This window comes from Pseudomonas sp. MAG002Y (assembly GCF_019400845.1).
Lineage (GTDB): Bacteria > Pseudomonadota > Gammaproteobacteria > Pseudomonadales > Pseudomonadaceae > Chryseomonas > Chryseomonas luteola.
This window is the reverse complement of the sequence record NZ_WOEJ01000008.1, coordinates 1-57,264: the sequence shown is the minus strand read 5'-3', so window position 1 is coordinate 57,264 and position 57,264 is coordinate 1. Positions and strand designations below refer to the sequence as shown.

General features: G+C 58.2%; 53 protein-coding genes and 2 pseudogenes (1 of these 55 only partly in view). 29 read left to right on the top strand and 26 right to left on the bottom strand.

The genetic code is table 11. The annotated features are described in order from the left end of the window. On the top strand, nt 1–829 hold the 3' portion of the coding sequence (locus tag GM154_RS13045; protein WP_219652480.1) for an MFS transporter. It extends 611 nt beyond the left edge of the window; the window shows 829 of its 1,440 coding nt (coding positions 612–1,440); its start codon lies off the left edge, out of view; its stop codon occupies nt 827–829. Nucleotides 830–881: 52 nt separating this feature from the next. Here the strand turns inward: GM154_RS13045 and GM154_RS13040 are convergent, their stop codons facing one another. From GM154_RS13040 to gabP, 9 genes are all read right to left on the bottom strand, one after another. Further along, nucleotides 882–1,922, bottom strand: coding sequence for a low specificity L-threonine aldolase (locus GM154_RS13040; RefSeq protein WP_074821508.1), 1,041 nt, complete (start codon nt 1,920–1,922; stop codon nt 882–884). Between the two features lie 71 nt (nt 1,923–1,993). Then, nucleotides 1,994–3,802, bottom strand: coding sequence for an aminopeptidase P family protein (locus tag GM154_RS13035; RefSeq protein WP_150348207.1), 1,809 nt, complete (start codon nt 3,800–3,802; stop codon nt 1,994–1,996). A gap of 304 nt (nt 3,803–4,106) precedes the next feature. After that, on the bottom strand, nt 4,107–4,295 hold the full coding sequence (locus GM154_RS13030) for a hypothetical protein (protein ID WP_010796664.1): 189 nt from the start codon (nt 4,293–4,295) through the stop codon (nt 4,107–4,109). Nucleotides 4,296–4,417: 122 nt separating this feature from the next. Beyond that, a complete protein-coding gene (locus tag GM154_RS13025) occupies nt 4,418–5,356 on the bottom strand; it encodes a LysR family transcriptional regulator (protein ID WP_074821503.1) in 939 nt (312 codons plus the stop codon). A gap of 247 nt (nt 5,357–5,603) precedes the next feature. Next, the gene (locus tag GM154_RS13020) at nt 5,604–8,657 is read right to left on the bottom strand and encodes an efflux RND transporter permease subunit (protein ID WP_112297945.1); all 3,054 of its coding nucleotides are present in this window, start codon (nt 8,655–8,657) and stop codon (nt 5,604–5,606) included. Continuing rightward, the gene (locus tag GM154_RS13015; protein WP_219652479.1) at nt 8,654–9,727 is read right to left on the bottom strand and encodes an efflux RND transporter periplasmic adaptor subunit; all 1,074 of its coding nucleotides are present in this window, start codon (nt 9,725–9,727) and stop codon (nt 8,654–8,656) included. Before GM154_RS13015 ends, GM154_RS13020 begins: the two co-directional genes overlap by 4 nt. Beyond that, a complete protein-coding gene (locus tag GM154_RS13010; protein ID WP_374940319.1) occupies nt 9,724–10,821 on the bottom strand; it encodes an efflux RND transporter periplasmic adaptor subunit in 1,098 nt (365 codons plus the stop codon). The genes GM154_RS13015 and GM154_RS13010 overlap by 4 nt, the downstream gene beginning before the upstream one ends. Nucleotides 10,822–11,223: 402 nt before the next feature. Next, entirely contained in the window at nt 11,224–11,439 is a 216-nt protein-coding gene (locus GM154_RS13005; RefSeq protein ID WP_010796659.1) for a DUF1127 domain-containing protein, read from the bottom strand. A gap of 497 nt (nt 11,440–11,936) precedes the next feature. Beyond that, entirely contained in the window at nt 11,937–13,349 is a 1,413-nt protein-coding gene (gene gabP / locus GM154_RS13000) for a GABA permease (protein WP_219652478.1), read from the bottom strand. Nucleotides 13,350–13,593: 244 nt separating this feature from the next. On the opposite strand from gabP, the gene GM154_RS12995 reads away from it, so the two are divergent. The 4 genes from GM154_RS12995 to GM154_RS12980 all read left to right on the top strand — a co-directional run bounded on the left by GM154_RS12995 (nt 13,594) and on the right by GM154_RS12980 (nt 16,722). After that, on the top strand, nt 13,594–14,361 hold the full coding sequence (locus GM154_RS12995; RefSeq protein WP_219652477.1) for a phytanoyl-CoA dioxygenase family protein: 768 nt from the start codon (nt 13,594–13,596) through the stop codon (nt 14,359–14,361). Between the two features lie 146 nt (nt 14,362–14,507). After that, nucleotides 14,508–15,266, top strand: coding sequence for a hypothetical protein (locus GM154_RS12990; RefSeq protein WP_219652476.1), 759 nt, complete (start codon nt 14,508–14,510; stop codon nt 15,264–15,266). Nucleotides 15,267–15,406: 140 nt separating this feature from the next. Further along, on the top strand, nt 15,407–15,901 hold the full coding sequence (locus GM154_RS12985) for an LEA type 2 family protein (RefSeq protein WP_010796655.1): 495 nt from the start codon (nt 15,407–15,409) through the stop codon (nt 15,899–15,901). A 164-nt stretch (nt 15,902–16,065) separates the two neighbouring features. Further along, nucleotides 16,066–16,722 (top strand): trans-aconitate 2-methyltransferase, encoded by a 657-nt coding sequence (locus tag GM154_RS12980; RefSeq protein WP_219652475.1) that lies wholly within the window; start codon nt 16,066–16,068, stop codon nt 16,720–16,722. Nucleotides 16,723–16,728: 6 nt separating this feature from the next. On the opposite strand, the gene GM154_RS12975 is transcribed toward GM154_RS12980, so the two are convergent. Further along, a complete protein-coding gene (locus tag GM154_RS12975; protein ID WP_219652544.1) occupies nt 16,729–17,643 on the bottom strand; it encodes an AraC family transcriptional regulator in 915 nt (304 codons plus the stop codon). A 265-nt stretch (nt 17,644–17,908) separates the two neighbouring features. Between GM154_RS12975 and GM154_RS12970 the strand changes: the two genes are divergently transcribed. Continuing rightward, nucleotides 17,909–18,970, top strand: coding sequence for an NAD(P)-dependent alcohol dehydrogenase (locus tag GM154_RS12970; RefSeq protein ID WP_219652474.1), 1,062 nt, complete (start codon nt 17,909–17,911; stop codon nt 18,968–18,970). Nucleotides 18,971–19,088: 118 nt separating this feature from the next. Continuing rightward, on the top strand, nt 19,089–19,928 hold the full coding sequence (locus tag GM154_RS12965; protein ID WP_219652473.1) for a DMT family transporter: 840 nt from the start codon (nt 19,089–19,091) through the stop codon (nt 19,926–19,928). A 17-nt stretch (nt 19,929–19,945) separates the two neighbouring features. On the opposite strand, the gene GM154_RS12960 is transcribed toward GM154_RS12965, so the two are convergent. The 3 genes from GM154_RS12960 to GM154_RS12950 form a co-directional block, all read right to left on the bottom strand. Continuing rightward, the gene (locus GM154_RS12960) at nt 19,946–20,959 is read right to left on the bottom strand and encodes an SDR family oxidoreductase (protein ID WP_219652472.1); all 1,014 of its coding nucleotides are present in this window, start codon (nt 20,957–20,959) and stop codon (nt 19,946–19,948) included. A 243-nt stretch (nt 20,960–21,202) separates the two neighbouring features. Next, the gene (locus GM154_RS12955; RefSeq protein ID WP_219652471.1) at nt 21,203–21,682 is read right to left on the bottom strand and encodes a GNAT family N-acetyltransferase; all 480 of its coding nucleotides are present in this window, start codon (nt 21,680–21,682) and stop codon (nt 21,203–21,205) included. Nucleotides 21,683–21,694: 12 nt separating this feature from the next. Then, on the bottom strand, nt 21,695–22,159 hold the full coding sequence (locus GM154_RS12950; RefSeq protein WP_219652470.1) for an N-acetyltransferase: 465 nt from the start codon (nt 22,157–22,159) through the stop codon (nt 21,695–21,697). Nucleotides 22,160–22,321: 162 nt separating this feature from the next. Here GM154_RS12950 and GM154_RS12945 point away from each other — a divergent pair, with 162 nt between their 5' ends. The 3 genes from GM154_RS12945 (at nt 22,322) to GM154_RS12935 (ending at nt 23,991) form a co-directional block, all read left to right on the top strand. After that, nucleotides 22,322–22,861, top strand: coding sequence for an invasion associated locus B family protein (locus GM154_RS12945; protein WP_219652469.1), 540 nt, complete (start codon nt 22,322–22,324; stop codon nt 22,859–22,861). Between the two features lie 93 nt (nt 22,862–22,954). Further along, nucleotides 22,955–23,578 carry a YdcF family protein gene (locus GM154_RS12940; protein ID WP_219652468.1) on the top strand — a complete coding sequence of 208 codons (624 nt, stop codon included), beginning with the start codon at nt 22,955–22,957 and terminating at the stop codon, nt 23,576–23,578. Nucleotides 23,579–23,649: 71 nt separating this feature from the next. Beyond that, the gene (locus GM154_RS12935) at nt 23,650–23,991 is read left to right on the top strand and encodes a zinc ribbon domain-containing protein YjdM (RefSeq protein WP_010796645.1); all 342 of its coding nucleotides are present in this window, start codon (nt 23,650–23,652) and stop codon (nt 23,989–23,991) included. 65 nt (nt 23,992–24,056) lie between these two features. Here GM154_RS12935 and GM154_RS12930 read toward each other — a convergent pair whose 3' ends face one another. Continuing rightward, nucleotides 24,057–24,836, bottom strand: a complete 780-nt coding sequence (locus GM154_RS12930) for a hypothetical protein (protein ID WP_219652467.1) — start codon at nt 24,834–24,836, stop codon at nt 24,057–24,059. A gap of 565 nt (nt 24,837–25,401) precedes the next feature. On the opposite strand from GM154_RS12930, the gene dctP reads away from it, so the two are divergent. The 3 genes from dctP (at nt 25,402) to dctM (ending at nt 28,411) form a co-directional block, all read left to right on the top strand. Beyond that, nucleotides 25,402–26,394 carry a C4-dicarboxylate TRAP substrate-binding protein DctP gene (dctP, locus tag GM154_RS12925; protein ID WP_074821469.1) on the top strand — a complete coding sequence of 331 codons (993 nt, stop codon included), beginning with the start codon at nt 25,402–25,404 and terminating at the stop codon, nt 26,392–26,394. Nucleotides 26,395–26,501: 107 nt separating this feature from the next. Further along, nucleotides 26,502–27,131, top strand: a complete 630-nt coding sequence (locus GM154_RS12920) for a TRAP transporter small permease (protein WP_010796642.1) — start codon at nt 26,502–26,504, stop codon at nt 27,129–27,131. Then, on the top strand, nt 27,128–28,411 hold the full coding sequence (gene dctM, locus GM154_RS12915; protein WP_219652466.1) for a C4-dicarboxylate TRAP transporter large permease protein DctM: 1,284 nt from the start codon (nt 27,128–27,130) through the stop codon (nt 28,409–28,411). Before GM154_RS12920 ends, dctM begins: the two co-directional genes overlap by 4 nt. 57 nt (nt 28,412–28,468) lie before the next feature. On the opposite strand, the gene GM154_RS12910 is transcribed toward dctM, so the two are convergent. From GM154_RS12910 to GM154_RS12900, 3 genes are all read right to left on the bottom strand, one after another. Continuing rightward, nucleotides 28,469–29,170, bottom strand: coding sequence for a cold shock and DUF1294 domain-containing protein (locus GM154_RS12910; RefSeq protein ID WP_219652465.1), 702 nt, complete (start codon nt 29,168–29,170; stop codon nt 28,469–28,471). 168 nt (nt 29,171–29,338) lie between these two features. Next, entirely contained in the window at nt 29,339–29,926 is a 588-nt protein-coding gene (cysC, locus tag GM154_RS12905) for an adenylyl-sulfate kinase (RefSeq protein WP_219652464.1), read from the bottom strand. 8 nt (nt 29,927–29,934) lie between these two features. Further along, on the bottom strand, nt 29,935–30,639 hold the full coding sequence (locus GM154_RS12900; RefSeq protein ID WP_219652543.1) for a sulfotransferase family 2 domain-containing protein: 705 nt from the start codon (nt 30,637–30,639) through the stop codon (nt 29,935–29,937). A gap of 410 nt (nt 30,640–31,049) precedes the next feature. On the opposite strand from GM154_RS12900, the gene GM154_RS12895 reads away from it, so the two are divergent. Beyond that, nucleotides 31,050–31,244: a hypothetical protein gene (locus GM154_RS12895; protein ID WP_219652463.1), complete on the top strand. Its 195-nt coding sequence runs from the start codon at nt 31,050–31,052 to the stop codon at nt 31,242–31,244. A 55-nt stretch (nt 31,245–31,299) separates the two neighbouring features. Here the strand turns inward: GM154_RS12895 and GM154_RS12890 are convergent, their stop codons facing one another. Continuing rightward, nucleotides 31,300–32,550, bottom strand: coding sequence for an acyltransferase (locus tag GM154_RS12890; protein ID WP_010796636.1), 1,251 nt, complete (start codon nt 32,548–32,550; stop codon nt 31,300–31,302). A gap of 223 nt (nt 32,551–32,773) precedes the next feature. Between GM154_RS12890 and GM154_RS12885 the strand changes: the two genes are divergently transcribed. Further along, nucleotides 32,774–33,250, top strand: a complete 477-nt coding sequence (locus GM154_RS12885) for a hypothetical protein (protein ID WP_219652462.1) — start codon at nt 32,774–32,776, stop codon at nt 33,248–33,250. Nucleotides 33,251–33,287: 37 nt separating this feature from the next. Here GM154_RS12885 and GM154_RS12880 read toward each other — a convergent pair whose 3' ends face one another. Continuing rightward, nucleotides 33,288–34,784, bottom strand: coding sequence for a CoA-acylating methylmalonate-semialdehyde dehydrogenase (locus tag GM154_RS12880; RefSeq protein ID WP_219652461.1), 1,497 nt, complete (start codon nt 34,782–34,784; stop codon nt 33,288–33,290). A gap of 61 nt (nt 34,785–34,845) precedes the next feature. Next, on the bottom strand, nt 34,846–36,189 hold the full coding sequence (locus GM154_RS12875) for an aspartate aminotransferase family protein (protein WP_122041031.1): 1,344 nt from the start codon (nt 36,187–36,189) through the stop codon (nt 34,846–34,848). A 134-nt stretch (nt 36,190–36,323) separates the two neighbouring features. Between GM154_RS12875 and GM154_RS12870 the strand changes: the two genes are divergently transcribed. The 8 genes from GM154_RS12870 to GM154_RS12835 all read left to right on the top strand — a co-directional run bounded on the left by GM154_RS12870 (nt 36,324) and on the right by GM154_RS12835 (nt 44,283). Continuing rightward, entirely contained in the window at nt 36,324–37,247 is a 924-nt protein-coding gene (locus tag GM154_RS12870; protein ID WP_219652460.1) for a LysR family transcriptional regulator, read from the top strand. Nucleotides 37,248–37,408: 161 nt separating this feature from the next. Then, nucleotides 37,409–38,152, top strand: a complete 744-nt coding sequence (locus tag GM154_RS12865; protein ID WP_010796629.1) for a gluconate 2-dehydrogenase subunit 3 family protein — start codon at nt 37,409–37,411, stop codon at nt 38,150–38,152. A gap of 3 nt (nt 38,153–38,155) precedes the next feature. Beyond that, on the top strand, nt 38,156–39,943 hold the full coding sequence (locus GM154_RS12860) for a GMC family oxidoreductase (protein ID WP_219652459.1): 1,788 nt from the start codon (nt 38,156–38,158) through the stop codon (nt 39,941–39,943). An 11-nt stretch (nt 39,944–39,954) separates the two neighbouring features. After that, nucleotides 39,955–41,295 carry a cytochrome c gene (locus tag GM154_RS12855; RefSeq protein WP_074821437.1) on the top strand — a complete coding sequence of 447 codons (1,341 nt, stop codon included), beginning with the start codon at nt 39,955–39,957 and terminating at the stop codon, nt 41,293–41,295. Nucleotides 41,296–41,429: 134 nt separating this feature from the next. Then, nucleotides 41,430–41,738: a YkgJ family cysteine cluster protein gene (locus GM154_RS12850; protein WP_083397806.1), complete on the top strand. Its 309-nt coding sequence runs from the start codon at nt 41,430–41,432 to the stop codon at nt 41,736–41,738. A 261-nt stretch (nt 41,739–41,999) separates the two neighbouring features. Further along, nucleotides 42,000–42,563, top strand: a complete 564-nt coding sequence (locus GM154_RS12845) for a hypothetical protein (protein ID WP_219652458.1) — start codon at nt 42,000–42,002, stop codon at nt 42,561–42,563. Nucleotides 42,564–42,751: 188 nt separating this feature from the next. Continuing rightward, the gene (locus GM154_RS12840) at nt 42,752–43,945 is read left to right on the top strand and encodes a murein transglycosylase A (protein WP_219652542.1); all 1,194 of its coding nucleotides are present in this window, start codon (nt 42,752–42,754) and stop codon (nt 43,943–43,945) included. Continuing rightward, nucleotides 43,942–44,283, top strand: a complete 342-nt coding sequence (locus tag GM154_RS12835) for an FKBP-type peptidyl-prolyl cis-trans isomerase (RefSeq protein ID WP_125888178.1) — start codon at nt 43,942–43,944, stop codon at nt 44,281–44,283. Before GM154_RS12840 ends, GM154_RS12835 begins: the two co-directional genes overlap by 4 nt. A gap of 53 nt (nt 44,284–44,336) precedes the next feature. Here the strand turns inward: GM154_RS12835 and treS are convergent, their stop codons facing one another. Further along, nucleotides 44,337–46,442 (bottom strand): maltose alpha-D-glucosyltransferase, encoded by a 2,106-nt coding sequence (gene treS / locus GM154_RS12830; RefSeq protein WP_219652457.1) that lies wholly within the window; start codon nt 46,440–46,442, stop codon nt 44,337–44,339. A gap of 264 nt (nt 46,443–46,706) precedes the next feature. On the opposite strand from treS, the gene GM154_RS12825 reads away from it, so the two are divergent. The 6 genes from GM154_RS12825 to GM154_RS12800 all read left to right on the top strand — a co-directional run bounded on the left by GM154_RS12825 (nt 46,707) and on the right by GM154_RS12800 (nt 52,379). Then, a complete protein-coding gene (locus GM154_RS12825; RefSeq protein WP_258019838.1) occupies nt 46,707–47,174 on the top strand; it encodes a hypothetical protein in 468 nt (155 codons plus the stop codon). 323 nt (nt 47,175–47,497) lie between these two features. After that, on the top strand, nt 47,498–48,505 hold the full coding sequence (locus GM154_RS12820; RefSeq protein ID WP_010796620.1) for an SDR family oxidoreductase: 1,008 nt from the start codon (nt 47,498–47,500) through the stop codon (nt 48,503–48,505). Between the two features lie 436 nt (nt 48,506–48,941). Continuing rightward, nucleotides 48,942–50,366 carry a sugar porter family MFS transporter gene (locus tag GM154_RS12815; RefSeq protein WP_219652456.1) on the top strand — a complete coding sequence of 475 codons (1,425 nt, stop codon included), beginning with the start codon at nt 48,942–48,944 and terminating at the stop codon, nt 50,364–50,366. Nucleotides 50,367–50,488: 122 nt separating this feature from the next. Beyond that, nucleotides 50,489–51,766, top strand: coding sequence for a hypothetical protein (locus GM154_RS12810; protein WP_219652455.1), 1,278 nt, complete (start codon nt 50,489–50,491; stop codon nt 51,764–51,766). A gap of 187 nt (nt 51,767–51,953) precedes the next feature. Next, the gene (locus GM154_RS12805) at nt 51,954–52,112 is read left to right on the top strand and encodes a hypothetical protein (protein WP_019364519.1); all 159 of its coding nucleotides are present in this window, start codon (nt 51,954–51,956) and stop codon (nt 52,110–52,112) included. A gap of 33 nt (nt 52,113–52,145) precedes the next feature. Continuing rightward, nucleotides 52,146–52,379: a DUF2059 domain-containing protein gene (locus tag GM154_RS12800; protein WP_019364520.1), complete on the top strand. Its 234-nt coding sequence runs from the start codon at nt 52,146–52,148 to the stop codon at nt 52,377–52,379. 66 nt (nt 52,380–52,445) lie between these two features. On the opposite strand, the gene fos is transcribed toward GM154_RS12800, so the two are convergent. The 5 genes and pseudogenes from fos to GM154_RS12780 all read right to left on the bottom strand — a co-directional run. Next, on the bottom strand, nt 52,446–52,853 hold the full coding sequence (fos, locus tag GM154_RS12795; RefSeq protein WP_010796615.1) for a fosfomycin resistance glutathione transferase: 408 nt from the start codon (nt 52,851–52,853) through the stop codon (nt 52,446–52,448). A gap of 1 nt (nt 52,854) precedes the next feature. Beyond that, nucleotides 52,855–53,316: a GNAT family N-acetyltransferase gene (locus tag GM154_RS12790; protein ID WP_219652454.1), complete on the bottom strand. Its 462-nt coding sequence runs from the start codon at nt 53,314–53,316 to the stop codon at nt 52,855–52,857. Between the two features lie 61 nt (nt 53,317–53,377). Then, nucleotides 53,378–54,862, bottom strand: a complete 1,485-nt coding sequence (locus tag GM154_RS12785; RefSeq protein ID WP_219652453.1) for a chemotaxis protein CheW — start codon at nt 54,860–54,862, stop codon at nt 53,378–53,380. Between the two features lie 8 nt (nt 54,863–54,870). Then, nucleotides 54,871–55,302: pseudogene (locus tag GM154_RS25970) on the bottom strand (methyl-accepting chemotaxis protein); the annotation flags it as partial. Nucleotides 55,303–55,470: 168 nt separating this feature from the next. Continuing rightward, nucleotides 55,471–56,598 (bottom strand): annotated as a pseudogene (locus GM154_RS12780) (PAS domain-containing protein); the annotation flags it as partial. Between the last annotated feature and the right edge of the window lie 666 nt (nt 56,599–57,264).

The window sequence follows — 57,264 nt, the reverse complement described above, 5'->3', positions numbered from 1 at the left end:
CGGAATTTCCGGCTGGCGCTGGGTTGTACTGGCCAGTGCAGTATTCGCCTTGTTTATCTGGTGGCTGCGCTCACGCTTGCCCGAGTCGCCCCGCTGGCTCGCGCAACGTGGCCGTCTGGACGAGGCGGATCAGGTTTTGTCGACCCTGGAAGCCCGCTGTGCCAGGGACATCAAGGTCCCGCTTCCCGAGCCACACGTCGAAGCGGTTACGTTCGAGACCCAGGGGCGCTTTACCGAAATCTGGCAGCCGCCCTACCGCCGCCGCGCCCTCATGCTGATCGTCTTCAACATCTTCCAGGCCATTGGATTCTTCGGTTTTGGTAACTGGCTTCCAGCCTTGCTGTCTGGCCAGGGCGTCAGCGTTACCCACAGTCTGACCTATGCCTTCGTGATCAGTCTGGCCTACCCGTTGGGACCTTTGTTGTTCGTAAAGATCGCAAACCGTTTCGAGAACAAATGGCAGATCGTGGGTTCATCAATCGGCACCATGCTGTTCGGCATCCTGTTCGCGTTTCAAAGCTCAGCCACTGGTCTGATCGCATGTGGGGCGATGATCACCCTGTGCAACGCCTGGCTGACCTTTAGCTTCCACTCCTACCAGAGCGAGCTGTTTCCCACGCCCATTCGTGCCCGAGCTGTCGGGTTCTGCTATTCCTTCAGTCGCCTTTCCACGGTCTTCAGCAGTGTGCTGATCGGTCTCTTTCTTCAGCACTTCGGTACGCCGGGCGTGATCACGTTTATCGTGACCAGCATGCTGATCGTGATGATTACCATTGGCGGCTTCGGACCCAAGACTCGCAACCTCGCGCTGGAAGATATCGCGCACTAACAAAAACGCCGTACAGGATCGCTGTACGGCGTTTTCAAGAGCGCAGGCCTGATCAGGACTGCATGGCGTCGCGGATATCCCGAGCCAGCTCACGTACGCGGGACTCCTGAGTGTCCCAGGAACACATGAAACGGGCACCACCGCTACCGATAAAGGTATAGAAGCGCCAACCACGGGCACGCAACCGCTCCAGTGCCGGCTCGGAAAGCTGCAGGAACACCGAGTTGGCCTGCACCGGAAACATCAGGCTCAGCCCGGGCACGTCTTTCACCAGATCCGCCAGGAGCTGGGCGCAGTGGTTGGCGTGTTCGGCATAACGCAGCCAGGCATTGTTTTCGAGGATGCCGACCCATGGCGCGGAGAGAAAACGCATCTTCGACGCCAGCTGACCGGCCTGCTTGCAGCGGTACTCAAAGTCTTCGGCCAGGTCACGGTTGAAGAACAGGATCGCCTCGCCCACCGCCATGCCGTTTTTGGTTCCACCAAAGCAGAGTACGTCAACGCCGGCCTTCCACGTCACCTCGGCCGGTGTGCAGCCAAGGCTTGCCACCGCGTTGGAAAAGCGCGAGCCGTCCATATGCAGACGCAAGCCGAGGTCGCGGCAGGTATCGGCTACTGCATTCAGCTCGTCGAGGCTATACAGCGTGCCGACTTCCGTGACCTGGGTAATGCTGACCGCTCGGGGCTTGGGAAAATGAATATCCTTGCGCTTGGTGGCAATCTGGCGAATGGCATCAGGCGTCAGCTTGCCCTGGGTGGTCGGGGCCAACAGGAGTTTGGAGCCGTTGGAAAAGAACTCCGGGGCACCGCATTCGTCCGTCTCCACGTGGGCCGTCTCGGCGCAGATCACGCTGTGATAGGACTGGCACAGGGCCGCCAGGGCCAGGGAGTTTGCAGCAGTACCGTTGAAGGCAAAGAAGACTTCGCAATCGGTTTCGAACAATTCGCGGAAGTGATCTGCGGCGCGGGCCGTCCAGGCATCATTACCATAGGCGGTATCGTGCCCGTGATTGGCTTCGGCCATGGCCGCCCAAGCTTCCGGGCAGATCCCTGAGTAGTTGTCGCTGGCGAATTGCTGACTATGGTCGTTCATGGGTATTCCTTGAGAACCACCCGAGGAAGCCCGCTTGTGGCCGACTTCCATGGCGGTAAATAAACGGACGCTTATAGCGGCCGGGTTCGAGTGTCCAACCAATCGCGCGCCGCACCGCTGACCAGCGGACGGACACGCTCACGCACCTCGGCGTGGTAGGCGTTCAGCCAGGCGATCTCATCTTCACGCATGAGCGTACGGTCGATACAGCGGGTATCGATCGGGCACAGCGTCAAGGTTTCGAAGCGCATAAACTGGCCGAACTCGGTTTCAGGCTCGGCCACGTTGAGCAGCAGGTTCTCGATCCGCACGCCCCACTGCCCGGGCCGGTAGATACCGGGTTCGTTGGACGTGATCATACCTTCCCGCATGGCACTGTTGGGGGATGGTTGACCATAGAACGTGATGGATTGCGGCCCCTCGTGTACGTTCAGGAAGTATCCTACCCCATGCCCGGTTCCATGACCGTAATCGATGCCCGCTTCCCAGATGGGCGCACGGGCAATCGCATCGAGCATCTGTGACGCGATGCCTGCCGGAAAACGTGCTCTGGACAATGCGATCATGCCCTTGAGTACACGGGTGAAGTCACGCTTCTGCTCGTCGTTGGGCGTGCCAATGGGCACAACGCGGGTGATATCCGTCGTGCCTCCCAGGTACTGACCGCCGGAGTCGATCAGCAGGAGGCCGTCGCCCTCGATAACAGAATGTGCCTCTTCTGTTGCATGGTAATGGGGCAGCGCGCCCCCTGCGTTATAGCCTGCAATAGTAGAGAAACTCAGGGAGACAAAATTGGGGCGGCGTGCACGGGCAGCGGTCAGCCATTCATCCACCGTCAGCTCGGTCACCCGCTCTCCCGCCTCAAGTGCCGCCTCGAACTGGGCGAAGAATTCGCACAAAGCCGCGCCATCCTGCTCCATGGCCTCACGCACATGCTGTGCTTCGGCTGCCGTCTTGCGGGACTTGAACAGAGTGGATGGATTAATCGCCTCGATGCGCTTGACGCTGGAGGGCACGCCTTCCACCAGGCCGTAGGTGACGCGCGCCGGATCGACCAGCAGACTTGACCCGGCAGGCAGCGCCGCCAGAGCACCATGGGCTGCGCCATAGGCGGCCAGCTGGATACCGGCTTCGTTCAGGGTGCGCTCAAGAGCCGCCGGAATTTTTCCGGCACCCACGAACAGCTGCACCTGGCCCGGCCCGATCAACGCATGGGCCAAAAAGACCGGGTTGTAAGACACATCGGCACCACGCAGGTTGAACAGCCAGGCAATATCATCCAGGCTGGAAATGAAATGCCAGTCAGCTCCTTGCTCGGCCATGGCCTTGCGTACCTGCTCCAGCTTTTCAGTGCGGGATACCGGTGCGTATGGCGCCTCGTGAGCGTATACCGGCGCCGCAGGCAGTGCGGGCCGCTCGGGCCAGATACGGTCGATCAGGTCGATGGTGGTGCGTAACGAAATGTTCTTATCGGCAAAAGCCTTGCGCAGCGCCTCGGCGGCACCCAGCGACAGCACAGCTCCATCCACCGCCACGGTACCACCCGTCGGTACATGCTCAGCCATCCAGTCAATGTGGGCCTGCATGCCGCCAGCCACCAGCTTCATCAGTTCCACGCCCGAACCTGCCAGCTCAGCCTGGGCCTGTTCCCAGTAGCGGCTGTCCGTCCAGACGCCGGCAAAATCCTTTGCCACGATCAGCGTACCGGCCGAGCCCGTGAAACCCGATAGCCATGACCGCCCTTGCCAACGCTCGGGCAGGTACTCTGACAAATGCGGATCGGCGGACGGAATCAGGCAGGCATCGACGCCCTCTTCATGCATGACCTGACGCAAGGCGGCCAGACGATCAGGAATGGAAACGAGGTCTTGATGGGACATGTACTCTCCGGTAGGCAAGGGATGCAGTTGAAGCAGTCCTGCAATAAATACCGCAGATATAAAAAAGCCGCATCAAGGGATGCGGCTAAAACATGAAAAACCAAAGGAGCAGAATGGTTTTTCCTTGAGAACCTGCGCTATCGACAAGCAGTTGCGTCACGCCTGAAGGCAATGGAAATGCACATCCTCACACCGTGAGCATGGTCCATAAGGGGGGAAACTTCTGGCAGTGGCGGAAACGCTCCGAAAACGAGCAGGTCCTGAAGACGACGTTTGGCGCGGCGGGCGCCTGGGCCAAACGGGATTAACGCTGGGAAACCTGCTGGTCTTGCTGGGCTTTCTGAGTCTGTTGCGCCTGCTGGAAGCGCTCCATGACAGCGTGGTTCTGGTTGACGAGCTTGTAGTTCTGCTCGTAGGAATCACGGGCAAAGCTCACCTGGGTAAAAGCAACAGCAGATACAGCAAGAATCGAGGCAGTAAACAAACGTAACATGATGAACTCCTGACACCCTTGGATTGGGTTCATCACTAGGATAACGCGTAATAATTATTGAAAAATATCGCCTGGGTACATAGAGATTTACCAATTGCGCAAGTATTCCAGGCGAGGCAGGCTCAGATGGCCCAATAGGAATGCATGGCTACGATGTCATCGTCGTTGCTAAACCGTCTGGGTAGCTCTTCCTTGAGGATATCCACCCACGCCTTGATCTTGGCATCCAGGAAGCGTCGGGACGGATACAGCGCATAGACACTGCGCTCACGCAGGCGATACTCGGGCAATACCCGCACGAGTCCGCCTTCCCGCAAGGCCGGTGCAGCAATAAAGCTGGGCAACAGGCACAGGCCGAGTCCGGCCTTGGCCGTATTGGCCAGTGCATCCGCAACATTTACCTGATAGATCGAGCGAGGCTTGATCGACGTTTCTTCGTCCGGCTTGGTAAATACCCACTCCTCGGGAAATGTCGGGTCCTGAAGCAACAGGCACGTGTGCTGGTCCAGATCGCGCGGATGATGGGGCGTGCCCCACTTGGCCAAGTAATCGGGCGAGGCACAGACGACGCTATAGACCTCACCGAGCCGTTGGGCGACCAGTTCGGAGTCAGGCAGATGCCGATCCATGGTAATCGCAACGTCGTAGCCTTCTTCGATCAGGTCAGGACGATTCTGGGACAGGGTGAAATCCAGCGTGACATCGGGATAGCGCTCGGCATAGAGCGCCGCCAGAGGCGCCAGATGCTCGGTTCCCAGGCCAGTCAGGGAGTGCACGCGCAACCGGCCGGAAGGCTTAAGGTGTGCACCACTGGCCTCAGCCTCAGCTTCGGCTACCGAATCGAGAATGCCTCGGCAGCGCTCCAGATAGCGCTCCCCAGCCTCCGTTAGCGCCAGCCGGCGGGTAGTACGGTGCAACAACCGTGTTTGTAGATGCGTCTCCAGGTCGGAAATCACCCGGGAAACCTGCGCCGTCGATAAATCCAGCAAGGCCGCAGCGGCCGTAAAACTGCCCGCGTCGACCACCCGGGTAAAAATCCGCATGCCTTGTAACGTATCCATTATTGTTGCCTGCTCCGTAACGCTGTTTCGCTTAGCAGCCTATTTATTTCCAGATGTTACGCTTTTATTCTTGTCCATGTGAGCTGCAGCACTGCCGGTGCTCTTCTCGTTAGCCCTGACGAGAATCTTTTAGCACTGGGTTTCTCCCTCCCGTACCCTGCTGCAGCTCCGGAGATAGCTCCTTGTGGCATGCTGGAACCGCCCGACCCCTCCGGGGCGGTTCAGCTGCCGTTTTTTCCTTCTTTTCTCATTGCGCCTTGCTTGGTTCGCGGATGCGATACCAGGTCACGTATAGCGCTGGCAGGAACAGCAGTGTGAGCAGGGTTGCTGCCACAATGCCACCGATCATCGCATAGGCCATCGGCCCCCAGAAGACCTCCCGGGCGATGGGAATCATGCCCAGGCTGGCGGCAGCGGCTGTCAGCAGAATCGGCCGACGTCGATGATTGGTCGCCTCGATGACCGCATCCCAGGGATGACGACCATCCTGCTCGAACTCATCGATCTGGGTTACCAGGATGACCGAGTTGCGGATGATGATCCCGATCAACGCCAGCACCCCCAGAATGGCCACGAAGCCCAGCGGCGTTCCCGTGGGCACCAGCGCCAGTACGACCCCGATCAGCCCCAGCGGCGCCACACTGGCAACCAAAAACATCTTCTGAACGCTCTGGAGCTGAATCATCAGGAACGTGGCCATCAGGAACAGCATGAGCGGGATTACGCTTGCAATAGGCTTTTGCGCCTTGCCGCTTTCCTCTACGGTACCGCCTACGTTGACCTGATAGTTGAGTGGCAGGTTACCTTTGAACTCATCGATCTTGGGCTGAAGAGCCTTGATCAGATCCGGCGCCTGGATAGAACCCTCGATAGTGGCCTTAAGCGTAATGGTTGGCTGGCGGTTACGCCGCCATACCAGCGGCTGCTCCATCTCGTACCCCACCGTGGCAAAGGATTTGAGCGGAATCGAGGTGCCCGAGGGCGTCACGATCTGCAGGTTTTCCACGGTCTCGATAGAGCTGCGCTCGGCATCTTCAGAGCGCCCTACCACGTTGACGAGGTAGATGCTGTCACGCACCTGGGTAATGGGCGTACCACTCACCACGCCGTTCATGATTTGGGCCACGTCCTGGGACGATAGCCCCAGCTGGCGGGCACGGTCCTGGTTCACATCGATTTTCAGCATCCGCCCCGGCTCGTTCCAGTCGAAAAGGATATCGCTGATATGCGGGTTGGTACTGATGGCGCTGGCCAATGCCAGCGCCTGCTTGCGCACCTCGGAAATGCTGGGACCACTGACGCGATACTGGATCGGCCGTCCTACTGGCGGCCCCATCTCCAGAGGCTGTACATACCCATCGAGCCCGACAAATTCGTTCTTGAGTCGCTCCTTGAGTTTGGGAATCAGCCGATTACGGGCCTCCAGGTCCTTGCTGACAATAACGACCTGTCCATAAAACGGGTTATTGAGCTGTTGATCCAGCGGCAGGTAGAAGCGCACCGCGCCCTGTCCTACATACGAACTCCAGCGGGCAATGTCTGGGTCTCCCTTGAGGGATGCCTCGAAACGATCCATTTGCGCACGGGTTTCCAGCACGGAGCTGTTCTGCGGCAGGTTCAAGTCCACCAGAATTTCCGGCCGATCCGAGGACGGGAAGAACTGGTTCTGCACGAAACGCATGCAGAACAGCGCGGCCGCAAAGAGCAACACCGTCATGATGATGGTCAGCCAGCGGTGCCGCATGGACCAGACCAGCGAGCTCTGGGACCAGCGCGCCAGTCGTCCCGGCCCCTTTTCCTTTTTATGCTTGAGCGACTTGGGTAGCAGGTGCACGCCCATTACCGGTGAGAACAGCACCGCCACGATCCACGACAGGATCAGCGCCACGGCAATTACGGCAAACAACGTAAAGGTGTATTGCCCGGCGGTACTCTTGTTGAGGCCGATGGGTACGAATCCCGCCACGGTGACCAACGTACCGGTCAGCATCGGAAAGGCCGTGTGGTCATAGGCGTAGGTGGCCGCCTTGTGGAGCGAGTCGCCCTCTTCCAGCCGGGTCACCATCATCTCGACGGTGATCATGGCGTCATCCACCAGAAGGCCCAGGGCAATGATCAAGGCGCCCAGGGAGATCCGCTGCATGGTGATACCGCTGTATTCCATGAACAGAAACACCATGGCGAGCACGAGAGGGATTGAGCAGGCCACCACCAGCCCGGCACGCAGACCCAGGCTGATAAAGCTCACCACCAACACGATGATGACCGCCTCGAACAGCGCATGGGTAAAGCTGCTGGACGCCTTCTCTACCACCTCGGCTTGGTTGGACACCTGATGCACGCCCACCCCGACCGGTAGCTCACCGGTAATCGCCTTCATCCGTTCGGACAGCGCCGCACCAAAGGTCTGCACGTTGCCGCCCTTGCGCATGGCAATTGCCAGGCCCAGGGCCGGCTCGCCGTTGAAGCGGAACAGGGATGTAGGCGGATCGGCGTAATCACGGTGGATGGTGGCCAGATCAGCCAGACGGTAGAAGCGGTCATTGATCCGAAGGTTGACAGCCTCCAGATCTTTCTCTGACTTGAATTCACCGGAGGTACGTACCGAAACGCGTTCTGGACCGGCCTCGATTACGCCGGAAGGCGTCACGGCATTCTGTGCCTGCAGGCTCTGCATGATCTGCCGCTGATCGAGCCCTAGTGCTGCCAGCTTGCGCGTCGAGAAGTCGAGGTAGATGACCTCGTTCTGCGCGCCCATGAGTTCAACCTTGCCCAGGTCCGGCACTGCACGGATGTCCAGGCGCACCCGCTCTACGTAATCGCGCAGCTGCCGGTACGAGATACCGTCGCCAGTAAAGGCATAAATACTGCCGAATACATCGCCGAACTCGTCATTGAAGGCCGGCCCTTGAATGCCTTGTGGAAACTGTCCCTGTATATCGGAAATCTTCTTACGGACCTGATACCAGATATTGGGGATTTCCTTGTCGCTAGTGGTATCGCGCAGGTACACAAACACCGTGCTCAAGCCCGGCCGGGTAAAGCTCTTGGTGTAATCCAGCGAATCCAGCTCTTCGAGTTTCTTTTCGATCCGGTCGGTGACCTGCTCCAGGGTTTCCTGGGTGGTCGCGCCCGGCCACTGGGTCTGGATCACCATGGTCTTGATGGTGAACGAGGGGTCCTCTTCGCGGCCAAGGTTGAAGTAGGAATAGGTTCCCATCAACAGCGCGACAAACATGATGTACCAGATAAAGGACTGGTGACGCAGCGCCCAGTCAGAAAGGTTGAAGGATTTCATCAGCGCTGTTCCACATCCATTTTCACGTCTTGTCCAGGTTTGAGGCTGTGTACGCCGGCCGTCACGACCCGCTCGCCCGCGTTCAGGCCGTTATCGACCGTAATGCTCCGCTCATCTCGGGTCAGCACATGGACCTCGCGCAGTGAAACGGTTTTGGTATTAGGGTCGACGATCCAGACGCACGTTTTGCCATCCCGCTCGAGCAATGCACTGGCCGGCAGCTCGGTAAGCTCACGGGGCGCATCATTGGTCAGCGTTACCGTTACCAGCGAGCCCAGGCGGAACGTTGGGGGCAGTTCGGCCAGCGTGAGTCGTACCCTCCGGGTTCGCGTCATGGCGTCGGCCTGAGGCGCCAGCTCACGGATGCGGCCGGTGGTAGAGACCGAAGGCTCCAACTGCGAGGTGATGGTAAACGTCGTGTCAGCCGGTAATGTCTCTGCCAACCCCGCCGGCAGGTCTACAACCGCCTCCTTCACTTCGGGACGCGCCAGGGTGACTACCTGCTGACCAGGGGATACTACCTGCCCGGTTTCGGCATGCCAGGCCGTAATCACACCATCGAAATCGGTATACAGCTCGCTGTAGGAGAGCTGGTTGCGGGACTGATCCCGGGCGGCCTGGGCGCGATCACGTGCAGCGCGAGCCGTATGCAACTGGGCCATGACCTGATCCAGCTGAGCCCTGGACCCGACACCCTTGGCATACAAGGCCTGCTGCCGCTTGGCATCGGCCTCGGCATCCATCCACTGGGCCTGAGCCTGGGCCAGATCACCTTCGCTGCTGCGGTAAGCATTCTGCTGATCGGTCGGGTCCAGCGCAGCCAGCAAGGTGCCTTTCTTCACCACATCGCCCACATCAGCCTTGCGCTGGGCAATGCGCCCGCCTACGCGAAAGCTTAAGGTTGACTCATACCGTGCCTGAATATTCCCGATAAAGGCACCGAGCGCGCGTGCCTGCTTGGGTTTGGCCTCAACGAACAGTACCGGGCGGACCGGAGACGGTGGCTCCTGCTTGTCGGAGCACGCGGCCAGCAGCGCCACGAGGCCCAGTAGAAGAACACGTATCCTGCTCATGACGACGCTCCCTGTTGAGCCTTAGCGTTATCACCAGGGTGGATGGCAGCAGGCTGAACAGGGGGCGCATGATCCGTGACCTCGACGACTTCGACCTTGAGTCCGTCATAAAGCAGCTGACCACCAGCCGTCACGACGCGGTCATCAGGTGCCAACCCGTCATCGATCATGACCTGTCCGGTGATGTACCGGGCAACTGTCACCGGTTTGAGGTGGGCGCGGTTGTCAGCGTCCAGTACCCACACGGCGGGCTTTTCCACGGTGCCATTGAGCGCTGTCCAGGGCAGCACGACGCGCTGCTTGTCTGGCGTACCCAATGACGCCGTAACGGTTGTCCCCAGCGCCATCTGCGGCGGGACCTTGTCGAGCAGCACCTTCACACGCACGGTGCCGCTCTGCTGGGAAATGACCGGCGAAACCTCGCGCACATGGCCGGTAGTGCGCACCGTCGGATCATTCAACAGGGCGACCTCGATAGGCTGGTTGCCCGGATCGCGGGCAAGTAACGATTCCTGCACATTGAAGACGGCATCGCGGTCGCCCTCCTGCGCCAGGGTAAAGATCGGCATGGATGCCTGAACGACCTGCCCGACCTCGGCCTGCCGCTCGGTGATTACGCCGCTGGCGGCCGATACCAGATTGGCATAACTGAGCTGCTTGCGTGCATCGTCCAGCTGAGCACGCGCAGCACTCAAGGCACTTTCTGCACCCTTCAGGGCAGCCAGGGCCTCGTCATATTGGCTTTGGGTGGTGTAGCCCTTGGGCATCAACGCCTTTTGCCGTTCGAACTGCACACGGGCAAGGTTCGCCCTGGACTGCTGGGAAAACACCTGCGCTTCAGCGGCGGCTACGTTGTTGCGCTGATCCTGCGGATCGAGACGGGCGAGGACCTGCCCCTGCTTGACGTGATCACCCACATCGACCAGACGCTCATTGATCTTGCCGTTGATACGAAATGACAGTGTGGTCTGGATACGCGCCTGCACATCGCCTGTCAGGGTGGTGGTAGTCGCTACCTCTTCCAGGGCTACACGCTGGACTCTTACGTGAGGAGGATTGGGGGCCGGTTGTGAATCGTCCGAGCAGCCTGCCATACCGGTCAGGGCCGTCCCTAGCAGAAACAACGCGGAAGTGCGCTGAAACAGGGGTCTAGCGCGCCGCGAAAAGAAAAGCATTGCCAATTAACCTCCCTCACAGTCCATATGCATGCCAGCAGTCGACGTGGCGATTTACCCGCGAGTCGTCCATCAAGGTCTGCTGCGCAGGGGTTGTTCTGGTTATAGGCGACTGACTTTAAGCCTCAGGCAAGGTTCCGGCAATTCAATAGAAGCCCGGGCACGGTGCTGAAAAACGCACGCACAGGAAAACCCGGCAAGGCAAGAGGCCGGCTAAATAGAGAGGAAAGAGAAGAAAAACGCGGAGGGGTGTCATGGGAGCCGCTATCGATGACGGCTCCCGACAGGTCTTGCCGGTTACGGTGTGCGTAACCGTAACACTTAACGCCAGAACGGCTTGTGCAGTTCTTCGTAACGCTGGGCTTCAGTGATACCGGCGTCGGCCAGCATACGGGCATCCAGGCGGGCCAGCTCGTTGCGGCTGACGATACGACGATGCCAGACCGACAGCGTTGTCAGAACGCGCAGCACCAGCGAAGTATTGGATTTAGAAGCGTTTGAAGCGGTGAATGAGTTGGAACGTAGGGTGTGTTCCATGATGCTTTCCTTCCTGCTTATGACAGGTAGCTAACTATTTAAGATGCGCACATTGTCGTGCCGCGGAAGTGTTACCGCCATAAACAGTCAGGAAGAATTGTGCAGGAGCAGAAGCGAGAAAATGGAAACTGTTATGGTCCAAATTGGGTCAATCTGTAACGCAACGCACCATAAATGGGCATTTTTGCGTTACCGATGGAAACAAGACCTGCGTTTTCATAACAGCATGGCGCGTTTGGCGCCGAGAGATAATCCTTTTTTACCCAAGCGCCGCAGAAATGTCTACCTTTTTGCCGCTTCGTCTCAGAAAAAAGCCCTGAAACGGTGCGTAGCTCTTTCTGACAGGACTTGCCACTATGCCGAGAGCAACAGAACAGATCAGGCAGTCTCGCACGGTATAAATTAGACGTGCCGGCGTTACAAAAAGGGAGTAGCTATTAATTAAGAAACCAGGAAGGGAAGACCGGTAACGAGCCCTCGTTACCGGTCCTGGAGGATCAACGGCTTTGCGAGGCCGTCATCAGGGTAGCGTTGCTACGATCCCTGGCGCCTAGCCAGGAACCGATGGCAACCACAACCAAGGCCAGCAGGCCGGTGGCCAGGATTTCCATGCGGTGCGCTTCTGTCATTAGCATGATACCCAGCGCCATGATGATGAAGCCGATCACCAGCCAGGTCAGCCAAGGGAACAACCACATGCGGCACTCGATGGGCTGACCACTTGCGTTCAGCTTGCGACGCATGCGCAGCTGCGACACGGCAATCACCAGATAAACCAGCAGGGCCACTGCACCGGAGGTTGCCAACAGGAAGCTGAACACGGCCTCCGGCATGGTGAAGTTGGCGATCGTCGTTGCAAAACCTATGGCAGTGCTCGCCAGAACGGCAGCGCGCGGCACGCCACCGGCAGCGGTCCGGCCAAAGGCCGCCGGTGCATCACCCCGGCGGCTCAGGGAGAACAGCATGCGCGATGCCGTATAAAGCGCCGAGTTCAGGCAGCTCGCCACCGCGACCAGCACCACCAGATCAACGATCAGCTTGGCGTGGGGAATAGACAGAAATTCCAGCGCACGCTGGTAGGAGCCTACTACCGGAAGCTGTGGGTCCTGCCAGGGCACGATGGAGATGACCAGGAAGATCGAGACGATATAGAACAGACCGATACGCCAGATGACCGAGTTGGTCGCCTTGCCGATCTGCTTGGAAGGATTTTTCGACTCGGCCGCAGCAATGGTTACGATCTCGGTACCCATGAAGCTGAACATGGTGGTCAGCAGTGCCCCGATGACGGCATTGAAGCCGTTGGGCATGAAGCCACCATGGGCAGCCATCAGCGTACCCAGGCCGCTGACTTCTCGCCCTGGCAGTGCTCCGACCATGGCCACGGCGCCCAGTACGATGAATGCGATGATCGCGAGTACCTTGAGCAGCGCGAACCAGAATTCAAACTCACCATACTTGGCGACGCTGAAGAGGTTGGTCACCGTCAGAAAGGCTGTAATCGCCAGCGCGAACTGCCAGGTGGCAATTGCCGGAAACCAGGCATTGAGGATGGCCGCAGCCGCCACCGCTTCGAGCGGAATCACCAATACCCAGAACCACCAGTACAACCAGCCGATGGTAAAGCCGGCCCAGCGTCCGATGGCCTGATGGGCATAGGACGAAAAGGAGCCGGTATCTGGCGAGGCCACGGCCATTTCACCGAGCATTCGCATCACCAGCACCACAAGGGTTCCAGCCAAGGCATAAGCCAGCAGCACGGCAGGCCCTGCCGCGGCAATGGCATGACCTGAGCCCACAAAGAGCCCGGCACCGATAACACCGGCAATGGAAAGCATGGTGACGTGGCGCGGTTTCAGCGCCGGGGAAAGGGAGGTTCCATCCGAAGAAGACTGTTTCGTTATTGTCATAATAATGCCTGTCACTTGCTGAAATGATTTAGCGCAAGGCTAAGTAACCCTGCCATATCAGCGATACTTGGACGGCTTTTCAACTCTAGAAACGACGTTTCCCTGGCTCTAGCGAGGAATCAGTCACAAAAATGTCGCATATATGACTTATTCAACAGGCCTGCGACACCATGAAGTATTGCCTTCAGGTGCAACCCGAGCCATGTGGCAGGTTCTAATGAAGCACCGTCCATGAAACATCGCCATGAGTCCGCTTCCTGCCCATACGGCTACTGATCATCGCCTGCAGGCCATGCACGAACAGGGTTTCGTCTTGCTGCATGGTGTGCTGAGTCCCGCTCTGGTCGACGAAGTCCGCGCGGCCATTGATCAGCTGGAGGCCATCCACTGGGACTACACCGGTCTCGTTGACCATTACAAATGCGTTTTCAATCGCGATCCCGTATGGCTGCCTTACCTGGATCTGCCCGGCGTGATCGAACTGGCCGAAGCGTCCCTAGGCGAAGATTGCCATATCATTGGGCAGACAGCCTGGCGCTGCCACCCCGGCTTTATCGGCGCAGACCTGCACGTGGATTACCTGGCGATGACACTGCCCCGGTCCCTGCTGGCAGACCCGACATTTGAACTGCCCATGCAGATCTGTACCGCCCAGGTCTATCTGGATGAGATCACCGCGGACCTGTGCCCGACGCTGGTCATTCCAGGCAGCCACCGCGCAGGTCGTAAACCATTGGAAGGCGAGACAAACTGGCAAGGCCGGGAGGCGCAGCCGGTGCTCTGCCAGCCGGGCGACGTGCTGTTTCTGCGCAGCGAGCTGTGGCATGCCGGCAGCCGCAACCGCACCCGTGACCGGACCCGCTATCTTCTCCAGATTCATTATGGTCGGCGCATGGTGGCTCAGAAGTTCTCACCTTACCTCGCCTGGCAGTTCAATCCGGCGGTGCTGGATGCCTGTACGCCCCGACAGCGACGTCTGCTCGGCGAGCATGAACCGGCAGAATACGACTGAGTTGACATCGAAATATTCTGTTACACGAATCGTTGATGTGCTTTTGACCGATTTTTGACCTGCTCCCCTGCACCTTAGGGCCTCTGAAGTGCCATCCATGCGCTCAGCTTTCTCTCCCCCATCAAGCCCTTGAGCAGGGAACAACAATGAACAAACTTCCACAGATCACCCTTGCATTCTGGGTCATGAAAATCTGCGCCACGACATTGGGCGAGACGGCCGGTGACCTGCTGTCGATGACCCTGGATGTAGGCTATGCCTTGAGTTCGCTGATTCTGATCAGTGCGTTTGTGGTCACCTTGGTTGCTCAGCTATCAGTCAAACGCTACATCCCCCCGCTGTATTGGGCGGTGATCCTGTCGACCAGCACGGCAGGCACGACCATGTCCGACTTTATGGATCGAACCCTGGACCTGGGCTACGCCACCGGCTCGGCCGTGCTGATCACGATCCTAATCGCAATTTTCGTGCTGTGGCGCCTGAGCGGTACATCGTTCTCGGTCGACAGGATACATACCTTCAACGCCGAGCTGTTCTACTGGGTTACGATTCTGTTCTCTAACACGCTGGGTACCGCCCTGGGTGACTACTTGGCCGACGACTCGGGCCTGGGTTTTGCGGGGGGAGCGCTGCTGATTGGCAGCATTATCGGTGTGATCGTACTGGCCCACTTTTTCACTCGCCTCTCGACTGTTCTACTGTTCTGGATGGCGTTTATTCTCACCCGTCCGTTTGGCGCCACGCTGGGCGACTTCCTGACCAAGGCGCATGACAAGGGTGGTCTGGATTTGGGTACGGTCGGCTCCTCTGCCATCCTGGGCGCCATTCTGGTGATACTCGTGATCGGTGCCTGCGTGGCGCAAAACCTTCGTGCGCGTCAGAACGCTTTACCGGCTGCCCTTTAGCCCGGCGCGCCTCGAGTCTGCACAAAGGTTCGAGGCTTGCTGGTTCACGCTTTTGCGATATCGCCCCGTGAACGAGGAGTAGAAGCGACCAATGACCGGTCCCACCTGTATCGTGATGTATCGCCGACCGGAGCCTTTTCATGTTGTTATCTGCCTACCGCACTTGCGCTCGCCTGTTGATCGGCGCCTTGTTTCTACTGGGTCTTGCAGCCTGTAGCACCCTGGGCCAGCGGGATCCGTTGCGAATTGCCGTGGCAGGCATCGAGCCGCTGCCAGGACAAGGGCTGGAAATGCGCTTCAATGTGAAGCTGCGTGTGCAGAACCCAAACGATACAGCCATCGACTACAACGGCCTGGCGCTAGATATGGACATCAACGGCCAGCCGCTGGCCAGCGGTGTTAGCAGCCAGAGCGGCAGCGTACCCCGGTATGGCGAGACGGTACTGACCGTTCCGGTTACCGTCTCGGCTTTCTCGGCCGTACGCCAGTTCTGGGGCTTTGCCGAGCATACGCCTACCAAGAGCGTGCCCTATACCATCCACGGCAAGCTGGCAGGGGGCCTTTTGGGAACGGTACGGTTCAAGGACAAGGGCGAGTTGACACTGCCTGAGTCGACAGGGGCCGGCACCTGGTAGGTATAGATGGCCCTACCAGAGGGGTTGCTGAAAAACGGTCGGTCAAGACCAGACCGGCCTCGCCACAAACGAAACGGAACCAGGTTCCGTCGCTGGATACCGGGAGTTGTCGTTCTGCCAGACCGCGGCTAGGCTCAGGCTCTCCTTCAAGGCGAGCCGTACCGATGAACATCGATACAGAGTCTGGCGCTGCAGTCTATTCTCCCTTGACCCTGGCCCTGTATGACGTCTGGGTGCTGGGAATTTCCAACCGCTTTGCCTGGCAATGCGGTACACGGGATGTTCTATTACCGTTCTTCAAGCGTCATGTCGGTACGCAGCATCTGGACGTTGGCGTGGGGACCGGTTTTTATCTGGCAAAGGCAGATCTGCCAGACACCGCTGATATCACGCTGATGGACCTCAATACCAGCAGCCTTGCTGCTGCCAAGCGCAGGGTGAGCCGCGTGTCGACACGAACCGTGCGGCATGACGTCATGCAGCCCTGGCCTGTGCCCGCTCAGTTCGATTCCATCTCACTTTTCTATCTGTTGCATTGCCTTCCAGGCACCCTGACTGACAAGGCGCACGTTTTTGCCAACCTGAAGCCACACTTGAAGTCTGAGGGCGTCTTGTTTGGAGCAACCATCCTGGGCGACCGAGCCGGGCATAACGGGTTCGGACGCACACTGATGAATGTCTATAACCGCAAGGGCATCTTTTCCAACCGTCACGACGACGTGCCAGGATTGAAAAGCGCTTTAAGCGCTCATTTTGAGCAGGTGGATATCACTGTAGAAGGCAAGGTGGCGCTGTTTACCGCTCGCCGCCCCGTCAGCTGACACGCCTTACGAGGCGGCCTCGGCAGATGGATGCTCATGGCGCTCGGCCGCCGGACTGTGGTCGAAGTAACGTTTGTACTCGCGACTGAACTGGGACGCACTCTGGTAGCCAACCTGGAGCGCTACCTGGGCGACATTGAACCGCTGAGCCACGAGCAGTTGCTGTGCCTTGATCAGCCGCAGCCGCTTCAAGTACTGCACAGGTGACACCAGGGTGCTGCGTTTGAAGTGCTCATGAAACGCCGACGTGCTCATGTTGGCGCAGCGGGCCAGCTGATCGACGTTCAGCGGCTCGGCGTAGTGGTGATGCAGATACGTCAACGAGGCCGCGATCCGGGCAAACTGCCCCCGCTGCTCGACCAGTGCCTTCAGTGCCCCGCCCTGCGGCCCTCGCAACGCCACGAACAAGACCTCGCGCAGGCGCATCGCGCCCAAGATCCGGCATTCCAGCGGATCGTGCAGGCACCGCAGCAGTCGCTCCACCGCCTCCCGCATGGCGGTGTCGAGTGGGGAAGACACCATGGACTCTGGCGTCTGCACACGGGCCGGCTGAACCTCTTCCGGTCCCATCGCCAGCACCAGCTCGCCCAATACGCTTCGGTCAATGCCAATGGACACTCCCAGTAAGGGGGCCTCAGGTGTTGCGAACGTCTCACACTCGAACGGCACGGGCAGCGCCTGGACGAGGTAATGGCCGGCACCGTATTCCAGGGTTCGCTCGCCGAGATAGGCCAGCTTGCTGCCTTGCGCCACCACCATCAGGCTGGGCTCGTAGATCTGAGGCGATCGCGACACATTGCTGCGCGCCGTCACGATTCGAACCTGCTCCATAGGCGTTGGCAAAAACCCTTCGCGCGTGGCAAGTGGCTGGATCAGGGAAACCAGGGTGGCATTGGCATCGAGATGGCGGGTCAGCTGCATGGAAACGGCATCGGCAAGAGAAACAGGCATTACCATAATCGCAAAAACAGAAAGGTAAAGAGCCTATAACACCTACATGCTGGAGAAATAGGCATAAGCTCAGGAGGAATCGTCATGACCTGTCCTCACCGATTCCTCACAATAGGCCTCCCCCCTTTTCGATGAGTCTGATGCGGCGCCTGCCATCGCCCAACGGTGATGTGCGTTGCCTATGCCAGGCAGTCGCCAGATTCGAAGCGCTATCTTTTGTCTTGTGAGGCTCTATATGACCAAAGCATTCGGCTATGCCGCCCTGTCGCCTACCACCCCTCTTGTCCCGCACACCTTTGTGCGCCGTGCTACGCGCAACGACGATGTAGCCATTGAGATCCTGTACTGTGGTGTGTGCCACTCCGATATCCATCAGGCCCGTAACGAATGGGGAATTGCGGTGTATCCGCTGATGCCCGGCCACGAAATCGTAGGCAAGGTGACCGCTGTGGGCGCTGATGTCAGCCGCTACAAGGTGGGCGATCTGGTTGGCGTAGGCTGTATGGTCGACTCCTGCCGTCATTGCGAAGCATGCCAGAAGGATCTTGAGCAGTATTGCCTGGAAGGTCCTACCATGACCTACGCTTCCCCGGATCGCGTGGATGGCAGCAATACCATGGGTGGCTACTCCGACAGCATCGTGGTCAGCGATCGCTTCGTTGTGAGCATTCCTGAAAAGCTGGATCTGGCTTCCGCAGCACCTATCTTGTGCGCCGGTATCACCACTTATTCGCCGCTCAAGCACTACGGTGTAAAGGCGGGTGACAAGGTAGGCGTACTGGGCATGGGCGGCCTGGGCCACATGGGCATCAAGTTCGCCAAGGCCATGGGCGCGGAAGTCACCGTATTTACCCGCTCGCTAACCAAGGTGGACGAGGCCAAGCGTCAGGGCGCAGACCATGTAATCATTTCTACCGACGAGGCCCAGATGAAGGCCGCAGCCGGTCGTTTCGACTTCCTGCTCGACACCATTCCGGTGCAGCATGATTTGAATCCCTACCTCGAAACCCTACGCTTTGACGGTGTGCATATCCTGGTCGGCCTGATCGAGCCCATCGAGCCCGCCGTTCATGCAGGCAACCTTGTCATGAAGCGTCGTATCATTGCCGGCTCGCTCATCGGCGGAATGGCGGAAACCCAGGAAGTGCTGGATTTCTGCGCCGAGCATGGCATTACCTGCGATATCGAGATGCTGGATATCCGCAACATCAACGACGCCTACGAACGCATGATCAAGGGCGACGTGAAATACCGCTTCGTCATCGACATGGCGACACTGAAGGCGGCACAGGCCTGATGCTGAGGCGGGGCAGCTCAGGCTGCTCCGCTACTGCTCAAACCTTAATCGCGCAATCCGCTTTCACACCTGCCAATTCAGCCTACACTCTGGGCACGTCTTCTGATGCAGAACACGCATGCCTACAACAATACGCACACTGACTTTCACCGCGCTGGCCATGCTGGCCTTTGCGGGCAACTCCCTGCTTTGCCGTCTGGCGCTCAAGCACGCTGAAATCGACCCGGCCAGTTTTACAACGCTACGCATTTTTTCAGGCGCACTCGTGCTGTGGCTTCTACTACGCCAGCAGAACGGCAAACCGGCCGGCAACTGGCCTTCGGCAATCTATCTCTTTATCTACGCGGCGGCCTTTTCCTTTGCCTATACGCATCTGGAGGCAGGTACAGGTGCACTGCTGCTCTTTGGGGCAGTGCAGGTCACCATGATCAGCCACGGGCTGCTACGTGGCGAGCGGCTGAACCGTTGGGCGACGGCAGGGCTGCTTCTTGCGTTAGGTGGGCTAGTCGTCCTGCTCCTGCCCGGTGCGACCGCGCCTTCGTTGACGGGTGCGCTGTTGATGCTGGCATCCGGCGTAGCCTGGGGGCTCTACTCTCTCAAGGGCCGAGGGGTTACCAGCCCGCTGGCTGCCACTGCAGGCAACTTTCTGCTGGCGTCTGTTCCAGCACTGCTCATCAGCCTGGCCTCGATTGCCTATAGCCATTCGGATCTGATGGGAGTGCTCTACGCCGTACTCTCGGGTGCCGTTACCTCGGGAGTGGGATATGCGCTCTGGTATACCGCCCTGCGAGGGCTGGGCTCATTGCAAGCCGCTACGGTACAGCTCAGCGTACCGGTACTGACGGCCCTGGCTGGCGCGCTGCTGTTGGGCGAAGCCCTGACGTTACGCCTGTTGCTCACCGCCCTGGCTGTGCTGGGCGGTATCGCGTTGGTGCTTAATACCCGGCAGAAGCCTTGAACCTCTGCCGGAAAGTTTTACGAGCGCTTCATCAGCCTCAGCGCCATCAGTCCCAATCCTGCAATCGCCACCGATGACACCACCGGGTGTTTGGACATTTTCACGTAATAGCTGCGCGAGCGATACGAGCAGCCCTGGTGCGTACCACGCTCATGCAGCCCATAACCCGGCTCGTACAAGGCATTGTCTTCCCGGCTACGGGAGGGCCGGTCGGCATACTGGGAGTGGTACATGATCTTGTTCATCAGCTTATCGGTCAGCCGTGGCGACAGCGCCGACAGCCATGCCAGAACCTTGGCCTCGCTGCCCACGAACATATCCCGTTTGGAATTTTCCGCAGCGAACAAAATAGCCTCGGCCACCGCCTCCGGGGGATAGATCATGCCCCGATGTGCCGGCTGGTTGGGCATATAGCTACGGGCGTGCTCGTTATAGGGCGTATCGATTCGCGCCGGATGCACCAGCGTGACCGAGACGGGGTACTGCTTGTGTTCCAGCTCCATGCGCAGGGCATCGGTCCAACCGTGCAGGGCGTGCTTGCTGGTCGAATAGGTCGACTGGACCGGCGTTGCCCGATCACCGAAAAAGCTGCCCACATTGATGATCGCACCCGGGCCGCCACGCTTGATGAAATAACTGGCCGCCAGACGCGAACCGTAGACGACACCCCAGAAATTAGTGTCGAACATGCGCTTCATGTCTTCGATGGTCACTTCCAGGCAATCGCCAAAAATGGAAACGCCAGCGTTATTGACCCAGGTATCGATATCGCCAAACGTCTCGATAGCCTGCTCAGCAATGCGGGAAACATCCTCTTCCTTGCCAACATCCGCCACCACATAGGCCGCCTGACCGCCCTGCTGCTGAATCTCGGCGCACAATTGCTGGAGCGCCTCCTCATTCCGCGCCGCCACAACGACCTTGGCACCAGCACGCCCAGCCATGCGGGCTGTGACCAGCCCAATGCCGCTGGACGCCCCGGTAATCACTATCACCTGTTGGCTGAGAGGCTTGAGAGGTAGCTTCGCCATGTTCATCTCCTGTCAGAAAGGTATCTATAGTCCTGACAGGAGCCTCGCAGGAGGGTTCGGCTGATTTCAAAATGCCAGACTACCGGAGCGTGTGCAGATTCAAGGTGCGCTCCACTTCACTCAATGCAGACTCATCATCCATCAAAGGGATGGCCTTCATGGCCTTGCTAGATGAAACGGGTTGAGTTATCTGCTCATTAACGGTCTCGTGCAGAGAGGCATTATCTTAAAGAATATAGCTGCCTAACGTGACGACAGCTGCTTTCCCATCGAAACCGACCGTACCCCGTAGCCCAGCTCCTCGTACAGCCGCTGCGCTTCCTCATTGAAGGCCCACACGGTAAGACGCATATCCACTGCACCTTTCTCCTGGGCCCATTGCTCGGCCAGAACCATCAACGTACGGCCAACGCCCTCTCCCCGCCGCGTTTCGTCCACACAGATCGAGCCTACGTGGGCATAACGCATTGGATTGAAAAAGGAATGCGTTTCACTGATGAGGTAAACGCTGATGAACCCGATCAGTTCACTGTCCTCTTGCGCTACAAAGGTTGTGGCATTCGCCGCCCCAATCGCGCGCCGCCAATTCGCCTCGTCACGTCGCACGTCTTCAGCCGACGCAAAGATCTGCGGCCAAGCCTGGTGGTGCATATCATTGAGCAGCTGCCCCAGCCTGGAAATGTCAGCGATGTCATCGGGTGTCGCTTCACGGTAGAGGGGCATTCGGATGCCTCTTCAGGAGTGATGGATACATTTGATCAGCTGCAGAACGGGCAACCTTGAGCCCCATAGATCAATAAATACCTCCAAAGGGTGATAGCCCATGCGTTCATAAAAGCCACGTGTCCGAGCATATTCAGGGCTCGGATGACTGGCAGCTAGAGTTTTTACCTGCAGAAAGTGGGTGCCCTGATTAAGCAGCCAAATTTCAGCCTGCTCATGAAGCCTTCTTCCAACACCCTGGCCATGATTATCAGGATGAACCGCTATGCAACTTACCTCCCAGGCGCCGGGACAATGCTCCTTCAAGGAAATGAAGCCCAGTATTAAATCCAGCTCATAAGCTGCAAAGGTAGGTAACGTACGAGTAGCCTTGACATACTCCAGCAAGGCCGACTCGATTCCAAACCAGCGTGGAAGACTACGCAATAGCTGTTCGCATTCATCCGCAGCATCCAGTTCCGGTCCGACAATATTCATCTTTAATATGCCTGTGAAAGAGAAATCTTGAGCTTAGCTCTCACATGTCGGGCGATCAGTTAAGGGCATTCTGATCTTTCTGTGTCGCCATAAGGGCAGCATCAATCGGGTCAAATGACCTATGCTGTACGTCATTACTCTTCACAACTGCAAGGAAGAAACATGAAACAGAACGGCTTTCTCCCGGCGCTGGCCTTTTCGACCATGCTGCTGACGGGAGCCGGCCTGTCCACTACGGTACAGGCACAAACCGCGCCTGGCGATGCACAGGACAAGCCTACCGCGACAGAGACCTACGGTGACTGGTCGGTGATCTGCCGGAACGTTCCTGAAGAAGGCAAGGTTTGCGCCATGTCTCAGGTTATCAACAACAAGGATGGGCAGCGCATGCTGGCCATCGAGCTGCGCCCTGGAAAAGAGGGCTTGGGCGGATTCATGGTATTGCCCTTTGGCGTTGCCGTAACCAAAGGCGTGCGCCTGCAGGTGGATGACCAGGACACCCGAACGGTGGATTTCCATACCTGCCTGCCGGTTGGCTGCATCGCCCCACTGGACTTTGACAACAACCAGCTCAAGGCCCTGCGCAAGGGCAAGGCACTCAACGTGACGGCCACTATCGCCACCGGTGGTGAAGCCCATGGCCCGCTGTCACTCAAGGGCTTTACCAAGGCAGCCGAGCGCACCCGTGCGCTGATGAAATAAGCTGACCGCTCTGGAAGGAGACTGTCAAAGACAGTTTCCTTCATACTCGCGTGCTTGCCTGGCGCACGCTTACCGACCTTAGAGCGATGAGCCATGCACTCAGATAGCGTTACCGCACTCGTCACACAGCTCTTTGGCGCAGACGTACTGGTGCCCGTCGATGCACTGATCATCATGGGCAGCCCGCACCATATCGATGAGATTGCACAGGCAGCGAACATCATCATCCAGATAACCAAACCCCGCGTCATCATTCCGAGTGGTTATCAGGGCGAAGCCGAGGCCTTGGCCCATGTCTGCATCAAGCGCGGTGCCCCTGCTGAGCGTTTCGTACTAGAACAGCAGGCGCGTCACACAGAAGAAAATGTCAGGTACTCATTGGCGCTTGTAAATAACCTCCCTGGCAAACAACGCGTAGGCTATGTTTGCAAGAACTACGCAAGCCTCCGATGTCGACTTACCTTCGAGCGTTACCGCAACGGCCGTGAGTGCTACGGTTTTACCGTCAATCTATTCGAAGAAGCGCTGGAAGATTTTCAGCGTAACCCTCTTTTTAAGCAAAAACTGGCTGGCGAGCTGAAAAAGGTACTCAATTATTCAGCGCGAGGCTGGATAGCCCCGATCCCGCCAAATGCACCTTATACACGAGCAGATATCGAACAGCTCTATGGTGCGCTGGCGGCCTCCCAAGAAACTTTACCTATAGCGCTCCGCTAACGTTCAGCGTCAGCGAAAGCCAATAAAACCCTATATAATGTCAGGCTTTTATCGCCCACCAAGGAAGTCCAGTGAGCACATTGCCGCCCTGCCCTCAATGCAACTCCGAATTCACCTATGAAGATGGCACCCAGCTCGTTTGCCCAGAGTGCGGACACGAGTGGTCTGCCACCGAAACTGCGGAAGCCTCCGAGGGCGGCAAGGTCATCAAGGATTCAGTAGGCAATACGCTGCAGGACGGCGATACCGTAACGGTCATCAAGGATTTGAAAGTGAAAGGCTCATCCCTGGTCGTGAAGGTCGGCACCAAGGTCAAGAATATTCGTCTGGTTGAAGGCGATCACGATATCGACTGCAAGATCGACGGCATTGGCGCGATGAAGCTCAAGTCGGAATTCGTGAGAAAGGTCTGATACCTCGCTGATCCTGCCGTCCTTGGTTAGCGTGCCCTGTGAATAGACAGGGCAGCCACGCCGCATTACTGAACCGGCAGGAAGTTCATGAATAGCAGGCTTTGTGCGTAGCTCACCCCCAAGCGCCGATAACGCTCGTCCAGCACCTCGCTGATAAGATCGAGCCGCGCCACAATCTTGCCAAACTCCACCGCAAAGCTCAGGTTGCGTCCATCCTTGGACAACTGATTGGCCAGCAGTAAACGCTTACCCTGTAAGTCCTTGCGTTGCCCCAGCATCCAGGTTGCCTTTTCGATATTGCGGGCAGCATTGTTGATGAACTCGGCGCTGATCGTATCGGTGATATAGAACTCCATCCGACCGCCGTGGGCAGTGATCAGCATGGTGCCAATGGCATAGATGAACGCACCGGCCCGGTCGCCCTGAAACTCGGGACTCAAGGCATAGCTGAGCGCCTGGATATCCCTCAGGCCATTGAGCGAAGGCAGGTCACGGTTCTGCTCGATAGCCGTCTGGATGAGCTTTTCTGCCGCCTCGATCGTTGGCTGACCCGTCTTGCGCCACTCGGCCGGATTGCGGCGGTACAGCTTATCCAGCAGTCGATAGAGGCTGTTGAGGTTGTCACGCATCGCCAGCGTGGCCATACGATCCACATTGGTCTGGAAGAACTCGCCGGCATCAGCCGAATCATCCTTGTTCATTATGTCGGAATGGCTGAGCTGCCCGCAGCCGCCCAACGTGAAGAGCAGGGAAACCACCAGCAGCATTGTGTAGCAAGGACGGTACAGCTGTACGCGTCGGATCAGCGCAGCGAGCGGAAAAAAACAGGGAAACACAGAGATCATCGGCTTTCGTCAATTACTGCCCGGACGCTTAGTCCCGCGCAAGGTAGGCCAGTTCAGCCGGACAGTAAAAACGATGCGCTCACCTGATGCTGTGCGATACCCCTAGGAAATAAAGATCGGCCCTTAAAAGGGCTGATTCGCAAATGCTGCTTTTAATCGACGCACGGTTTTCAACTCAAACAGCTAGCAAAAAATGCCAATTACGACACAACTGAGCAAAATATGTCGCAATTAGGCAGTCCAGCAGTGGCGAAAAACCGCCAACCAGCGACATTAGTGGCGGATTACCGCCAACGCTTAGCAAAAGCTCTGCCGCCTCGTTAAGAGGGCTAGACCGATGGTACCTAAGAGACTTCCAGGCGGTGCTCTAGAGCGCCTGTCTTGAAATCATTGTGACATGGTATTGCACACCAGCGATCCCTATCGTTTCTCGGCATATTGCTTGCCCTATGATTTGTAGAGGCGAACTCTGCGTGTGCCGTCTAAGGTCGTTAATGATTAACGAATTCTGATATACATGCTGCCCTCATTGCCTCACCAATAATCACAACAAAGGAATACAGGTATGTTCAAGATGACGCTCAAGGCTCTGGCCTGCGCACTCGCGCTTGGTGCTGCCGGATTGGCTAATGCTGCAGATCCCATCGTAATCAAGTTCTCCCATGTCGTAGCCGAGCACACACCCAAAGGGCAAGGCGCCATTCTGTTCAAGAAGCTGGCGGAAGAGCGGCTGCCCGGCAAGGTAAAGGTCGAGGTCTATCCGAACTCGTCCCTGTTCGGCGACGGCAAGGAAATGGAAGCGCTGTTGCTGGGTGATGTGCAGATCATTGCGCCGTCACTGGCCAAGTTCGAGCATTACACCAAGCAGATACAGGTATTTGACCTGCCCTTCCTGTTCAATGACATGGCCGCCGTGGACCGCTTCCAGCAGAGCCCCGCGGGGCAGAACCTGCTCAAGTCCATGGAAGACAAGAACATCACCGGGCTGGGGTACTGGCATAACGGGCTGAAGCAGCTGTCTGCCAACAAGCCTTTACGCGAACCCAAGGATGCCCGTGGATTGAAGTTCCGTGTCCAGGCGTCTGCCGTGCTTGAAGAGCAATTCAAGGCAGTGCGCGCTAACCCGCGCAAGATGAGCTTTGCCGAGGTATATCAGGGCCTGCAGACCGGTGTGGTCAATGGTGCTGAAAACCCTTACTCCAACATCTACAGCCAGAAGATGTATGAAGTGCAGAAGTACATCACCGAGTCCAACCACGGCCTTCTGGACTACATGCTAATCACCAATACCAAGTTCTGGAATGGTCTGCCTACTGATGTGCGCAGCGAGCTGGACAAGATCATTGTGGAAGTCACGGCTGAAGTGAACAAGCAGGCTGATGCCCTGAACCAGGGCGACAAGCAGCGCATTCTGGATGCCAAGACCACCGAGATCATCACCCTGACGCCTGAAGAGCGGGCCAAGTGGCGCGATGCCATGAAGCCGGTTTGGCAGAAGTTCGAAGGCGAGATCGGTGCTGACTTGATTAAGGCCGCTGACGCGTCCAACCAGATCTAAGCACACCCCTGTAGCGCAGGCGAGCCCAGTGCCGCCTGCGCAGTGACGGATGGGCGGCCCTCGGCTGGCCCATCCCACGTCTGCCCTGCTTGGCGGGAGATCAATCGATGAGCGCCCTACGACGTATCTGGGACCACTTCGAGGAAGGTTTCATTGCCTTTCTCCTGGCGGCCATGACGCTTGTGACCTTCACCTACGTAATCCTCAATAACTTCTATACACCTTTCTATACCCTGGGCGATTACCTGGGCGGCAACGAAACGGTGCTGGCCATTGGTGACAAAATCCTCGACATGGCGCAGTCCATGACCTGGAGCAGCGCTCTGACCAAAGCCCTGTTCGCCTGGCTGATCTTTTTCGGTCTGGCCTATGGCGTGCGCACGGCAGGCCATATTGGTGTCGACGCACTGGTCAAGCTGGCCAGCAAGCCGGTTCAGCGCATCATTGGCCTGATCGCCTGTCTGTGCTGCCTGGGTTATGCGGGCCTCATCGCCGTTGCCAGTTTCGATTGGGTCCAGACTCTGCTAGGCGCCAGCATTGGCGCAGAGGACCTGGGCCATTTCGGGATCAAACAATGGCATATCACCCTGATCGTGCCGTTCGGCTATGCCATGGTATTCATTCGCTTCCTAGAAATTCTGGTCAGAATCATACGCAACCAGCAGACCGGCCTTGGGCTGGCCGACGAGGCCGCCGATGCCTTGAAACTCAAAGAGCATGAGGGAGAGAAACCATGACCGTCATCTTTCTCTTCGTCGTGCTGTTTGCACTGATGTTTATCGGCGTTCCGATTGCCGTGTCGCTGGGTCTGGCCGGCTCGGTCACCATCATGCTGTTCAGCCCCGACTCGGTTCGTTCACTGGCGATCAAGCTGTTCGAGACGTCCGAGCATTACACCCTGCTGGCGATTCCGTTCTTCCTGCTGTCTGGCGCGTTCATGACAACGGGCGGTGTGGCAAAGCGGCTGATCGATTTCGCTAACGCCTGCGTAGGCCACATCCGCGGCGGTCTGGCCATCTCGGCCGTACTGGCGTGCATGCTGTTTGCGGCCCTGTCCGGCTCGTCTCCGGCCACGGTGGCGGCGGTAGGTTCCATTGCCATTGCCGGGATGGTCCGCTCCGGCTACCCACAGGCTTTTGGTGCGGGAATCGTTTGTAATGCGGGCACCCTGGGCATTCTGATTCCACCGTCCATTGTGATGGTGGTTTATGCGGCGGCTACCGAGCAGTCGGTGGGCAAACTGTTCATGGCCGGCGTGATCCCCGGTCTGCTGCTGGGCGTGGTGTTGATGGTGGCGATCTATATCGTCGCCCGAAAGATGAACCTGCCCGCCTTGCCTCGTGCGTCGCTGCGTGAGCTTCTTACCACGGCGCGCAAGGCGATCTGGGGCTTGCTGCTGATGGTGATCATCCTCGGCGGGATCTATTCGGGCATGTTCACTCCGACCGAAGCCGCAGCTGTCGCCGCGGTCTATGCCGGATTCGTGGCCCTGTTCGTGTACAAGGACATGACCCTCCGCGACTGCCCGAAGGTGCTGCTGGAGTCCGGCAAGCTGAGCATCATGCTGATGTTCATCATTGCCAACGCCATGCTCTTTGCCCATGTACTGACTACGGAACAGATACCTCAGCAGATCACCGCCTGGGTGGTTGAAATGGGCCTGCAACCCTGGCAGTTCCTACTGGTGGTCAATATCCTGCTGCTGGTTGCCGGTGCGTTCATGGAGCCGTCGGCCATCATTCTGATCCTGGCGCCGATCCTCTTTCCCATCGCCGTTCAACTGGGAATAGACCCGATCCACCTGGGTATCATCATGGTCGTAAACATGGAGATCGGCCTGATTACGCCGCCGGTAGGGTTGAACCTGTTCGTAACATCCGCCGTGACAGGCATGCCGCTGGCCAACGTCATCCGCGCGGCCATGCCGTGGCTGATGCTGCTGATCAGCTTCCTTCTGATCATCACCTACATCCCGGCGATCTCGCTGGCGTTGCCTAACTGGCTAGGCATGAGCTGATCGCTTACTGTGCCTGTCCTTGCAGCCCGGCTTTTATGCCGGGCTGTTTCATTTCGTTTAAAAGAACAGAGGCACGCGGTCAAACAGATGCAAGCGGTGAAAAAATAGCTCATCTGCCCACAACGCCTCATGCAGCAGCACGATGATCCAGAAGACAGCCTGATAGCTCACCTTGCGGGTCTTGTGGCGAAAGACCTGTTGCGCCACAAGACCACCCGGCCAACCGCCGGCCAACTCAAGTATGTGCAGGGTTTTCTCAGGGATACGCCGCTGCGCCTTCAGTGCGCTCTGCTTGTCATGCCAATAGAGCAGGAAGGCCACCAAGCTTGCGCTACCATAGAGGGCCAGCGGGAAGAAGCTGTATCGTGTAGACAGAACATGCAAACTTCCCCAAACAGGCAACACGCAAAGTACCGCGAAGAGGACGAGCTTGACCGGCAGGTCCTGAATACCGCCATGGCGCTGTTGACGCGGACGTGGTGCCTGGGTAGACCGGGAAGCCGTTCTGGCAGGCTTGGATCGTTGTCGAATGGATGGTTTGTCCAGCGTCATACCTGCATTCAGACGAATATGCTCCGCCCGCAGACGCCCTTTGCCGTCAGGCCCCGCGACATACAGGACCTTTTCACCGGCTACCGGCCGCCGATCACCCCGTACCGCTGAAATATGAGCGAACACCTCATCCCCGCCCTGCTCCGGCCGGATGAACCCAAAACCCTTTTCGTCATTCCAGCTCTTCAACGTCCCGCGCTGTTCCATCGTCCGCTCTGCCTGGAAAAAGCAGGCATGCTACCGGAACGACAGGCGTCAGTAACAGGGCGGACAGTGGATGGGTATTGCGTTCCCCTACCCATACGCTTACCTCTAAGTACTTCGGAAACGCATCCTTCGCCCAACCGTTTCAGCTGTCTTACTTACCCGTTCAGCTCAGGCCTCCGGCGTCAGCAATTCGATCAATGCCTGCGTTGCCTCGGGAATAGACAGGCGCGCTGTGTCGATTTCGCAATCAGCATCATAAGGTGGCTCGTAGGGACTATCGAACCCGGTAAAATTGTGGATTCTTCCCTCCCGCGCGGCGCGGTACAGCCCCTTGGGATCACGCCGTGCACACTCCTCAAATGATGTGCTGACGTACACGCAACGAAACTGGCCCGGCTCGAACAAGGCCCGCGCGGCATCACGATCGGCCTGGAACGGTGAAATCGCCGAGACGATCACCACCAATCCCGCCTCTACCATCAGCTTCGCCACCTCGGCTATTCGCCGGATATTTTCGCTCCGCTCCGCCGCCGACATCCCCAGGTCACGGCATAGCCCATTGCGCAGGTTATCGCCGTCCAGCACGTAGGCATGCAGGCCGCGCTGGTGCAGTGCCAAATCAAGACTGTTCGCCAGGGTAGACTTGCCCGCACCGGAAAGCCCGGTCAGCCACAGGCAACAAGGCTTTTGCCCCAACGCCTGTGCACGCGCCGAGGCGGGCAGGGTCAGATCATAAGGCCGGATACAGCTTCCCATCGGCGTCCTCACGCATAACCTAATAATTCGAAATCACGTGCATACACCCGGCGAATCAGCCGCCGTGTGCGCGCCGTACAAAAGGCATGCGCAGGCCCCGCCTCCCGCTGCCGCGACGGATTGATATGTGGCAGCGTCGCCGACAGGTCCAAGATATCCATCAGTCGAGCGAAATCTTCCTCAAGCGACTCCTGGCGCCCAATGAAATCCATTGCCAGCCGCCCCAGGGAATCTGTCAGAAAGTCGGTCTGCGGCGCGAAGTGAATCTGCCGCCGGATGTTGTCCTCATGCAGCCACTGTGCGACGAACGTATTGAAATTGTCATAGCGCGACATCAACCGCCATGCGGAAAGATCACGCGCGATGGGCTCATTTCCCCTTAAAAAGGCAAATGCCGAATACGCCCGCTCCAGCGGATGGCGCACAAAGGTAAATTTGAAACTCTGCTCGAAGGCCTCGGGAAACTGCTGCTCATACCAATACAGCGGCAGATGCCCCGGTCGCCAGCCATCGAACAAGGCCTTGCATAGGCTGCTTCCAGCGCACTTGGGTACATGGATGAATAGGCAGTTTTGATCGGCAAACGGCTTGGGAAAAATCACATTCCCGGACATGACCTTGTTCACCACTTGCCGATCGACCACTGAAAGACGACCCAGCAGAAAGTTTCGCTGCGCCTTGGGGATAAGCTTCCATAGATACCGCTGCAACATACCTGTTTGTACCGCCTGAATTTTGCGCAAAGCCATCCGTAGATACACATGGCTGAAAAGGCGAAAAGGCTAGCAGAGGCCCTCGCCATTTAAGGTTTCGAGTAGGTAAAAGCCATGTAAAGGCGCTGATACAGAAGCGATCTGCCTCACGCGGCTACTTTTGTTCTGAATAAGCGTACAAACCGCTCTACACTGGGCTTTCGGCCATTTCGCCTGCTATGCGGCTGTGTATCGCCTGGGTAAAGTCGGCACGACAGCCAGGAGGGCTGTGCTTAGATAGCTCAACAACACGACAAGGACCGGGTATGAAACAAGCACCCCTTCTTTCTACAACTGCACTGGCATTGGGCCTGTTTGGCAGCGTTGCGCTGGCCGATCAGGAGCCGCCGCCCCCCGGCTAGCATGACCGTATGCCGCCGCCCGCGGCGTTTGAAGTGTGCGAAGGTAAGCCTGTCGGCGCGCCAGTCATGCTTACTCTGCCTGACGGCAAGGCACTCAAAGGCGTCTGCAAGGACTTCCAAGGCCGGCTCGCCGCCATGCCTGAGCATATGCCACCGCCACCCAAAGACGGCGCCCCGCCCGGCTCTCCGCCAGACGCGCGATAGACTCTATAAAAAACCGCCTCTAAGGACGGTTTTTTATAACTAATACAGAGCGCGTCTAAGCGCCCCGACCTTTCCTGTACTTCTGAGGCAAATGCGCCTCCAGCCAACGGCGCAGGGGGCCGATCAGAAAACGTTGAATCAACAGTCCCAGGCCAATAACTACGATCAGGTGAGGGATAAGGCTCCACAGGGGAATGGTGACCACATCGCCCAACACATCGCTGACAGCATCACTGATCGCGTCACTGGCGGCTTCCTGCGCCTGGGTAAAGAAGGCCAGCAGATGCCGTGTCCACGGATCGATCAAGCTGATCATGGGGGTGTGAATGGCAAAGATGCACAGCGATGCCTCGCCCAGCCGCCGGGCCAGTTGTTGCAGGGAGGCGCTTTCCGGTGCGCGGAAGGTAGCGCACGCAAGCAGTAGCAAGCCCTGAAAAGGCGTCAGCAGACCATTATGAACCAGATAGAACCAACGGCGCCCGTCCTGCTGCAAGAGCCATGCCCCGATGAAAAGGCCACTCAAGCCAACGGCAATCAGGCAGTACCGGTAGCGCTCTGCCAGTTGGGCCAGAGAAGGCTCCTGCAAGGCGCGATAAAGAATGATGCCAATCAGAAACTCTGGCAGGCGAATCACCGGGTTGCGATGGATAACGCCTACGGTCACATAGTCATAGGCATGCAGCCAGGTCGCCAACAAAGGCACCAGCAGGTAAGCGCCCCATAACGCGAACCCTATCAGTATCCAGCGGCGCGCCGCCATCAGGCGTGGTGCGAGCAAGGGGAACAGGATATAGAAGAACAGCAGCGCAGAAATGGACCAGGTCGCACCATTGAGCCAGAGAAAGCGTGGCTCCCAAGACTGAAGCAGCAGAATCTGCATCAGGATATGAACACCTGCCATGAGCCAGGAGATGGGCAGCAACTCCTCCAGCCCCTCGCCATCCTCCAGCGACGCGTAGGGATGCTGGTTGTAATACACCGGCACACCGTCTGCCGAAGGGGCATTCATCGCCAGTACACCCAGCGCGATAGCCAACGTCATCAGGTGGATGGGATAGAGATTGCACAATCGCCGCGCGATAAAGCCGGCCTGGCTGCCCTTCATTTTGCCCTGATCATCCAGGCATACATGCGCCAGCAGAAAGCCGGACAACAGGAAGAAAGTGCTAGTCGCGTAAAAGCCCATGCCGACGAGCTTTTGAAAAAGCCACGGTGCGTCACCGTACAGGCCGCCCAGGTGGTAGACCACCATGTAAAGGGCCATCAGAAAACGAAGCCATTCAAGGCCGTAGTAATGCTTGGTCATAGTGAAGGCGAAACGATCAAAGCAGTCATCGAACCGTCATTATGCCAACATTGGACGCCGGCTCGTTGCAGGATGTGTTAGCACGCTGAAACACCTTGGCCACGTATCGACCGCCTTCCCTGAAACATCAATTTCCGCAATGGTCGTTATCTCTGCGCTTCATTTCTAGCATCAAGCGATTGATTCGATAATGAACGTATCGAATCTTCTTGCTGAGGCAACCATGAACACGCTTATCCAACACGGTAAGGCAGCCTTGCTGATCGCGCCTCTGTTACTGGCAGGCTGTGCAATCAGTGCCCCGTTTAACGCAGCCCCCGAAAGCAACACAGTTCAGGCACCGGCTAGAACCCAGGGCGGATCGCTGACCGTCAATCGCATCGAGCCCGCTGCAGGACAATACGTCCTGAGCCTCTCGACAACAGCGCAGCACCCCTCCTACTCGGATTGCAGCACTGCGCTGATCACCTCCGGCACGGACCAGTTCCAGGCCGATGTTGTGCAACGCCAGCAGTACACCAAGTCGGACTACAACGTCACGTACGACGTGACGCTAAGCAACGCTCAGATGCAGCATCTGGCAGGTAACGACACTTTGAACGTTCAGCTCTGCAATGTTCAGTACTCGGTGTCACACGCACAGATCAATGACCTGCAAGCCAAGTTTCTGGCCGTGACCAAACCGAGTCCTCAAGCTTGAGGGCTAGCCGACAGACCAGCCCTTGACCGTACCGTAATCAGCCGTTACTCGGAAACGCAAACTGCGCCGCTTCATGCGTGGCGCGTTGTGGCCAGCGTTGGGTGATGGTTTTGCGGCGGGTGTAGAAGCGTACGCCGTCCGGGCCGTAGGCGGCGAGGTCGCCGAAGATCGAGCGCTTCCAGCCGCCAAAGCTGTGGTAAGCCACCGGAACGGGTAGCGGGACGTTGATGCCGACCATGCCCACTTCGATCTCGTCGCTGAAGAGTCGTGCAGACTCGCCGTCGCGGGTGAAGATACAGGTGCCGTTGCCATATTCATGGGCGTTGATCAGCGCGATGGCGTCTTCCAGGCTGTTGACGCGCACCACGCATAGCACCGGGCCAAAGATCTCTTCTTTATAGATACGCATCTCCGGGGTGACCTGATCGAACAGGCAGCCGCCGAGGAAGAAACCGTTGCTGTAGTCGGCAACCTTGAGGCTGCGACCATCAACGACCAGCTTGGCACCCGCCGCTTCGCCATCTTGTACATAGCCGGTGACTTTTTCCAGCGCGGCCTTGGTGACCAGTGGGCCCATGTCGAGCCCCTTGCAGGTGCCGGGGCCAACCTTGAGGCTTTGGATTTGCGGGGTGAGGCGCTCGATTAGCGCATCGGCAATCTGATCACCCACGCACACCGCCACGGAGATGGCCATGCAGCGCTCGCCACAGGAGCCGTACGCGGCACCCATTAATGCGCTAACGGCGTTGTCCAAGTCGGCGTCAGGCATTAGCACCGCATGGTTCTTCGCACCGCCCAGGGCCTGGACGCGCTTGCCGCGGGCGGCGCCTTCCTTATAGATGTATTCAGCAATTGGGGTAGAGCCAACAAAGCTCAGCGCCTTGACCTCAGGTGCCTGGATCAGTGCATCCACGGCGTCCTTGTCGCCATGCACCACGTTGAGCACGCCCTTGGGTAGGCCGGCTTCGTACATGAGTTCAGCAATCAGCAGTGTGGAGCTGGGATCACGCTCGGAAGGCTTGAGGATAAAGCAGTTACCGCAGGCGATGGCTAGCGGATACATCCACAAGGGCACCATGGCCGGGAAGTTGAACGGTGTGATACCCGCAACCACGCCCAGCGGCTGGAAGTCGGACCAGCTATCAATCGCCGGACCTGCATTGCGGCTGTACTCGCCCTTGAGCAGCTCGGGCGCAGCGGTGGCATATTCGACGTTCTCGATACCGCGCTTGAGTTCACCGGAGGCATCTTCCAGCGTCTTGCCGTGCTCTTCGCTGATCAACTGTACGATGCGCTGCTCGTTCTGCTCCAGCAGTTGCTTGAAGCGGAACAGGACCTGGGCGCGTTTGGCTGGCGGGGTGTTGCGCCAAGCAGGGAAGGCTGCCTTGGCCGCGTCGATGGCCTTTTGCACGGTGTCGCGGCTAGCCAACGGCACCTGATGAATGACTTCGCCAGTTGAAGGGTTGTAGACATCTGCCGTGCGGCCGTTGTCGGCAAAGGCTTCGCCGTTGATGAGGTGGTTCAAGGTGGTCATATCGATTCCCTGTAAAGGCGGCGCGTCGGGTAACGGTGGCGCGCCGCTGTACGAAAAATAATCAGGCCGTGGCGTTGAGGGCTTCGCCCACGGCGTCGAACAGGCGGTCCAGTTCTTCCGGCGTGCTGATAAAGGGAGGGCCGAATTGCAGGGTGTCGCCGCCGAAGCGGACGTAGAACCCGGCCTTCCACAGTTTCAGCGAGGCCTCGTAAGGGCGGACGATCGCATCGCCATCACGCGGAGCGAGCTGGATCGCGCCGGCCAGGCCGTAGTTACGGATATCGACGATGTGCTTGGCACCGCGCACACCATGGATACGCTGCTCAAAATGCGGGGCTAGTTCGGCTACACGCTGAATAAGGTTGTCCCGCTCCAGAATTTCCAGTGCAGCCAGACCCGCCGCACAGGCGACTGGATGCGCGGAGTAGGTGTAGCCGTGACCAAACTCGACGGCGTAATCCGGCGTGCCCTGGTTCATGAAGGTGTCATGGATTTCGGTGGTCGCCACCACCGCGCCCATAGGGATCACGCCGTTGGTGATCTGCTTGGCGAGGTTCATGATGTCGGGCGTGACGCCAAAGCTGTCCGCACCAAACATGGAACCGGTGCGGCCAAAGCCGGTAATCACCTCGTCAAAGATCAGCAGGATATTGTGCTGCGTGCAAATCTCGCGCAGGCGTTGCAGGTAGCCCTCCGGCGGCACGATCACGCCTGCAGAGCCGGACATAGGCTCGACGATGACCGCCGCGATGTTGGAGGCATCGTGTAGCTCGATCAGTTTGAGCATTTCGTTCGCCAGCTCGACGCCAGTCTTGGGCATGCCTTTGGTGAACTCGTTGCCCGGCAGCAGGGTATGCGGCAAGTGGTCTGCGTCCATCAACTGGCCGTACATCTTGCGGTTAGCCCCAATGCCGCCCAAGCTGGTGCCGGCAATGTTCACCCCGTGGTAGCCACGGGCACGGCCAATCATCTTGGTCTTGGTGGCCTGCCCTTTCAGACGCCAGTAGGCACGGGCCATTTTCACAGCCGTATCGGCGCATTCGGAGCCTGAGTTGACAAAGAACACGTGGTTCAGGTCTCCCGGTGTCAGGCTGGCGATCTTTTCGGCCAGCTTGAAGGACAGCGGATGACCGTACTGGAAGCCCGGTGAATAATCGAGCTGCAGCGCCTGCTTACCTACCGCCTCGGCAATCTCCTTGCGTCCGTGCCCCGCCCCTACACACCACAAGGCAGACAGACTATCGTACAGTTTGCGGCCCTGATCGTCGGTCAGATACGCACCCTCGGCCGCCACCAGAATGCGCGGGTCCTTCTTGAAGGCGCGGTTGGCGGTATAGGGCATCCAGTGGTGGGTCAGGTCGAGTTCGCTGGCAAGTGGTGGCGATACGGTCAGGGGCTGGTTCATGCAGGGCCTCGGGGTACAAGACATGAGCTGGACGGGGCAATAGGAATCGTCCCGACGAAAGCCTCAGCTTGAGCCTGACCTTGGATGAGTTAAAGCGTATTCTTCTTACGTTTACTCAAGAAAAAACTCACCTAATGAGCACACCTCGCAAAGCCCCGCTTGGCCAAGTCAGCGATTTCGATATCCGCCTCCTGCGTCTGTTCAAGACAGTAGCGGAATGCGGCAGCTTTGCAGCGGCAGAAAGTGCCCTGGGTATCACCCGCTCGGCTATCAGCCTGCACATGGGCGATCTGGAAAAGCGGCTGGGGATGCGCTTGTGCCAGCGCGGCCGCGCCGGGTTTGCACTCACGGATGAAGGCCGGGAAGTGCTGCGGGCCAGCCAGAGCCTACTGGCCGCGCTGGAAGGCTTTCGCAGTGAAGTAAACGCCCTGCACCAGCAACTGCGGGGCGAGCTGAACATCGGCATCATCAACAACCTCGTCACCTTGCCGCAAATGCGCGTGACCCATGCGCTGCGCAAACTGAAGGCATTGGGGCCGGGTGTGCGGGTGAACATTGGCATGATGACGCCGGGCGAAATCGAACGCGGGGTACTGGATGGACGGCTGCATATTGGCGTGGTCCCGCTGATCAACCCGCTGTCCGGCCTGGAATACACAGCGCTTTATGAGGAACGCTCGCAACTGTATTGCAGCCATGAGCACCCTTTGTTCCACCGGCCCGATGAGGAGATTCCGGATGAGGCGCTACGCATGGCCGATGCTGTGGCGCCGAACTATCGATTGACGGCCGAGGCGTTGGAACGACACCAGACGCTCAACTGTACGGCCACTGCATCGGACCGCGAAGGGATTGCCTTTCTGCTGCATACCGGCAGTTACATCGGGTATCTGCCAGATCATTATGCCGCCAGCTGGGTGATGCAGGGCGTCCTGCGGCCGCTCAAGCCGGAGCGTTTCTTCTACTCCATTCCGCTCTGTGCCGCGATGCGCAAGGGCCGCCGCCCCAACCTGATCCTCCAGCGGTTTCTGGAGGCGCTTGAGCATACCCAGGCCTGACGGGCTGTACGTTCTTATCCATACGTTTTAAAGGGTCATCAGGAACCTGCCCGCGGCGCGCCGGTCGATGATGAGGCAATCTGTCGCAGATCCGCACAAATTGTTACACTTAAATGCTTAGCTTACTAACATTTAAAGCCTGATGGCTGATGGGAACCCTCATGTCCGCTGATGATACGTCTAACGCCCGCCGCGACTTTCTACGTAAGTCTCTAACCCTGATCCCCGTGGTGACACTTGCCACTACAGGCGGCGCCAGCCTGGCTCTGGCCGAGACGAAGGAGCGACAGCGTGACGAGGACAAGCCGGGCCAGAGCGCCCGCGCAGACGCCTATCAGCCCACCTTTTTCACGCCGGAAGAATGGACGTTTATCCACGCCGCCGTCGCCCGGCTGATTCCCGCTGATGATCGCGGCCCTGGTGCGGTGGAGGCTGGTGTACCGGAGTACATCGACCGGCAGATGAATACCCCCTATGCCCAAGGGGCGAAGTGGTACATGCAGGGGCCTTTCCAACCCGATGCACCTTCGGAGATGGGGTACCAGCTCAAGCTCAATCCGCAACAGGTTTTCCGCCTGGGCATCAAGGCCGCGGATGACTGGTCGCGCCAGCAACACGGCAAGCCGTTTGCCGAGCTGGATACCGGCACCCAGGATGCCGCACTTCGTCAGTTTGAAGCCGGTGAGGCCGAGTTCGCCCCGCTTCCTGCCAAGACCTTCTTTGCCGCTCTGTTGCAAAGCACCAAAGAAGGCTTTTTCTGCGACCCGATCCATGGTGGCAATAAGGATATGGTGGGCTGGAAGCTAGTGGGCTTTCCCGGCGCCCGCGCCGACTTTATGGATTGGGTGGAGCGCGATGTGGCGTACCCCTTCCCGCCGGTTTCCATCCGCGGCGAGAGGGCTTGATCCATGGCAAAAGTGATGCAGAAAGCCGATGCGGTGATCGTAGGCTTTGGCTGGACTGGAGCCATCATGGCTAAAGAACTGACTGAAGCGGGTCTTTCCGTGGTCGCGCTGGAGCGTGGCCCAATGCGTGATACCTACCCAGATGGTTCCTACCCACAGGTGATCGACGAGCTGACCTACAGCATCCGCAAGAAGCTGTTCGCGGATACATCCAAGGAAACCGTCACCATTCGCCACAACGTGAGCCAGACGGCACTGCCCTATCGTCAGCTCGGCGCCTTTCTGCCCGGCGATGGCGTAGGCGGTGCGGGTTTGCACTGGTCCGGTGTGCATCTGCGGGTCGACCCGGTGGAGCTGCGCCTGCGCAGTCACTATGAAGAACGGTACGGCAAGAATTTCATCCCGGATGGTATGACCATCCAGGACTTTGGCGTGACCTACGAGGAGCTGGAGCCGTACTTCGATTTTGCCGAAAAAGTCTTCGGCACCTCGGGTCAGGCCTGGACGGTAAAGGGTGAGTTGGTTGGCAAAGGCAAAGGCGGCAATCCCTTTGCGCCGGACCGCTCCGATCACTTTCCGCTCACGCCGCAAAAGAATACGGTGTCAGCGCAGCTGTTTCAGAAGGCCGCCTGGGATGTGGGCTACCACCCCTATGACCTGCCCTCGGCTAATACCTCCGGCCCTTACACCAATCCCTACGGCTGCCAGATGGGGCCGTGCAATTTCTGCGGATATTGCAGCGGGTACGTCTGCTACATGTACTCCAAGTCTTCGCCCAACCTGAACATCCTGCCGGCGCTGCGCCAGGAACCCAAGTTCGAACTGCGCGCCGATGCCCACGTGCTGAAGGTCAACTTGACCGACGACAAGAAGCTCGCCACCGGCGTGACCTATGTGGACGCCCAGGGCAACGAGATTGAGCAACCGGCCGATATCGTCATTCTCGGCGCTTTCCAGTTCAACAACGTGCGGCTGATGCTGCTTTCAGGCATCGGCAAGCCCTATGACCCGAAAACCGGCGAAGGCGTGGTCGGCAGAAACTTCGCCTACCAGAACATGGCGACCATCAAGGCCTACTTCGACAAGGACCAGCACTTCACCAACCCCTTCATCGGTGCGGGCGGTAATGGCGTGGCGGTGGATGACTTCAATGCCGATAACTTCGACCACGGCCCTCACGGCTTTGTAGGTGGCTCGCCGTTCTGGGTGAACCAGGCGGGCACGCGCCCCATCGCCGGTGTAAGCAATCCTCCGGGCACACCCAATTGGGGCAGCCAGTGGAAGGCGGCAGCGGCCGATTACTACAACCATCAACTGTCCATGGATGCCCACGGAGCGCACCAGTCCTACCGCGACAACTACCTGGACCTCGATCCGACCTACAAGGATGCGTATGGAATGCCGCTCCTGCGCATGACCTTCGACTGGAAGGAAAACGACATCAAGATGACGCACTTCATGGTCGATAAGATGAAGCGCATCGCCGAAGCCATGAATCCCAAGGCCATCAATGTACAGGTCAAGGCGCCGGGAACGCATTTCAATACGGTCAGCTATCAGACTACCCACCTGAACGGCGGCGCCATCATGGGAACCGACCCCAAGACCAGCGCCCTCAACCGTTACCTGCAGAGCTGGGATGTGCACAACGTGTTCGTTCCGGGCGCCTCGGCCTTCCCACAGGGGCTGGGCTACAACCCGACAGGCCTTGTGGCAGCCCTCACCTACTGGTCGGCACGCGCCATCCGCGAGCAGTACCTGAAAAACCCTGGCCCACTGGTGCAGGCATGAGGACGTCGACCATGAAAGCACTCATCTCTGCACTGGCCCTGGGGTTCATCGCTCTGCCTGCTTTTGCTCAAGAGGCCGGACCTGATCAGGAATTGATCAAGAAAGGCGAATACCTGGCCCGCGCTGGTGACTGTGTGGCCTGCCACACGGCAGCCGGTGGCAAACCCTTCGCCGGCGGCCTGCCGATGGGCACGCCCATTGGCACCATTTACTCGACCAATATCACGCCGGATAAGGAAACCGGCATCGGCAATTACAGTTTCGAGGATTTTGACAAGGCGGTACGCCACGGCATCGCCAAGGAAGGGCATTCGCTCTATCCGGCCATGCCGTATCCCTCTTATGCACGCGTCACCGAAGAGGACATGCGCGCCCTGTACGCCTACTTCATGCACGGCGTTCAGCCGGTGACTCAGCCCAACCAGGACGTGGCCATTCCCTGGCCGCTGTCGATGCGCTGGCCCCTGGCTGTCTGGCGCAAGCTGTTCGCGCCGGAAGTTGCCGACTTCAAACCGGCGCAGGGCATGGACCCGGTGGTTGCCCGTGGCGCCTATCTGGTGGAGGGCCTGGGCCATTGCGGTGCCTGCCACACACCCCGCGGCATTGCCATGCAGGAAAAAGCCCTCAGCGATGCCGACGGCAAGGACTTCCTTGCGGGTAGCGCCCCGCTGGAAGGCTGGGTTGCCAAAAGCCTGCGCAATGACCACAAGGAAGGCATTGCCCGGTGGGACGAGGCGCAGCTGGTGGAATTCCTCAAGACAGGCCGCTCGGATGACATGGCCGTCTTTGGCGGTATGACGCAGGTGGTCGAGCACAGCCTGCAGTACATGAGCGACGAGGATCTGACCGCAATCGTCCGTTACCTGAAGACGCTTTCACCGGTCCATCCGGACGCCCCACCCTATCAGCGCAACAATGCCGTTTCGGAAATGCTGGTAAAAGGGGATGAAAGCAAGCGCGGCGCAGCGGTCTACATCGACAACTGCAACGCCTGTCACCGCTCGGATGGCCTGGGCTACACCCGGGCGTTCCCGGCACTGGCCGGTAACACCGTGGTGCAGACGGAAGACCCGACGTCCCTTATCCACATTGTGCTGGAAGGGGGCAAGCTGCCGGGTCTCAAGAGTGCACCCTCGACCATCGTCATGCCTGCCTTCGGCTGGCGGTTGAGCGATCAGCAAGTAGCGGATGTGGTGACCTTTATCCGGACCAGCTGGGGCAACAAGGGCGGTCCGGTGGATGCCGATGCCGTCGCCAAACTGCGCAACAGCGATAATCGCACCACCTCGGGCGATGACATCGGGCAAACGGCGTATGGCAATCAGCCGGAGCAGAATCCAACGCCCCGGTAATCGGTCGCTGACGGAACGCAGGCAGACACGAGAGGTCTGCGGTCCGTCAGTTTTCTTCCTGATGGATCATTCTTCGTTTTGAGCAGGCCTTAACTGCCGGTAACCTTGCAGCCTGCCTTTACCCCGGTGATCACGTGATTCCGCTCCATAACCTGCCTGCCTCTGCGCCGCCCGCCAAGCCCGAACCCAGTGTCACTTGTGACACCTGTGCGGCCAAGTGCTGCCGTCTGGAAGTCATGCTGATTACGGATACCGGCGTTCCCATGCGCTTTATCGAGGAGGACCAATGGGGCTCGATGACCATGGCGCGCCTGGACGACGGCTGGTGCGCCGCGCTGGATCGAGAAACCATGCGATGCAGCATCTATGAGAATCGCCCCTTGATCTGCCGCGAATTCGAGATGGGTGGGGACGATTGCCTGGAAGAGCGCAACGCCTTCTGATAACCAGGGTACGCCCTAATGAATAGGCTACTCAGCGAGCACATTCGCTGTATGTAAGCCTGTATGCAAGGCATTATGTGCGCTCGGGCGTTTTAGTGGCCTTTGTCCACAGAGCAATCGACAGGCACGGCATTTTCAAAAGGCGAATCCGCTTCCAAATTGAACAATAGTTGTACACCGGGCGAACCGATGCCCTTTATGCGCGTCAATATCGACCAATTGAAATGATCCTTGCGTTCTGTTCCACGGAGAGGAAGCCCAATGCGTTTTAAAGCCTTTTGGATGGCTTTGTCACTTTTACCCCTGAGCTGTCTGGCAGATATCAAAGTTGACCTGGCCGATTACATTGTGCAGGCCTCGGAACCCAAGCGGACCGAGACGTTAGCCAAGTTGCCGCCTATCATTGAGCAATTCGGCAAGTCGCTGGGCTGCTCCTTTTCGATGGACCCACGCAATATCATCCCCTACCAGCTGGAGGGAAAATCGGTTTTCCTGGCGGTGTACGAGCTGGATGTCGGCTGCAGCGGCACACCTACCGCCACTCGGCCGCTCATGGCCATCCTGCGCCAGAGCCCGGGCGGCGACTATTTCATCGATGCCGATTACTCGATGCCCAAGCAGAGCTCAACAGAGCTTCCCAAGCACATCAGCAGCCTTTTCATCCGAAACGATGACCTCTGGTATCAGGGGCTCACCTTCAAGGCAGCCGATGCGTCCTGCTGTCCGACACTGGATGTCACTGGCCGTATCGCCCTGGAAAATGGCGTCTGGAAAGAACATCAGCGCATGCCGCTGGAACGCATTCCAAGCACTGTAACGCCATGATCTTCCGCATGGAGTTGGTTATAATTTAACCAGCCTCGGCAGGCCTACCTTACTGTTTTGCAACATGATTCAGTAGGTGGGAAAGTCAGGATCGGCATTTGACGTCACGGTCTGATTTCACCAAGCTACCGGCTCACTCATCGACAAGAACAGTTGACGTGCTTGCCTATCGTTACCCCTGGCGGCTCATGGCCTGTGCCGCCGTATCTCTATTAGCCTTGCTGGCCGGTTGTGACGACGGCTCCAAGTTCAAGCAAAAGCCGCCGCCCAAACCGCCGGAAGTTGCCACCTACACTCCTGTCCGCTGGGAGGATCTTCCTGTCACCAGTGACGCCGACCTTATGGCAGGCTTCAAGGCTTGGCAGGCAGGCTGCGAGAAGCTCAAGAACAACGAGGCCTGGAGTGGACCATGTCAGGCAGCTGCGCAGGTCCCGTATGACCCACGCGCCGTACGGGACTTTCTCAAAAGCCAGCTACAGGTCTACAGCCTGCGCTCTCTGAAGGGCGAGCATGGCCTTATCACGGGCTATTACGAGCCGGTCTATCGCGGCAGCCTTGTGCAGGATGAAGCCCATCCTGTGCCGGTCTATGGCACACCTACCGACCTGATTACCGTCGATCTGGCCAGCATTTACCCTGAACTCAAGGGGAAACGCCTGCGAGGCCGACTCGAAGGCCAGACGCTCAAACCCTATGATGACGCCGCCACCATCATGCAGCAGGGTGTAGATGCCCCTGTACTGGCCTGGCTGCGTGATCCGATGGACCTGCAATTCTTACAGATCCAGGGCTCGGGCCGTGTTGAACTGGAAGATGGTCGCCAGTTGCGTATCGGGTACGCAAATCAGAACGGGTATCCCTACAAGCCTATCGGCCGCTGGCTGGTGGAGCAGGGGCTGCTGCAAAAGGAAGAGGTCAGCATGAGCAAGATTCGCGAGTGGGCCACGGCCAACCCGGATCGTGTGCCGGAGCTCTTGGGCAGTAACCCGAGCTATGTGTTTTTCAGCCAACGCCCGGACAGCAACGAAGCACCCCGCGGCTCGTTGAACGTTCCATTGACGCCTGGCTACAGCGTAGCCATTGATCGCAAGGTGATTCCGCTGGGCAGCCTGCTCTGGCTGTCCACCACCCGCCCGGATGGCAGCCCCGTGATTCGCCCGGTGGCCGCACAGGATACCGGTGGCGCCATTACGGGAGAGGTCCGGGCCGATCTTTTCTGGGGCACTGGTGATGATGCCGGCGAGCTGGCCGGCCATATGAAGCAGGACGGCCGAATCTGGATGCTTTGGCCAAAAGGCGCTCCCCTGCCGGACGCAGCGCCCAAACCTGCGGTTACGCCTGAAAAGCCGCAGAATCCAACGAACACAGAGAACACCCCATGAGCGACGAACTGACAATTGAAGATATCCAACTGGGCGAAGGCAAGGAAGCTGTCAAAGGTGCCCTGATCACGACCCAGTACCGAGGCACTCTGGAAGATGGCACCGTATTCGACTCTTCATACGAAAAGGGTCGGCCGTTCCAGTGCGTCATCGGCACGGGCCGAGTCATCAAGGGCTGGGATATCGGGTTAATGGGGATGAAGGTGGGCGGCAAACGCAGGCTGTTCGTGCCGGCGCACCTGGCCTATGGTGAGCGCCAGATTGGCGCACATATCAAACCGAACTCGAACCTGATCTTCGAGATCGAGCTGCTGGAAGTCCTCACCCGGGACGATTGAATCTATAAAGGGCTGCGAGCAAATACATTTTGCCTCGCAGCCCTTTTCAGCCCTTACACGTCGAACGGCGTGTTGGGCAAGGCACCTACGATCCGCAGGCTCAGCCCCTCATACCCTTCCAAATTGATCGTCAGCTCACCGTTGTCGGTGAGATCACCTTCAACCGTCTCGTTGATCATATCCACGACCGGCCCCGGCGTAACGTTAGTCAGGGTGATGGTTTCCTGGATCGAGGTGGCGCCAAAGTTGAGCGCGGTAATCTGGGTGCCACGCCCGGCGGGCAGCTCGTGCACCATGACTAGAAGCCCCGGCGAGGTGACATCCGGCACCGCAATCTGGTGGCTGGACGCAATGCCATAGGCTTGGCGTACCGAGAGGATGCGCTTGAGCTTATTGGCAAAGGAGTCCGGGTCGGCCAGCTGCTCGGTCAGGCTGCCATAAAGGTTGACGGCCTTGGGCAGACCTTCACCGGAATGAGTCGCCTCGTTATTGGCATCTGCCAGATCGTAAGCGCCCCGTTGAATCCATCGTGTATCGCCATCGCGCATCCGGTCTTCCACCATACCGAACGGTAGCGGCAACGCTCCTACCAGATCCCATCCGGACAGGGCGAATACGCCGGGTTGCAAGGCGTTGTACATGGCAAGAAGCAAATGAACCCGCTTGACCCGTTCCTTGTCCTCGTCGGTCATGCTGTCCAGTTCGCGGATGCCCAGGGCTGCGGCAATCACGCTCGCCGTGGTGCAGGCTACGCCGTTGGTGACAAACCGCAGGTTGTAGGGCGCATGCTCACCGCTAAGACGCTCGTACATGACCTCACGAATATGCTCGCGCAAGATGCTGCCGCGCCAGGTCTGGCCCTGGTAGACGAAATTGGTGTCGGCATGCAGGGTCCAGAAGTGCACCAGCTCCAGGGTCAGCTCATCATGGTTTTGCAAGGCATGGATAAGTGACGCCGGGTCGATGTTGAATTGATGCATGGTACGCAGCATCAGGCGCAGGAATTCGGTATCGCCCGTCAGCACGGCGTGATGGTAGGCCGGACGGGTGATGAAGTCGTAAGAGAGATCTGCCCCGCCCTGCCCCATGGCCGCGATATCGTCCACGGTCAGGTTGAGCTCCTGAAAGCTGAAGCCGCCAGCTTTGCGGACCATGCCCCCAATCAGTTGGTTGCCGACGATGGACAAGGGATGCCCTTCAGACCAGGCTTTGTCGTTGGCGCGCCGTTCAACACCCAGGAAGCCGTTGGCATCCAGACGCAGCCCGCGTGCACCGAGCACATCCAGCGAATGCAGCGCATCGCCAATGATCAGTTGCTGCGCGGCAAAACTGGGGTCGAGCCAATTCAGGGAGGGTTGACCTTCCTTAAAGTAGTGCAAATACACCCAGCGTCGATCTTTGCCATCCACACCGGTAATGACCGGCGTAACACTCCAGTCAGTCTCTTTCACACCGGGTTCGAAAAAGATGACGCGCTGGAGCTGGCCGACGATATAGCACCTTTCTTTCAGGGCATCGACGACCTCGGGCGGCAGGTTGACTGCATCACGGCCTTCCGGCACCTCGGGCAGTAACTCCCAATCCTCCGGCTTGATCTCCACCATGTGATAAAGGCCCGGGTAATCTTCATAGCCCAGCTCGGCCAGTCGGAAATCGGCGCCCTTGCCAGTGTGGGCTGGGATGATGTCATCCACGACTACGGCGTTGTGGGCAGAGGCCATGCGGCTCAGGGCGATGAATTCCTCTTCCGTTCCGTAGAGCGGGTCGATATCGAGGCTGATCCGGTCGAAGTTACCGTCGATGGTCGGCGTAATCTCACGCCCCTTGAGGCCGCCGGACAGCTTGGTCGGCCCTGTATGGATCGCCTGCACGCCAATGGAAGACAACGCATTCCATAGCGGAGCGCTTCCCAGCGTCTTGATGACGGAATCACCTGATCCGGTGATCACTGAGCTGGGATAGGCCGTAAACCAGACGGAGGCAATGGCCGTTGCCCGGCGTGGACGCGTTTCGGCGTAGGGATGCATCCAGAGCCGCGCCTGACCGCCATACGCCTTGGCACGTTGACGAGCCTTGTAGAGCATCGACTGGTTGACTAACCATTGAACGTATTCTGGATCGGGCGCGTTTACCTGTTCTTCTGTGTCTGGCGCTGTCATATCGGACCCTGAAAGGTGAGTTTGTAACTTGGACTGCGCCGGTTCGCGTTTGTATCCCAACCCTTGTCATCCCCTTGCCGCTCCGGTGCCTGAACGGTCATTAAAGGACCCTCAGGCGTAAACCCTATTGATATGCAGTCATAAGACAGACGCTTACATAAAAAAGATGGTTCTACGGTACAGCAAAGCGCCAAAATGACTGGAAAACACGGTAATTTTCGCCTTATCTGCTATGAAGGCAGAACCATGACCATGGAGAGTGCTATGAGTCCCAACGATCGCATAACCAACGGCCCAGATTCCGTATCCTATACGACTACCACCGGCTCGTTTGGCTCGAACAAGCGCCTTGCTGCTCGGGAGACCATCCTGAGCGACAGCAACGTTCTGGACTGCACGGTCTACCGCCCGGACGAAGATCCTGAGGTCGATACCGACGACCTGGGTGACGCCAAGATTCTGTTTACGGGTGAATTCAAGGTACCCGAGGACTGGGACCAGGAAACACGCGACGATTTTTTTGGCGACATGGATCCCGAATTGTTTTCCACTGCTCGCATCGAGAGCGAAGCCGAGCCGGGCACGGCAGGTTTTTTTACACCTGAGCCGGGTGACCTCGTGGCTGCCATGCCAGGAGCCGGAGTGGTCGAGATGTTCTATGTGTACGACTACTGTGAAGACGAAACCGGTCGTCATTATGTGCTGGTACGTGAAGTAGACCCAACGCTGTAAGCCTCCCTGCACCCTGGCTTGCGCCTTTCAGGCGCGAGGCAGGCTTGCCTGTCTGTTGTTCAGCCCTTAGTCATGAACGGGCCCTATCTGCAAAGCCCCTGCCCTGTCCGCGTCGACTGTCATCCGCTCTAGCTCCAGGCTCTTACCTAACAGACCATTCGCCCATTATTGCCTTGGTTGGGGAACGATGCGTACGGTCTGTACGTCTATCCCGGTCACAACGATTCAAGCATCGCATCAGGTGCTTACCCGGCAGATGCCCCGATGGGCGCTGCTGCCTTGCCGTTTCGATCACCGCTTATTCCCATTCTCAGGAGCCAGCCATGAATCCGAACGACCTCTCCACGTCCCGCCGTAAACTCATGCAGGGTGCGGCTGTCACGATTGCCGCCGCCGCAGCGGCCCCCGCCTTTGCTCAGACGGCCAATGGCAAGGCTGCAGCCGACCCAGCCCCGTTGAGCGATCCCAAGAGCGGCCATCCCCGCCCTCCGTTTCAGGAGCAAACCCAACCCTGGCCAGGGCTGGCCAGCAAGATGACGCCTCGGCCAGATCACGGTGAAGAAAGCTACAAAGGCAATAACCGCCTCGCCGGCCGCAAGGCCCTGATCACCGGGGGCGACTCGGGTATCGGCCGTGCCGCAGCCATCGCCTTTGCCCGCGAAGGAGCGGATGTAGCCATCAACTACCTGCCGGATGAGGAACCTGACGCAAAGGAAGTGGTTCAGCTGATCCAGCAGGCCGGCCGCAAGGCGGTAGCCATTCCCGGTGACATTCGCGACGAGGCATTCTGCCGCGAGCTGGTGGACCGCGCCGTAAAGGAGCTGGGTGGACTGGATATCCTGGTCAACAATGCTGCGCGCCAGCAGAGCCACGATTCGATTCTTGACCTGAGCAATGAGCAGTTCGACTGGACGCTCAAGACCAACCTGTACGCCATGTTCTGGATCACCAAGGCTGCCATTCCGCATCTGCCGGAAGGCGCTTCGATCATCAACACATCATCGGTCAATGCCTACGATCCTTCGGCCAATCTGGTCGATTATGCGTTGACCAAGGCCGGCATTGCCAATTTCAGCAAGGGGCTGGCCAAACAATTGGCGGACAAGGGTATTCGCGTCAACGCCGTAGCGCCCGGCCCGTTCTGGACACCCTTGCAAGTCTGCGGTGGCCAGACGATGGAAAAGCTCAAAAGCTTTGGAGGCGACACCCCGCTCAAGCGTCCCGGCCAGCCTGTGGAAATCGCACCGCTTTACGTGCAGTTGGCTTCCACCGAGGCCAGCTATGTCACAGGTCAAGTCTTTGGCGCCTCCGGCGGAAATGGTCAGCCTTAACTGAGTCAAGCCAGCCAGGCGGTTTTGCCGCCTGGCTAACCTGCCTGGTCCGATACCGACTCGGTATCAAGTAATTGCCTCTTTTCGACGATGTTTACCCTACCGGCTACGGATTTTCTTCAGGCCGTGTTCTGGCAGCCATCACTGACGCCCACCGCCTGGGAATTCGTCAGCCTTTCACTCAGGATTCTGTGATGCAGATACTCCTCAGTGGCTTTTTTTGAAACCACTCTCCAAGCACGCCAGTCTATCCCTATGAGCCCCATACGCTCGATAACGTGGGTTCCAAACGCATCGATAGCGTCGCACGGGCAATCAATCTCCCGGCAGCAGCACGTGCATTTAGCGGACCCGCCCAGTATCAAGGCACCTTGGACTGCCTCGTGATCAACCAGGGATGGATGAGCGTCACGGCTTAACGTGCAAAGAGAAATTTATGATAAAAAACCCATCATCCCTCGCCTCGCCTGCAAATGCAGAGCCTTCGACAACAGGCTCCTCGCCTACCAACCACAAGCGCAAGATGCAGATCATCACCACGATCTCAACCTTTGGCGGCTTGCTGTTTGGGTATGACACTGGCGTCATCAACGGCGCGCTTCCCTTCATCAAGGAAGACTTTGGCCTCACGCCTTTTTCTGAAAGTCTGGTGGCGTCTTCCCTAGTCTTTGGCGGTGCCATCGGTGCCGCTATCAGCGGCCGCCTCTCCGACGCCCGTGGCCGACGCAAGATCATCCTCTTGCTGTCGATCATTTTCATCCTTGGCACATTGGGCAGCACCCTTGCGCCCAACGCCGAGATCATGGTGCTGGCCCGCTTCATCCTGGGACTCGCTGTGGGTGGTGCCTCGGTCACCGTTCCGGTCTACCTGGCGGAAATGTCGCCTGCGCACAAGCGCGGGCAGATGGTGACGCGCAATGAACTGATGATCGTGTCGGGCCAGTTACTGGCCTTTACCTGCAACGCTGCGATTGCGCACTTTTTCGAGGGTAGCCATATCTGGCGCTGGATGCTGGTCATTGCCACGCTTCCAGCCGTGGTGCTCTGGCTGGGCATGCTGGTCATGCCGGAAAGTCCCCGTTGGCTCGCGTCCAAAGGCCGCTTCGGCGAAATGCTGCGTACGCTTAAAGAGGTTCGCGCCGAGCATCAGGCACATAAGGAGGCCAAGGAAGTACGCCAAGCCGCGCAGGAGGACTCCAAGGCCAAAGAGGGTAGCTGGGAAGACCTGAAAACGCCCTGGATTCGCAAGATCTTTCTGATTGGTATAGGTATCGCCGTCGTGCAGCAGATCACCGGCGTCAACTCGATCATGTATTACGGCACCCAGATCCTGAAGGAGTCCGGCTTTGATACGCAGGCGGCGCTCACAGCCAACATCGCCAACGGTGTGATCTCCGTACTGGCTACTTTTCTAGGCATCTGGCTACTGGGCCGGGTCGGTCGTCGCCCCATGCTGATCACCGGTCTGATCGGCACCACCACGTGTTTGCTGCTGATTGGTCTGGTCTCGATGAACATGGCGCCAGGCACGGAGCGCGCGTTTATTATCCTGGGCCTTACGGTCAGCTTTCTGGCCTTCCAGCAAGGGGCCATCTCACCAGTGACCTGGTTGATGCTGTCTGAGATCTTTCCCATGCGTATCCGCGGCCTGGCGCTGGGCTTTACCGGCGGCGTGCTATGGCTGACCACGTTCCTAGTAGGCTTTTTCTTCCTGCAGCTGGTGGCATGGTTCAGTATCTCCACGACGTTCTTTATGTTCTTCGCGTTCGGCCTGCTGGCCATTGCGTTCGTGGTCCGTTACCTACCCGAGACTCGAAACAAGACGCTGGAAGCCATCGAGGCTGAGTTCAAAAAGGCCTGAGAAGAAAGGCTTGCAAGGGGCCTATATGGCCCCTTTTTATTGACGATCGGTCCGGGATATTCCCTTGCCTTCTCCGGCTCCAATAAAAGACGATGTTGACGGGTAGTCACCGGGACAGGCGAATGAGTGCACACGTGTTGCAGGACGAGCTGTTTTCCACTTTCGACCCCAGGGAGCGACTCGATAACCAGCGGAGCCGCCTCGACGAGGCATTGGCCGCGCTGGATGAACACCGCCTGCTCAACACGGCGCCAAATTCGCTGATCGACTACTTCATCGCGGCCTATCGGATCGAGCCGCCAGCGCTGCGTCGCCATGAATGGCAGGCTGAAACCGATGACCATGCGGACTTCGAGGGCAATGCGGCCAGCCATCGACTCGATATCGATATACCCTTTGATGGCGACGCGGAGTGGTTTGGCGCACAGGCCGGTCCCTGGGCGGGTACGTCAGGTGCCGTACGGATCAGCGGGCAATCTCTGATTCTGACCTTCGAGATCAAGCGCGGCGCGGAGCAGGCCGCACGCACGCTGATCGACCGTGAAGTCAACGAGATCGAAAAAGCGCTCGCCTGGATTCGACAGGAGGTGGCGGCCTATAACGACAGCCTCTCTGCTATCGTGGAAACAGTCATCAACACCCGCCGCACGCGGCTACTCTCCCATCAGGCCCTGGCGCAAACGTTGGGTATTCCACTGCACAAGCGCTCCGACGGCCCACTGGCACGGCTTACGCCTCCCTCACGGGAGAAGCTGTTCTCTGAGCTTCCGCCCATGGGCCATGGGCCCGACTTGCCGGAGCCAACGCTGAGCCGTGATCAGCATGAGCAGATCGTGGAAACCTTGCAAAGCGCCATTACGCTGCTGGCCTACAGTCCATCACTGTTCGCCACATGGAATGAGGCGCCGTTAAGAAACTACCTGGGTATTGCACTGAACGGCCAGTTCGAGCGCCCGGAAACAATCGAGCCCTTTGTGCCTGTCGGCTATAGCGCACTTGGCTTGCGTCATGGGGAGCGGATCGCCTGTCTGGCCGACTGCCTGTTTTGGAAGAGTGCCGAGGCGTACCGGGAGCAACTTGACTACCTGCTGGCCCATCCGTTGAGCCGGGAAGCCCGGCTTATCCTGCTGGTTTTTCATAGAGGTCAACGGCTGACCCGAACGATCAACGATGTCCGTGCACAAAACCGTGCTCATCCCGCTTACCAGGAGGCGCCGGAAGAGCAGCCTGAGCACGGTAGCGAGGTAACGCTCCGCCTGCCTGATGACCCGATGCGAACAATCCGCCTCACCACACTTGTCTTCAAGGCGCCCAAGGCCCAAAACAACGTGATTACCCCCCACCGGAAACCCCATAGAAAGGCCGAACCGAATCGGACTCAGATCGGATTCGATTTCTAAATCGTTTTAAGCACGTTATGGTTACGCGCACGACGTGTTGAGACGCGCGCTTGCTGTCCTATAAGGACGTAACTCGTACAGAGGGAATTGAAATGAAAAGACCCTCGCTGCCCTTGCCCTGCTTTCAGCTGCACATGCGTTTGCGGCAGACTCGGCGCCAAGCGACAGCTCTGTCCATGAGCTGCTGATGGTGATCAATACCTCACAGTTGATCGACTCATCGATTAGCCAGATGGACAGTTATTTCAAGGCCGCTCTTGAGCAAGGCCTGCCAGGCAAGACGCTGACTGCCGAACAACAGAGGATCGTCGACGATATGCAGCGCAAGAGCCTAGCCGTTATCTAGAAGGCGCTGCCATGGAAGAACATAGAGCCTGTGATGACGGACATCTATAAGAAGTCATTCAACCAGCGCGAAATCGATGCCATGCTGAAGCTCTACCAGTCTGAAGAAGAGCGCTCGGTGGTGAACAAGATGCCCATTGCCATGCAAAACAGCATGCAGGCTATCCAGGCCAGCACGATGAACATAGCGCCCGAACTCAATAAAATCATTGCGGACGGGAAACAGCAACTCATTGCACTGGATAAGGCACAGCCTCCGGCTAAATAAGCCCCCCTTTCCGGGCCGCTCCTGCCGGGAGCGCGAATCTCATACTCTTTGCGCAGCAATAGAGCCTTAATCGAAGAATTGCATTCCCGCATAGGGTTTGACACGGCACTGCGCCAGGCGTGTTGCCAGGGTGCCGACATGCAGCTCCAGCTTGTGCCCATCCGGATCGAGAAAATAGAACGAGTCGCCCTCGCTGCGGTTGTCTTTCCAGACGTCAACGTCGTGCGTCTTGAGCCGATCCATGAAAGGCCCGAAGTCAGGCTGGGAGATAGAAAACGCATAGTGCGTGTAGTCTGCTCGCGGTCCTTTCACAATAGCGTCTAGAGAAAGGCACAACCATAGCGATCCCAGCTCCAGATAAGCACCTTGCGCCCATCGGGCAACCAGCCGACCACCCAGCAGCGCCTGGTAAAAGGTAACGCTGCGGTCCAGGTCGCTCACGGCCAGGGTGAGATGATTCAGGCCGGTGAGCATCTCAGGAGGTTGCCGTACGACGCATCCCGATATGCGGGATGTCATCTTCAAGGTAGATGTCTGTAACCGGCTCGAAGCCGTAGCGGCCGTAGTAATCCTGCAGGTGCGCCTGGGCAGAGAGATAAATGGGAAGACCGGCCCAGTGCGTCTCGCAAAAGGTCAGGCCCTGCTTCATCAGCTCATGCCCCAGCCCGCGACCCCGTGCGGCGGGCGCGGTTACGACGCGGCCAATCACTACCTGCCCGTCATGCAGTACCGGATCCAGTACTCGCAGATAAGCCACCAGCGTATCGCCTTCCCAGCCCATGAGGTGATAGGTATTGCCGGTCAGGTCCTGGCCGTCCACCTCCTGATAAGGACACTTCTGCTCTACCACGAAGACCTCGGTACGTAGCGAGAGAATGGCGTATAGGGTCTGAGCGGTGAGATCGGTTTGCGGTGTGGCGATCCAGCGGATGGACATGGGCAACTCCCGGACAAGGTAATCGCCGCATTGTCGATCACCTCGTCCTCAGGCACCAGTCCTATGCCGGCAGCATTTCCTGGCTGGCTAATTCTGCCTCCAGTTCGCGTGCCACAGCCTTCAGGTCCAGCAATGTAGCGCGCCAGCGATTGAGGCCGGAGCCAATGCTTACCAGCGTTCGCGCCCGCTGCCCAACGGAGAGGGAATCACCTGTCGGGGTTTGCCAACCCTTTTCGAGCATGCCGGGATCGAAATCGTTGAACGTCTCGATCGCATCGATCTGGCAGACCGCAAAGCCAAAGGTCATTGCCTCGCCAGTCACCAAAAAAAAACGCGAGCTTTCGGTTGCCTCGCGCGGCGACGAATTGATCAGGCTGCTCAGGCAGATCAGCGAGACCTGTTGCCCGCGGACGTTGATCATCCCAATCAGGTGTCCCTGAGCTTGCTTGAGACGCATGAACTGTGTGGGGATATGAAGAATCTCATCCACCTGATGCAGCGGCGATGCAAACTGGATACCGGCCTCGTATACCAGACAAGCCTGCCGGGATCGCGCCTTGGGCACGATATTGGAGGCCTCGCTACTGCGGCCCTTGGCGTTTTCAAAGATCTTGGAGAACGCCTGGATATCCTTGCGACGCAGCAGTGCCGTATGGTTGAGCAGCAATGCATCATGGCCATCTTCGCCGCTCATGACCCCGGAAAACATGGCAGGGTGCTGCAGGCCGAAACGCGGCATAGGCACAAGATCGTCCGGGTTGCGCCGCATCATGGCTAGGAGTTCGGTAAAGGCAAAACCAAAAGCATGGCTGTTGGCTGTCATGACCAGCAGCTGTTTTTTGGTCTCGCCGGGGACCTCTTCAAGCCCTAGGATACGGGAAAGATTGAGCACTGGAATCGGGGTGCCCCGCAGCTCCGTGACACCCAGGCAATACTCGCTCTGAAAGAACGTCGTATCGATCCGGGGATGTTCGACCAGCTCACTGACTGCCGTAGCCTCCAGGCAGAACCGGCGGCCATCACAGCCCAGCAGTATGTAATGCTTGAGCTTGAAGCGAGCCGTACGGCCGCGCTCACGCAACTCCTGTGCATGATCGAAGGCCATGAACAACTCCGGCAGCGACGCCAGCGCCTCGATATCAAGCAGGTAGATGATGCGCTCGCCCTGGCTGCCGCCCATGAAAAGGCGCGGCAACAAACCCTGTCCACGTTTGTGGGTTCCCAGTTCGCTGAGTTGCCTTTCATCGATGTGGATGACATCCGCCACGGCGTCAATCCCAATCCCGAAACGTCCTTCCTGATGATGCAGGAGTGCCACTTCGCTGGGCATTCCGTCCTCCCCAGCCGGTGTGAGCCCGAGCAGCACGTGTAGGTCCACCAGCGGGACCGCGCGGCCCCGCAGGCTGAACACACCGCGCATGTAAGGCGCTACCGGCGGACGTGGCTGTACCTGGTCAGGCCAGCGCACCACTTGTTGCAGGGCCGATGCCGGAATGGCGATCTCGATGCCACCGACACGGACTACCCCATATGCGCTGCCAGTCATAATGGCGGTCATCCACGCTGTCCAACACCGGACGTGACGTTATTGAGGTCACGAATCAGCTCGTTCACTTCACCTGCCGTCGTCAGCTGGTCGCCCGTAGAGGCGTTGATAGCATCAATGGAGCGCGTGGTACGCACTACACCCTTGGCGATACGCTCGAAGGCTTCGCCTACGCTTCGGGAGATTTCATTACCCACCGTGATGCGCTTGGAGGACTCCTGAATCAGCTTGTTGATCTCCTTGGTCGCCTGGGACGATTTCTCGGCCAGCTTGCGCACCTCGTCCGCCACGACCGAAAAGCCCAGGCCATGTTCGCCCGCCCGCGCCGCCTCGATGGCTGCGTTGAAGGCCAGCATGTTCGTCTGGCTGGCGATGTCGCTGATAACCTGAATGATGTCCTGGATGTCCTCAGCAGACTTGGCAATAACGGCCATGGCTTCAACGGAGCGCTTGAGCGTCTCGGCGCCTTGGGCGGCCTCTTCCTGCGTCATGCGCGCCAGCCCGTTTGCCTCCCCGGTGCTCTGGGCAATGTGGTTGATCGATTGCGTCAGGTTTTGCACGGAGCTGCTCATGGCTTGCGTCTTGGCTTTGACCAACTGCTCCATTTCGACCTGCTGGGTAATGTCCGTCGCGAACTTGATAACTTTGTATGGCTGGCCATCGGCATTGAAGATCGGGTTATAGGTCGCCTGGATCCAGATTTTCTGCCCGAACTTGCCCAGGCGCATGTAGCGGTCACTGAAGAACTGTCCCTGCCCCAGACGCTGCCAGAAGTCCCGATACGCGGTTGAAGTGACGTAATGTTCCTCACAGAACATCCGGTGGTGCTTGCCGACGATCTCTTCCAGGCGATAACCCAGGGTCGACAGGAAATTCTGGTTGGCATGAAGAATATTGCCCAGCAGATCGAACTCGATCACCGCCTGACCACGATCAATCGCCGCGATCTTGCCCTCGTACTCGGCATTCTTGATCTGCAGGGCCGTGATATCGGTAGCGAACTTGACGATCTTGTAGGGCTTGCCCTCGGCATCCAGAATGGGATTGTAGGTCGCCCGAATCCAGACTTCGCGCCCATCCTTGCTGATGCGCTTGTACACACCGGCGTCAAACTCACCACGACTAAGTTTTTCCCAGAAAAGACGGTACGTGGTGGAGTTGGCATGGTCTTCCTCACAGAAGATCCGATGGTGCTTGCCCTTGATGTCCTCCAGGCGATAGCCCAGCACAGACAGGAAGTTATCGTTGGCCCGTAGCACGTGGCCGGTCAGGTCGAACTCGATGACCGCCTGGGCACGCTCGATGGCATTGACCTTGCCCTGATGATCGGTGCTGCGTAACACAGCCTCGGTCACATCGGAGGCAAACTTGACCACCTTGTACGGTTTGCCTTCGGCATTGAAGATCGGGTTGTAGGTCGCCTGGATCCAAACCTCCCGACCGCCCTTGCCCAGGCGCTTGTACTGCCCTGCATCGAACTCGCCGCGGCCAAGCTTTTCCCAGAACTGGCGATAGGACATGCTGCTGGCGTATTCGGCATCGCAGAAGATCCGGTGATGCTGCCCGGCAATCTCCTCAAGTCGATACCCCAGGGCGTCAAGGAAATTCTGGTTGGCGCGCAGGATGGTGCCGTCGAGGTTGAACTCGATGACAGCTTGGGAGCGATCGATCGCTGACCAGAGTGAATTGAACTCCGCCGCCTGGGCGTCAGCGTTAAAATCTTGCGGGGCATCCATTGGATTTCTCTCCGGTAGCATTCGTGGGCAAAAAACCGCCCTATGGTTTTTGCGATAACAGTGCTATCGGCTGAGCAGAAGCCAGCTTGATACAGCCGCCTATTATTTTGTCGCCTTGGCGCGACTCTTCGTCTTGCTGCCCACACGAGCGCTCTGAATAAAGCGTGGAAAAAGCCCGTACTTTGTTCAGTCAAGCGGCTAGACAACTCCTTTGCTCAAGAGTCCGCTCTGCCTTCACAAAGGATTTCTTTTGGATTGTTATACGTATAGCCGATTGCGCATCGGTAACTAATAGCAAGGCCCACGCAGACGTTTTCTGCCAGTGCCCTTGTCATTTGGACAGGTAGTGGCATTGGCGACCACTCAGGCCAGACCCAAGCCCTATGATGGCTATGCCCCGCCCGGCCAGTGGCTTGTGCTCGCCCGTTGAACGCCGGGGCAAAACGCCATTGGCAGGGCGGTTATATGCGTCTGGAAAACATCAAGCCGCAAGATGTCCGTTTCACGCTATACATTGGCTTTTTAGCGCTATCCCGAAAAGCATAATCGGGTTAAGTTCTAACTTGTGACATTTAATATGTATGCATTAAGAACCGCTAACAAAACCTCCCCAATGACCGCAGACAGATGATGCTACACGCCAGCGATAACAGGGCTCGGTGAGTA

Bases quoted from the DNA above. Each gene is read 5' to 3' on its own strand.
- GM154_RS13040 (WP_074821508.1), bottom strand. From the start codon at position 1,922: ATGAACGACCATAGTCAGCAATTCGCCAGCGACAACTACTCAGGGATC.
- dctP (WP_074821469.1), top strand. From the start codon at position 25,402: ATGTTCAAGATGACGCTCAAGGCTCTGGCCTGCGCACTCGCGCTTGGT.
- treS (WP_219652457.1), bottom strand. From the start codon at position 46,442: ATGACAGCGCCAGACACAGAAGAACAGGTAAACGCGCCCGATCCAGAA.
- GM154_RS12815 (WP_219652456.1), top strand. From the start codon at position 48,942: ATGATAAAAAACCCATCATCCCTCGCCTCGCCTGCAAATGCAGAGCCT.
- GM154_RS12955 (WP_219652471.1), bottom strand. From the start codon at position 21,682: ATGCCCCTCTACCGTGAAGCGACACCCGATGACATCGCTGACATTTCC.
- GM154_RS12840 (WP_219652542.1), top strand. From the start codon at position 42,752: ATGGCCTGTGCCGCCGTATCTCTATTAGCCTTGCTGGCCGGTTGTGAC.
- GM154_RS12805 (WP_019364519.1), top strand. From the start codon at position 51,954: ATGGTGATCAATACCTCACAGTTGATCGACTCATCGATTAGCCAGATG.
- GM154_RS12945 (WP_219652469.1), top strand. From the start codon at position 22,322: ATGAAACAGAACGGCTTTCTCCCGGCGCTGGCCTTTTCGACCATGCTG.
- GM154_RS13010 (WP_374940319.1), bottom strand. From the start codon at position 10,821: ATGGCAGGCTGCTCGGACGATTCACAACCGGCCCCCAATCCTCCTCAC.
- GM154_RS12800 (WP_019364520.1), top strand. From the start codon at position 52,146: ATGACGGACATCTATAAGAAGTCATTCAACCAGCGCGAAATCGATGCC.
- cysC (WP_219652464.1), bottom strand. From the start codon at position 29,926: ATGGGAAGCTGTATCCGGCCTTATGATCTGACCCTGCCCGCCTCGGCG.
- GM154_RS13005 (WP_010796659.1), bottom strand. From the start codon at position 11,439: ATGGAACACACCCTACGTTCCAACTCATTCACCGCTTCAAACGCTTCT.
- GM154_RS12810 (WP_219652455.1), top strand. From the start codon at position 50,489: ATGAGTGCACACGTGTTGCAGGACGAGCTGTTTTCCACTTTCGACCCC.
- GM154_RS12880 (WP_219652461.1), bottom strand. From the start codon at position 34,784: ATGACCACCTTGAACCACCTCATCAACGGCGAAGCCTTTGCCGACAAC.
- fos (WP_010796615.1), bottom strand. From the start codon at position 52,853: ATGCTCACCGGCCTGAATCATCTCACCCTGGCCGTGAGCGACCTGGAC.
- GM154_RS13015 (WP_219652479.1), bottom strand. From the start codon at position 9,727: ATGAGCAGGATACGTGTTCTTCTACTGGGCCTCGTGGCGCTGCTGGCC.
- GM154_RS12875 (WP_122041031.1), bottom strand. From the start codon at position 36,189: ATGAACCAGCCCCTGACCGTATCGCCACCACTTGCCAGCGAACTCGAC.
- GM154_RS12950 (WP_219652470.1), bottom strand. From the start codon at position 22,159: ATGAATATTGTCGGACCGGAACTGGATGCTGCGGATGAATGCGAACAG.
- GM154_RS12890 (WP_010796636.1), bottom strand. From the start codon at position 32,550: ATGACCAAGCATTACTACGGCCTTGAATGGCTTCGTTTTCTGATGGCC.
- GM154_RS12900 (WP_219652543.1), bottom strand. From the start codon at position 30,639: ATGTTGCAGCGGTATCTATGGAAGCTTATCCCCAAGGCGCAGCGAAAC.
- GM154_RS12895 (WP_219652463.1), top strand. From the start codon at position 31,050: ATGCCGCCGCCCGCGGCGTTTGAAGTGTGCGAAGGTAAGCCTGTCGGC.
- GM154_RS12860 (WP_219652459.1), top strand. From the start codon at position 38,156: ATGGCAAAAGTGATGCAGAAAGCCGATGCGGTGATCGTAGGCTTTGGC.
- GM154_RS12975 (WP_219652544.1), bottom strand. From the start codon at position 17,643: ATGCAGCTGACCCGCCATCTCGATGCCAATGCCACCCTGGTTTCCCTG.
- GM154_RS12920 (WP_010796642.1), top strand. From the start codon at position 26,502: ATGAGCGCCCTACGACGTATCTGGGACCACTTCGAGGAAGGTTTCATT.
- GM154_RS12825 (WP_258019838.1), top strand. From the start codon at position 46,707: ATGAGTCCCAACGATCGCATAACCAACGGCCCAGATTCCGTATCCTAT.
- GM154_RS12970 (WP_219652474.1), top strand. From the start codon at position 17,909: ATGACCAAAGCATTCGGCTATGCCGCCCTGTCGCCTACCACCCCTCTT.
- GM154_RS13035 (WP_150348207.1), bottom strand. From the start codon at position 3,802: ATGTCCCATCAAGACCTCGTTTCCATTCCTGATCGTCTGGCCGCCTTG.
- GM154_RS12940 (WP_219652468.1), top strand. From the start codon at position 22,955: ATGCACTCAGATAGCGTTACCGCACTCGTCACACAGCTCTTTGGCGCA.
- GM154_RS12865 (WP_010796629.1), top strand. From the start codon at position 37,409: ATGTCCGCTGATGATACGTCTAACGCCCGCCGCGACTTTCTACGTAAG.
- GM154_RS12960 (WP_219652472.1), bottom strand. From the start codon at position 20,959: ATGGCGAAGCTACCTCTCAAGCCTCTCAGCCAACAGGTGATAGTGATT.
- gabP (WP_219652478.1), bottom strand. From the start codon at position 13,349: ATGACAATAACGAAACAGTCTTCTTCGGATGGAACCTCCCTTTCCCCG.
- GM154_RS12820 (WP_010796620.1), top strand. From the start codon at position 47,498: ATGAATCCGAACGACCTCTCCACGTCCCGCCGTAAACTCATGCAGGGT.
- GM154_RS12845 (WP_219652458.1), top strand. From the start codon at position 42,000: ATGCGTTTTAAAGCCTTTTGGATGGCTTTGTCACTTTTACCCCTGAGC.
- GM154_RS12930 (WP_219652467.1), bottom strand. From the start codon at position 24,836: ATGATCTCTGTGTTTCCCTGTTTTTTTCCGCTCGCTGCGCTGATCCGA.
- GM154_RS13025 (WP_074821503.1), bottom strand. From the start codon at position 5,356: ATGGATACGTTACAAGGCATGCGGATTTTTACCCGGGTGGTCGACGCG.
- GM154_RS12835 (WP_125888178.1), top strand. From the start codon at position 43,942: ATGAGCGACGAACTGACAATTGAAGATATCCAACTGGGCGAAGGCAAG.
- GM154_RS12870 (WP_219652460.1), top strand. From the start codon at position 36,324: ATGAGCACACCTCGCAAAGCCCCGCTTGGCCAAGTCAGCGATTTCGAT.
- GM154_RS12990 (WP_219652476.1), top strand. From the start codon at position 14,508: ATGAACAAACTTCCACAGATCACCCTTGCATTCTGGGTCATGAAAATC.
- GM154_RS12985 (WP_010796655.1), top strand. From the start codon at position 15,407: ATGTTGTTATCTGCCTACCGCACTTGCGCTCGCCTGTTGATCGGCGCC.
- GM154_RS12995 (WP_219652477.1), top strand. From the start codon at position 13,594: ATGAGTCCGCTTCCTGCCCATACGGCTACTGATCATCGCCTGCAGGCC.
- GM154_RS12790 (WP_219652454.1), bottom strand. From the start codon at position 53,316: ATGTCCATCCGCTGGATCGCCACACCGCAAACCGATCTCACCGCTCAG.
- GM154_RS12965 (WP_219652473.1), top strand. From the start codon at position 19,089: ATGCCTACAACAATACGCACACTGACTTTCACCGCGCTGGCCATGCTG.
- dctM (WP_219652466.1), top strand. From the start codon at position 27,128: ATGACCGTCATCTTTCTCTTCGTCGTGCTGTTTGCACTGATGTTTATC.
- GM154_RS12980 (WP_219652475.1), top strand. From the start codon at position 16,066: ATGAACATCGATACAGAGTCTGGCGCTGCAGTCTATTCTCCCTTGACC.
- GM154_RS13030 (WP_010796664.1), bottom strand. From the start codon at position 4,295: ATGTTACGTTTGTTTACTGCCTCGATTCTTGCTGTATCTGCTGTTGCT.
- GM154_RS12910 (WP_219652465.1), bottom strand. From the start codon at position 29,170: ATGGAACAGCGCGGGACGTTGAAGAGCTGGAATGACGAAAAGGGTTTT.
- GM154_RS12885 (WP_219652462.1), top strand. From the start codon at position 32,774: ATGAACACGCTTATCCAACACGGTAAGGCAGCCTTGCTGATCGCGCCT.
- GM154_RS12785 (WP_219652453.1), bottom strand. From the start codon at position 54,862: ATGACTGGCAGCGCATATGGGGTAGTCCGTGTCGGTGGCATCGAGATC.
- GM154_RS12855 (WP_074821437.1), top strand. From the start codon at position 39,955: ATGAAAGCACTCATCTCTGCACTGGCCCTGGGGTTCATCGCTCTGCCT.